At 72.3% G+C, this 56289-nt stretch carries 53 protein-coding genes (2 of these 53 only partly in view); 33 read left to right on the top strand and 20 right to left on the bottom strand.

Annotated features, from left to right (window positions below; genetic code table 11):
- Positions 1-311: the final stretch of a CDC48 family AAA ATPase gene (locus ME121_RS10550; RefSeq protein WP_059408812.1), read on the top strand. The gene continues 1957 nt to the left of window position 1, outside the view; only the last 311 of its 2268 coding nucleotides appear in the window; its start codon lies off the left edge, out of view; the stop codon is at positions 309-311.
- A gap of 139 nt (positions 312-450) precedes the next feature.
- On the opposite strand, the gene ME121_RS10545 is transcribed toward ME121_RS10550, so the two are convergent.
- Positions 451-1290 (bottom strand): aldo/keto reductase, encoded by an 840-nt coding sequence (locus ME121_RS10545; protein ID WP_059408811.1) that lies wholly within the window; start codon positions 1288-1290, stop codon positions 451-453.
- 283 nt (positions 1291-1573) lie between these two features.
- On the opposite strand from ME121_RS10545, the gene ME121_RS10540 reads away from it, so the two are divergent.
- The 3 genes from ME121_RS10540 to ME121_RS10530 all read left to right on the top strand — a co-directional run bounded on the left by ME121_RS10540 (position 1574) and on the right by ME121_RS10530 (position 6570).
- Positions 1574-4273 (top strand): excinuclease ABC subunit UvrA, encoded by a 2700-nt coding sequence (locus tag ME121_RS10540; RefSeq protein ID WP_059408810.1) that lies wholly within the window; start codon positions 1574-1576, stop codon positions 4271-4273.
- A 94-nt stretch (positions 4274-4367) separates the two neighbouring features.
- Positions 4368-5051, top strand: a complete 684-nt coding sequence (locus ME121_RS10535; protein WP_012329537.1) for a type 1 glutamine amidotransferase domain-containing protein — start codon at positions 4368-4370, stop codon at positions 5049-5051.
- 232 nt (positions 5052-5283) lie between these two features.
- A complete protein-coding gene (locus ME121_RS10530; protein ID WP_059408809.1) occupies positions 5284-6570 on the top strand; it encodes a hydantoinase/carbamoylase family amidase in 1287 nt (428 codons plus the stop codon).
- Positions 6571-6581: 11 nt separating this feature from the next.
- Here ME121_RS10530 and ME121_RS10525 read toward each other — a convergent pair whose 3' ends face one another.
- Both ME121_RS10525 and ME121_RS10520 read right to left on the bottom strand, forming a co-directional pair.
- Complete coding sequence (locus tag ME121_RS10525) at positions 6582-7901, bottom strand: dihydroorotase (RefSeq protein ID WP_029358157.1); 1320 nt, start codon at positions 7899-7901, stop codon at positions 6582-6584.
- 13 nt (positions 7902-7914) lie between these two features.
- Positions 7915-8595, bottom strand: coding sequence for an aspartate/glutamate racemase family protein (locus ME121_RS10520; RefSeq protein WP_059408808.1), 681 nt, complete (start codon positions 8593-8595; stop codon positions 7915-7917).
- A gap of 169 nt (positions 8596-8764) precedes the next feature.
- Here ME121_RS10520 and ME121_RS10515 point away from each other — a divergent pair, with 169 nt between their 5' ends.
- Positions 8765-10231 (top strand): amidohydrolase family protein, encoded by a 1467-nt coding sequence (locus tag ME121_RS10515; RefSeq protein WP_059408807.1) that lies wholly within the window; start codon positions 8765-8767, stop codon positions 10229-10231.
- Between the two features lie 13 nt (positions 10232-10244).
- On the opposite strand, the gene ME121_RS10510 is transcribed toward ME121_RS10515, so the two are convergent.
- The 6 genes from ME121_RS10510 to ME121_RS10485 form a co-directional block, all read right to left on the bottom strand.
- The gene (locus ME121_RS10510) at positions 10245-11837 is read right to left on the bottom strand and encodes an ABC transporter substrate-binding protein (protein ID WP_012329542.1); all 1593 of its coding nucleotides are present in this window, start codon (positions 11835-11837) and stop codon (positions 10245-10247) included.
- Positions 11838-12025: 188 nt separating this feature from the next.
- Positions 12026-13192, bottom strand: coding sequence for a M24 family metallopeptidase (locus ME121_RS10505; RefSeq protein WP_059408806.1), 1167 nt, complete (start codon positions 13190-13192; stop codon positions 12026-12028).
- 26 nt (positions 13193-13218) lie between these two features.
- A complete protein-coding gene (locus ME121_RS10500; RefSeq protein WP_012329544.1) occupies positions 13219-13899 on the bottom strand; it encodes a GntR family transcriptional regulator in 681 nt (226 codons plus the stop codon).
- A gap of 69 nt (positions 13900-13968) precedes the next feature.
- On the bottom strand, positions 13969-14778 hold the full coding sequence (locus tag ME121_RS10495) for a transporter substrate-binding domain-containing protein (protein WP_012329545.1): 810 nt from the start codon (positions 14776-14778) through the stop codon (positions 13969-13971).
- A 66-nt stretch (positions 14779-14844) separates the two neighbouring features.
- Positions 14845-15528, bottom strand: coding sequence for an amino acid ABC transporter permease (locus ME121_RS10490; protein ID WP_012329546.1), 684 nt, complete (start codon positions 15526-15528; stop codon positions 14845-14847).
- A gap of 34 nt (positions 15529-15562) precedes the next feature.
- Positions 15563-16369, bottom strand: coding sequence for an amino acid ABC transporter ATP-binding protein (locus tag ME121_RS10485; RefSeq protein WP_059408805.1), 807 nt, complete (start codon positions 16367-16369; stop codon positions 15563-15565).
- Between the two features lie 431 nt (positions 16370-16800).
- On the opposite strand from ME121_RS10485, the gene ME121_RS10475 reads away from it, so the two are divergent.
- Genes ME121_RS10475 through ME121_RS10455 form a run of 5 tightly spaced genes read left to right on the top strand, consistent with a single transcriptional unit; the run spans position 16801 to position 21063 of the window.
- Positions 16801-18057, top strand: a complete 1257-nt coding sequence (locus tag ME121_RS10475) for a Zn-dependent hydrolase (RefSeq protein ID WP_043074718.1) — start codon at positions 16801-16803, stop codon at positions 18055-18057.
- A gap of 26 nt (positions 18058-18083) precedes the next feature.
- Positions 18084-18857: a LamB/YcsF family protein gene (locus ME121_RS10470; protein ID WP_012329550.1), complete on the top strand. Its 774-nt coding sequence runs from the start codon at positions 18084-18086 to the stop codon at positions 18855-18857.
- Complete coding sequence (gene pxpB / locus ME121_RS10465; RefSeq protein WP_059408804.1) at positions 18850-19584, top strand: 5-oxoprolinase subunit PxpB; 735 nt, start codon at positions 18850-18852, stop codon at positions 19582-19584. The genes ME121_RS10470 and pxpB overlap by 8 nt, the downstream gene beginning before the upstream one ends.
- Positions 19577-20611, top strand: a complete 1035-nt coding sequence (locus ME121_RS10460; RefSeq protein ID WP_012329552.1) for a 5-oxoprolinase subunit C family protein — start codon at positions 19577-19579, stop codon at positions 20609-20611. Before pxpB ends, ME121_RS10460 begins: the two co-directional genes overlap by 8 nt.
- A 38-nt stretch (positions 20612-20649) precedes the next feature.
- Positions 20650-21063, top strand: a complete 414-nt coding sequence (locus ME121_RS10455; protein ID WP_012329553.1) for a VOC family protein — start codon at positions 20650-20652, stop codon at positions 21061-21063.
- A 51-nt stretch (positions 21064-21114) separates the two neighbouring features.
- On the opposite strand, the gene ME121_RS10450 is transcribed toward ME121_RS10455, so the two are convergent.
- From ME121_RS10450 to ME121_RS10405, 10 genes are all read right to left on the bottom strand, one after another.
- Positions 21115-22710 (bottom strand): ABC transporter substrate-binding protein, encoded by a 1596-nt coding sequence (locus ME121_RS10450; protein ID WP_059408803.1) that lies wholly within the window; start codon positions 22708-22710, stop codon positions 21115-21117.
- A 133-nt stretch (positions 22711-22843) separates the two neighbouring features.
- Positions 22844-24367, bottom strand: a complete 1524-nt coding sequence (locus ME121_RS10445; RefSeq protein WP_024827382.1) for a class I adenylate-forming enzyme family protein — start codon at positions 24365-24367, stop codon at positions 22844-22846.
- A complete protein-coding gene (locus ME121_RS10440) occupies positions 24364-25173 on the bottom strand; it encodes a VOC family protein (protein WP_246753135.1) in 810 nt (269 codons plus the stop codon). Before ME121_RS10440 ends, ME121_RS10445 begins: the two co-directional genes overlap by 4 nt.
- A complete protein-coding gene (locus ME121_RS10435) occupies positions 25173-25592 on the bottom strand; it encodes a PaaI family thioesterase (RefSeq protein ID WP_059408801.1) in 420 nt (139 codons plus the stop codon). The genes ME121_RS10440 and ME121_RS10435 overlap by 1 nt, the downstream gene beginning before the upstream one ends.
- A gap of 64 nt (positions 25593-25656) precedes the next feature.
- Positions 25657-26661 carry a zinc-binding dehydrogenase gene (locus tag ME121_RS10430; protein ID WP_206406694.1) on the bottom strand — a complete coding sequence of 335 codons (1005 nt, stop codon included), beginning with the start codon at positions 26659-26661 and terminating at the stop codon, positions 25657-25659.
- A 43-nt stretch (positions 26662-26704) separates the two neighbouring features.
- Positions 26705-27685, bottom strand: coding sequence for an ABC transporter substrate-binding protein (locus ME121_RS10425; protein WP_029358137.1), 981 nt, complete (start codon positions 27683-27685; stop codon positions 26705-26707).
- Positions 27686-27749: 64 nt separating this feature from the next.
- A complete protein-coding gene (locus ME121_RS10420) occupies positions 27750-28565 on the bottom strand; it encodes an ABC transporter permease (protein WP_059408800.1) in 816 nt (271 codons plus the stop codon).
- On the bottom strand, positions 28556-29326 hold the full coding sequence (locus tag ME121_RS10415) for an ABC transporter ATP-binding protein (protein WP_059408799.1): 771 nt from the start codon (positions 29324-29326) through the stop codon (positions 28556-28558). The genes ME121_RS10420 and ME121_RS10415 overlap by 10 nt, the downstream gene beginning before the upstream one ends.
- Positions 29323-30087, bottom strand: a complete 765-nt coding sequence (locus ME121_RS10410; RefSeq protein ID WP_059408798.1) for a GntR family transcriptional regulator — start codon at positions 30085-30087, stop codon at positions 29323-29325. The genes ME121_RS10415 and ME121_RS10410 overlap by 4 nt, the downstream gene beginning before the upstream one ends.
- 363 nt (positions 30088-30450) lie before the next feature.
- Entirely contained in the window at positions 30451-30981 is a 531-nt protein-coding gene (locus ME121_RS10405; RefSeq protein ID WP_012329563.1) for a MarR family winged helix-turn-helix transcriptional regulator, read from the bottom strand.
- Positions 30982-31102: 121 nt separating this feature from the next.
- On the opposite strand from ME121_RS10405, the gene ME121_RS10400 reads away from it, so the two are divergent.
- The 13 genes from ME121_RS10400 (at position 31103) to ME121_RS10335 (ending at position 45860) form a co-directional block, all read left to right on the top strand.
- On the top strand, positions 31103-32386 hold the full coding sequence (locus ME121_RS10400; protein ID WP_059408797.1) for an amidohydrolase/deacetylase family metallohydrolase: 1284 nt from the start codon (positions 31103-31105) through the stop codon (positions 32384-32386).
- Positions 32387-32396: 10 nt separating this feature from the next.
- Positions 32397-33266 (top strand): alpha/beta hydrolase, encoded by an 870-nt coding sequence (locus tag ME121_RS10395; protein WP_059408825.1) that lies wholly within the window; start codon positions 32397-32399, stop codon positions 33264-33266.
- Positions 33267-33317: 51 nt separating this feature from the next.
- Complete coding sequence (locus ME121_RS10390) at positions 33318-35618, top strand: xanthine dehydrogenase family protein molybdopterin-binding subunit (RefSeq protein ID WP_491892832.1); 2301 nt, start codon at positions 33318-33320, stop codon at positions 35616-35618.
- Positions 35615-36487, top strand: coding sequence for an FAD binding domain-containing protein (locus ME121_RS10385; RefSeq protein WP_059408795.1), 873 nt, complete (start codon positions 35615-35617; stop codon positions 36485-36487). The genes ME121_RS10390 and ME121_RS10385 overlap by 4 nt, the downstream gene beginning before the upstream one ends.
- Positions 36484-37683: a xanthine dehydrogenase family Fe-S subunit gene (locus tag ME121_RS10380; RefSeq protein ID WP_059408794.1), complete on the top strand. Its 1200-nt coding sequence runs from the start codon at positions 36484-36486 to the stop codon at positions 37681-37683. Before ME121_RS10385 ends, ME121_RS10380 begins: the two co-directional genes overlap by 4 nt.
- Positions 37684-37717: 34 nt before the next feature.
- Positions 37718-38866 carry an ABC transporter substrate-binding protein gene (locus ME121_RS10375; protein WP_024827369.1) on the top strand — a complete coding sequence of 383 codons (1149 nt, stop codon included), beginning with the start codon at positions 37718-37720 and terminating at the stop codon, positions 38864-38866.
- Between the two features lie 83 nt (positions 38867-38949).
- A complete protein-coding gene (locus tag ME121_RS10370) occupies positions 38950-39822 on the top strand; it encodes a branched-chain amino acid ABC transporter permease (protein ID WP_012329570.1) in 873 nt (290 codons plus the stop codon).
- Positions 39819-40853 (top strand): branched-chain amino acid ABC transporter permease, encoded by a 1035-nt coding sequence (locus ME121_RS10365; protein ID WP_012329571.1) that lies wholly within the window; start codon positions 39819-39821, stop codon positions 40851-40853. Before ME121_RS10370 ends, ME121_RS10365 begins: the two co-directional genes overlap by 4 nt.
- On the top strand, positions 40850-41668 hold the full coding sequence (locus tag ME121_RS10360; protein WP_058608075.1) for an ABC transporter ATP-binding protein: 819 nt from the start codon (positions 40850-40852) through the stop codon (positions 41666-41668). Before ME121_RS10365 ends, ME121_RS10360 begins: the two co-directional genes overlap by 4 nt.
- Positions 41661-42365: an ABC transporter ATP-binding protein gene (locus tag ME121_RS10355; RefSeq protein ID WP_012329573.1), complete on the top strand. Its 705-nt coding sequence runs from the start codon at positions 41661-41663 to the stop codon at positions 42363-42365. Before ME121_RS10360 ends, ME121_RS10355 begins: the two co-directional genes overlap by 8 nt.
- Positions 42358-42804 (top strand): Rieske (2Fe-2S) protein, encoded by a 447-nt coding sequence (locus tag ME121_RS10350; RefSeq protein ID WP_024827367.1) that lies wholly within the window; start codon positions 42358-42360, stop codon positions 42802-42804. The genes ME121_RS10355 and ME121_RS10350 overlap by 8 nt, the downstream gene beginning before the upstream one ends.
- Before the next feature lie 597 nt (positions 42805-43401).
- A complete protein-coding gene (locus ME121_RS10340) occupies positions 43402-43998 on the top strand; it encodes a response regulator (protein ID WP_043074725.1) in 597 nt (198 codons plus the stop codon).
- Positions 43995-45860, top strand: a complete 1866-nt coding sequence (locus ME121_RS10335; RefSeq protein ID WP_059408792.1) for an ATP-binding response regulator — start codon at positions 43995-43997, stop codon at positions 45858-45860. Before ME121_RS10340 ends, ME121_RS10335 begins: the two co-directional genes overlap by 4 nt.
- A gap of 152 nt (positions 45861-46012) precedes the next feature.
- Here ME121_RS10335 and ME121_RS10330 read toward each other — a convergent pair whose 3' ends face one another.
- Entirely contained in the window at positions 46013-46456 is a 444-nt protein-coding gene (locus ME121_RS10330; protein ID WP_012329577.1) for a PACE efflux transporter, read from the bottom strand.
- An 89-nt stretch (positions 46457-46545) separates the two neighbouring features.
- Here ME121_RS10330 and ME121_RS10325 point away from each other — a divergent pair, with 89 nt between their 5' ends.
- From ME121_RS10325 to ME121_RS10280, 10 genes are all read left to right on the top strand, one after another.
- Entirely contained in the window at positions 46546-47454 is a 909-nt protein-coding gene (locus ME121_RS10325) for a LysR family transcriptional regulator (RefSeq protein ID WP_024827366.1), read from the top strand.
- Positions 47455-47601: 147 nt separating this feature from the next.
- Positions 47602-48504 carry a LysR family transcriptional regulator gene (locus ME121_RS10320; protein WP_024827365.1) on the top strand — a complete coding sequence of 301 codons (903 nt, stop codon included), beginning with the start codon at positions 47602-47604 and terminating at the stop codon, positions 48502-48504.
- A gap of 125 nt (positions 48505-48629) precedes the next feature.
- Positions 48630-49793 (top strand): allantoinase PuuE, encoded by a 1164-nt coding sequence (gene puuE / locus ME121_RS10315; RefSeq protein ID WP_059408791.1) that lies wholly within the window; start codon positions 48630-48632, stop codon positions 49791-49793.
- Between the two features lie 176 nt (positions 49794-49969).
- Positions 49970-51469 (top strand): NCS1 family nucleobase:cation symporter-1, encoded by a 1500-nt coding sequence (locus tag ME121_RS10310; protein ID WP_089231655.1) that lies wholly within the window; start codon positions 49970-49972, stop codon positions 51467-51469.
- A gap of 165 nt (positions 51470-51634) precedes the next feature.
- Positions 51635-52384 carry an aspartate/glutamate racemase family protein gene (locus ME121_RS10305; RefSeq protein WP_029358114.1) on the top strand — a complete coding sequence of 250 codons (750 nt, stop codon included), beginning with the start codon at positions 51635-51637 and terminating at the stop codon, positions 52382-52384.
- Between the two features lie 84 nt (positions 52385-52468).
- Entirely contained in the window at positions 52469-53848 is a 1380-nt protein-coding gene (locus tag ME121_RS10300) for an MFS transporter (RefSeq protein WP_244633151.1), read from the top strand.
- A gap of 25 nt (positions 53849-53873) precedes the next feature.
- Positions 53874-54425, top strand: coding sequence for a hydroxyisourate hydrolase (gene uraH, locus ME121_RS10295; protein ID WP_029358113.1), 552 nt, complete (start codon positions 53874-53876; stop codon positions 54423-54425).
- A gap of 35 nt (positions 54426-54460) precedes the next feature.
- A complete protein-coding gene (gene uraH, locus ME121_RS10290; RefSeq protein ID WP_012329585.1) occupies positions 54461-54814 on the top strand; it encodes a hydroxyisourate hydrolase in 354 nt (117 codons plus the stop codon).
- A 5-nt stretch (positions 54815-54819) separates the two neighbouring features.
- Positions 54820-55332 carry a 2-oxo-4-hydroxy-4-carboxy-5-ureidoimidazoline decarboxylase gene (gene uraD, locus ME121_RS10285; protein WP_012329586.1) on the top strand — a complete coding sequence of 171 codons (513 nt, stop codon included), beginning with the start codon at positions 54820-54822 and terminating at the stop codon, positions 55330-55332.
- Between the two features lie 93 nt (positions 55333-55425).
- Positions 55426-56289 carry the 5' portion of an FAD binding domain-containing protein gene (locus ME121_RS10280; RefSeq protein ID WP_059408790.1) on the top strand. It continues 354 nt past the right edge of the window, so only the first 864 of its 1218 coding nucleotides appear in the window; the start codon lies at positions 55426-55428; its stop codon lies beyond the right edge, outside the window.

Raw genomic sequence — 56289 nt, 5'->3', positions numbered from 1 at the left:
GTCGCCGGATCCTGGCCATTCACACGCGGGACATGCCGCTCGCGGAAGATGTCGATCTCGACGTGATTGCCGAGCGGACCGCCCGCTTCACCGGCGCGGATCTGGAAGATCTCACGCGCCGCGCCGGTCTGCTGGCGCTGCGCGAATCGCTGGAGGCGGCCCAGGTGCAGCGTGCACATTTCGAACAGGCTGCCCGTGAGACCCGGCCTTCGGTCACACCCGAGATGGAGCGGGAATACGAGGAGATGCTGCGCACCTTGAAGCAAGAGGGCCCGCAGCGCCAACCGATCGGCTTCCTATCCCCGCGCTGAGGCGGCCCACCAGGCGAACGGTGCCGGCAGCGTCCGAAACGGGATCACGTCAGGGATTTCTTCGAACCGGGCGCCGCGTCCGATGACCAAGGCAGGCCATGCGCGAGCGCCCGTTTCGGCCGAGCGGGCATCCTGGCGCCTACAGCATCGGCAGCCGACGCGGCCGCGGCCCGAGGGGGAACGCCGCGTCGAGCCGGGCGAGCTCGGCATCCGTCAGCGAGAGCGCGCTCGCGCCCGCGTTGTCGGCGGCATGCTCTGGGCTGGACGCCTTGGGGATCGCGAAGGTCGACGGCCTTCGCACGAGAAACCGGAGCGCGACCTGGCGTGCGGTCGCGCCGTGGTTGGCCGCGATACTCTCCAACAGGCGGCCGCCCGGCGTGCGGGGGCCGGGGAAGCTGCCATGACCGAAGGGGCTGTAGGCGACGACGGCGATGCCGTGCGCCTCGCACCAGGGCTGGACCGCGTGCTCGATCGCGCGCTCCTCCAGGTGGTAGAGCACTTGGTTGCAGGCGATGCGGCCCTCGCCGCCGGCTTCCCACGCGGCCTCGAGGTCGGGCACGTCGAAGTTGCTCACCCCCCAGGACAGGATCTTGCCCTGCTCGCGAAGCCGTTCGAAGGCGGCGAAGGTGTCCTCGAGCGGGTGCGGACCGGGCCAGTGCAGGAGGTAGCAGTCCAGCCTGTCGGTGCGCAGGCGCGCGAGGGAGCGCTCGCACGCGGCCACCGTCCCGGCGCGCGAGGCGTTGCTGGGGACGACCTTGGAGACGAGGAACACCGCGTCGCGCCGTCCGGCGATCGCCTCGCCGACCACGATCTCGGCGTCGCCGTACATCTCGGCGGTGTCGACGTGGGTCATCCCGAGATCGAGGCCGCGGCGCAGGGCAGCGACCGCGGTGGGCCGGTGCGCGTCGTCGATGTACCAGGTTCCCTGCCCGATCAGCGCCACCTCGTGCGGCCCGAGACCGAAGGGACGTCGTTCCATTTGCAACGGCTCCCTTGAACGACGCGTGCTCTGCAGCGCCGGTTCGGGCTGCAGGTCACACCCGGCCGCGGCGGGCCGCGATCGTCCCTGTGCGCGGGCGGACGGCCTGATCACTGCGGGCTCGAAGGCCGGGATCCCGATCCTTGTCGTGAAAGACAAACGTCGGCCGTAGCCCCTGGTTTGCTACGGAGTGTCCCTAAGGATGGTCTCGCGCGTTGACTCTATCCGCGGTCCAGCGGCGTTTGCTGTTTTACGCGAGAGTGCCCGCCGAGAGAGCGATCCGATGGACCAGCCGACGCCCAGGGAACCCGGCAGGATCGCGCGATCCGGCGTCGGACGGCCGGGCTACGTCACGGTAAAGGGCGCCCGGGAGCACAACCTGCGCGACGTCGACGTGGAACTGCCGCGCGACGCCCTCGTCGTGTTCACGGGGGTCTCCGGCTCCGGCAAGTCCTCGCTCGCCTTCGGTACGCTCTATGCGGAAGCCCAGCGGCGCTACTTCGAGTCGGTCGCCCCCTACGCGCGGCGGATGATCGACCAAGTCGGCGTGCCCGACGTCGATTCCATCGAGGGCCTCCCCCCGGCGGTCGCCCTGCAGCAGCAGCGCGGCACGCCCAGCGCCCGCTCCTCGGTCGGCAGCGTCACCACCCTGTCGAGCCTCGTGCGGATGATGTACTCGCGCGCCGGCACCTACCCGCCGGGCCAACCGATGCTCTACGCGGAGGACTTCTCGCCCAACACGCCCCAGGGCGCCTGCCCGTCCTGCGGCGGGCTCGGGCGGATCTACCGGGCCACGGAAGCCTCCATGGTGCCCGACCCGTCGCTGACGATCCGCGAGCGCGCCGTCGCGGCCTGGCCGCAGGCCTGGGGCGGCCAGAACCTGCGGGACATCCTGGTGAGCCGGGGTGTCGATGTCGACACGCCGTGGAAGGACCTGCCGCGGGCGCTCCGGGACTGGATCCTGTTCACGGACGACCAGCCGCAGGAGCCGGTCTATGCCGGGCTCTCCCCGGAGCAGACGCGCCTCGCCCGCCAGCGCCGCCTGGAGCCGAGCTACATGGGCACGTTCACGAGCGCCCGCCGCCACGTGCTCGGGACCTTCACCAAGTCGCAGAGCGCGCTCATGCGCCGACGGGCGGCGCGCTACCTCGTCAGCGAGGACTGCCCCGCCTGCCACGGCAAGCGCCTGAAGCCCGAAGCGCTCTCGGTCACCTTCGCGGGCTTCGATATCGGCGACCTGTCGCGCATGCCGCTCTCCGAGCTCGCCGCGGTGATGCGGCCGGTCGCCGAGGACCGGCTGCCCGATGACGACGCCGACGCCAGCGCCGGGTCCGGGACGCTCGATCGCGAAGTGGGCCGGCGCGATCGGGCCCGGCGGGCCGCCTCCGGAGCGTCGGCCCATGCCGGCGCGCCGGACGTGCGCGCGACCCCGAACCTCTCGATCGAGAAGCGGCTCGCCGCCCAGCGCCTCGCCGCCGATCTCATCGACCGGATCGGGACGCTCACGGAGCTGGGCCTCGGCTACCTGTCGCTCGACCGGGTCACCACGACCCTGTCGTCGGGCGAGTTGCAGCGCCTGCGCCTCGCCACCCAGCTGCGCTCGCAGCTCTTCGGCGTGGCCTACGTGCTCGATGAGCCGACGGCCGGCCTGCACCCCGCCGACGGTGACGCCATGCACGACGCGCTTGCCGGGCTGCTCGCCTCGGGCAACTCGCTGTTCGTCGTCGAGCACGATATCGGCACGATGCGCCGCGCCGACTGGCTGGTCGATGTCGGTCCGGCGGCGGGCGAGCACGGGGGCACCGTGCTCTACAGCGGCCCGCCGGAGGGCCTGCGCGCCGTGGAGGCGTCGCGCACGCGCCTTCACCTGTTCGGGCTCGCCGAGCCGCCGCTGCGACCGCAGCGCGAGCCCGCGGGATGGCTGCGCCTGGAGGGGATCGTCCGCAACAACCTGCGCGACGTCTCGGTCGCGTTCCCGCTGGGATGCCTCACCGCCGTCACGGGCATCTCGGGCTCCGGCAAGTCGAGCCTCGTCAGCCAGGCCTTGCTGGATCTCGTCGGCGACCGCCTCGGCCGGCCCGTCGACACCGACGACGAGCCGGACGATCCCCTCGACGCGGCGCCGGGCCCGACGGAGGGGCGCATCGCCGGCGGCCTGGAGGGAATCCGCCGCTTGGTCCAGGTCGATCAGAAACCGATCGGGCGCACGCCCCGCTCGAACCTCGCGACCTATACTGGCCTGTTCGACGGCGTCCGCAAACTGTTCGCCGCCGCGCCCGAGGCCCGCCGGCGCCGCTACGATGCCGGCCGCTTCTCCTTCAACGTCGCGAAGGGCCGCTGCCCGGCCTGCGAGGGCGAGGGTTTCGTCAGCGTCGAACTCCTGTTCATGCCGAGCGTCTACGCCCCCTGCCCGACCTGCCACGGGTCCCGCTACGCGCCGGAGACGCTGGCGGTCACCTGGAGCGGGCTGACCATCGCGGACGTGCTCGGGCTGACCGTCGAGCGGGCCTGCGAAGCCTTCGCGGACGAGCCCGCCGTACTGCGGCCGCTCACCGTGCTGCGGGATCTCGGCCTCGGCTACCTGCGCCTGGGCCAGCCGGCGACCGAACTCTCCGGCGGGGAGGCCCAGCGGATCAAGCTCGCGACCGAATTGCAGAGGGGGCAGCGCGGGGGCACGCTCTACGTCCTCGACGAGCCGACGACCGGGTTGCACCCGACCGATGTCGACCGCCTCATGCTCCAGCTCAACGGCCTGGTCGATGCGGGCAACACGGTCGTCATGGTCGAACACGACATGCGCGTCGTCGCGGCGGCCGATCACGTCATCGACGTGGGGCCCGGCGCCGGAAACCTCGGTGGCACGATCGTGGCGGCCGGCCGCCCCGAGGTGGTGGCCCGGGCGCGGGCGAGCCGCACGGCACCGTACCTGCGGGATGAGCTTGAGGCCGACGCCAACGGGGGCTGGCAGCCCCGAGATCCGTGATGGCCCCGCCGACCCGGTTTCTGGGCTCGGCCGGCACCGGACGCGGGTGACGGCATCCAGGACGACTGACCCAGACCAGCCCCGGAGAATGACCATGAAGATCCTGATGGTGCTGACCTCCCACGACCGGCTCGGCGATACCGGCCGCAGGACCGGCTTCTGGCTCGAGGAGCTCGCCGCGCCCTACTACGTGTTCAAGGATGCCGGTGCGGAGGTGGTCCTCGTCTCGCCGAAGGGCGGGCGTCCGCCGCTCGATCCGAAGAGCAGCGAGCCGGGTTCTCAGACCGACCTGACCCGGCGCTTCGAGGCGGACGGCGAGGCCAACGCCGCCCTGTCAAGCACGGGCCGGCTCGACGGCGTCACCCACGCGGGCTTCGACGCGGTGTTCTATCCCGGCGGCCATGGCCCCCTCTGGGATCTCGCCGAGGACCCGGCCTCGATCCGGCTGATCGAGACGACGCTCCGGGCCGGCAAGCCGGTCACCCTCGTCTGCCACGCCCCCGGCGTGCTGCGTCATGCCAAGACGCCCGACGGCCAGCCGCTCGTCGCCGGCAAGGCGGTGACCGGCTTCACCAACACCGAAGAGGAGGCCGTGGGCTTGACCGCGGTGGTTCCCTTCCTCGTCGAGGACGAGCTCAAGCGGAAGGGTGGCCTGTTCTCCAAGGCCGGCGACTGGCAGCCCTACGTGGTCGGGGACGGGCTGCTGATCACCGGCCAGAACCCGGCCTCGTCCGGACCGGCGGCCGAGCGCCTCAAAGCGACGCTCGACGATCGATGACCGGAGGGGGCGCATACCGGCCGGTTTGGGCTTCGGATCCCCGCGACGCCGGCGCCGCGGGGCTGACCCGCGCCTCTGGTCGCACGGCCGGCGATCCGGCAGACTCGGCCACCGTGACGGGGCCCGCCGCTCCGGCGGCCGCTTGATGACGCGCCCCCCGGCGGGCCGGCACGAAAGTGGCAGGTGGGGACCGGCGGGCCCGTCCCGGGGCCCCGCCCGGGGAGGCGTAGCGATGGACCGCGTGTCCGCCATCAAGGCAGCCGTGCGCGCGCAGCACGGCCGGGTCGAGGCCCTGTTCGCGGAGCTGGCCCGGTGCGGCCGGACGGAGCCGGGCTTCACCCGCCCCTCCTACAGCCCGGAGGAGACCGCGGCGCACGCGGTGGTCGCGCGCTGCGCTGCGGATCTGGGCCTCGCGATCGGCCGGGACGCCGCCGCCAACACCGCGATGACGCTGCCGGGGCGGGACCGGACCCTGCCGCCGATCCTGATCGGCTCCCACCTCGACACCGTGGCCCAGGGCGGCAACTTCGACGGCGCCGCCGGCGTGGTGGCCGGGCTCGCCGCCGTCGCGGCGATCCGCGCGCTCGGCCTGGAGCCGGAACGGGACATCATCGTCCTGGGCATCCGCGCCGAGGAGAGCGTCTGGTTCCAGGTCTCCTACATCGGCAGCCGCGCGGCGCTCGGAGCGCTGCCGGACGGGGCGCTCGACGCGGCCCGGATCGACACCGGCCTCAGCCTCGCCGCCCACATCGCCCGGGAGGGCGGCGACCCGGACGCGCTCGCCCGCGGCCCGGCCGCCCGCGCCGCCGCCGCGATCCACGCCTTCCTCGAGGTGCATATCGAGCAGGCGCCGAGCCTCGAGGAGGCCGGGATCTCGGTCGGCTTGTGCACCGGGATCCCCGGCAACGTCCGCTATCCCGACGTCCGCATCGCCGGCCGCTACGACCATGTCGGGACGCCGCGCCGCTTCCGGCGCGACGCGGCCATGGCGGGGGCCGAGATCGCCCTGGCGCTGGACCGGGTCTGGGCGGAGCGCGAGGCGGCCGGCTGCCCGATGGCCGTCACCTTCGGCCGGTTCCACACCGACGCCGCTGCGCACGGCCTGACGACCGTACCGGGTGAGTTCCGGTTCAGCCTCGACATGCGGGCCTACGCCGCCGGGGTGCTGGCCGCGCTGGAGGCGGCGTTCCTGGTGGCGGTGGCGGAGGTGTCGGCGCGCCGCGGCGTGACGGTGACGCTTGGCCCGCGCGCCGAGGCGGGCGTCGGGACTGTCGCGCCGCGGATCCGCGACGGGTTCGCGGCGGCCGCGGACGCGCTCGGCATCGCGACGCGGCCCCTCGGCAGCCCGGCCTCCCACGACGCCGCCGCCTTCGCCAAGGCCGGCGTGCCGATGGCGATGCTGTTCGTGCGCAACGCCAACGGCAGTCACAATCCCGACGAGACCATGGCGATCGACGACCTGCTCGACGCCGTGGCGATCCTCACCGCGTGGCTGGTGGCGGAGACGTGCGGCGGCTGAGGGGCGCCCCGTCAGGCGGCGAAGCGCGCGAGGCGACCGACGGGCTCGCCCAGCACCGCGTCGTCGCGCATGACGGGGGTCCCGCGCACGATCGTGGCGACGGGCCAACCGGTGACGTCGAGCCCCGCGAAGGGCGTCCAGCCGCAGGGCGAGGCGATCCACGATTCCTCGATCCTGCGGTGGGCCTTCAGGTCCACCAGGGTGAAGTCCGCATCGTAGCCGGCGGCGATGCGGCCCTTGCCCAAGAGCCCGTAGACGCGGGCCGGCCCGGCCGCCATCAGGTCGACGAGGCGGGCGAGGGACAATCGCCCCGCCGCCACGTGATCGAGCATCACCGGCACCAGGGTCTGGACCCCGGTGAGGCCGGCCGGGCAGTCCGGCCAGGGCTGCGCCTTGGCCGCCCGCGCGTGGGGCGCGTGGTCGCTGCCGACCGTGTCGACGGTGCCGTCGCGCACGGCCGCCCAGGCGGCCGCCCGGTGGCGTGCGTCGCGGATCGGCGGGTTCATCACGCCGAGCCCGCCCAGCGTGTCGTAGCATTCCGGCGCCACCTGGGTCAGGTGGTTGACCAAGACCTCGACGGTGGCGACGTCGCGGAAGTCGCGCAGGTAGGCGAGTTCCTCCGCGGTCGAGACGTGGAGGATGTGGGTCGCCCGGCCGGTCCTGCGCGCGAGGGCCATGAGGCGCCGCGTGCCCAGGAAGGCGCATTCCGGGTCGCGCCACGCCATGTGAGTCCGGTAGGGCTGCCCCCGGCTGAACAGCGGCTTGCGCGCCTGGAGGCGGTACTCGTCCTCGCTGTGGAAGGCCATGCGCCGGTGGCCGGCGCGCATCGCCCGCTCGAGGTGCGCGTCGTCCTCGATCATCAGCGCCGCCGTGGAACTGCCGGCGAAGACCTTGACGGCGCAGACCCCGGCCTCGCGTTCCAGGGCCGCGAGCGCGTCGATGTTGGTCTTCGTCCCGGCCACGTAGAGGCCGATGTCGCACCAGCTGCGGCCCGCGACGTAGTCGCGCTTCCAGGCGACGCGCCCGGCGTCGGCGATCGGCGGGACCGTGTTGGGCATGTCGAACAGCGTGGCGATCCCGCCGAGGATTGCGGCCCGCGTGCCGGTCTCGATCGTCTCCACCGCCGGGTCGCCGGGATCGCGCAGGTGGACGTGGCTGTCGATCAGGCCGGGCAGGACGTGCAGGCCCGCGGCGTCGATCACCGCCTCCGCGGTCGCACCGGCCGGGACCCCGAGGGCCGCGATGCGCCCGTCGCGGACCCCGACATCCATCGTGTCGGAGCCCCAGGGTGTCACGCAGGTGCCGCCGCGGATCAGGAGGTCGTAATGCATGACTGGTTCCTTCTCACGGGGCCGTCCGAAGCAGCACGGCCCCGAGGGCCGCGGCGGCCGCCTGCTGGCAGGGCTCGATGACGGGACACCCGATCGCGCTCGCCACGGCGGCGCGGTGGCGCGCCATGCCGGCGCAGCCGAGCACGACCACGTCGGCGCCGTCGCGCTCGACCAGGGTTTGACCGGCCGCGATCAGGCGCGGACCCATCGCGGCGTCCGCCGTCTCGGAGGCCCGCGCCTCGACGGGTCGGCTTCCGGCATAGCGATCCCCGACGCCCATCTGGCGCACCATGCGGCGCTGGCGCCGGACGCTGCCCTCCGACAGGGCCACGATGCCGAAGCGCTCCCCGAGCGTCAGGGCCCGCAGGATCCCCCACTCGGCGATGCCCATCACCGGGCGTCCGCGGGCCGCCTCTCGGACCGCGTGCAGGCCCGGATCGCTGAAGCAGGCGATGACGAAGGCGTCGGACGGATCGTCCGCCACGCGCCGCACGAGCGGCAACACCACCGAATCCGCGTCCTGCTGGGTCGCGATGCTCTCCGGGCCCTCCGGCAGGTCGGTCACCGCGAGAACGGGGCCGCCCGGCAGGCGCAGCGGTGCCAGCGCGGCGTCGATGGCGTCCGTCACCGCCCGGGACGCGTTCGGGTTGATGACGAGGATGCGCGGGGGCGCGGTGGTGTCGCGAGGCTGCACGGCGCCCTCTCTCTGAACGCGGTTCGATCCGGACCGACCTCGATGCCGCGACATCGACCGCTCTGTCGTGACCGCGGAGGGGTCCAAGCGAAACCCGGGCCGCACGGCCGCCGGTCCGAGTGCGAGGCACCGATCTTGCCCGCCCGCCGACGCAAGGGAGAGGTTATCGATGCACGACGAAGCTCCGGACGCCACCGCCGCCGTCACCCTGGTCAAGGGAGCCCGGTGGGTCGTCGCCTGGGATCCGGACAGCGGCGGTCACGTCTACCGCACCGACGCGGACGTCGCCTTCGCGGACGGGGCCCTCGTCCATATCGGGCCGGGCTACGCGGGTCCCGAGCCGGCCCGGACCATCGACGCCTCCGGCTGCATGGTCATGCCCGGGCTCGTCGACATCCACACGCACCTGTTCTCGGAACCGATGAACAAGGGCATGTGGGACGAGGTCGGCAGCCAGCGGCTCTACAACACCTCGCTCTACGAGTACCTACCGATCCTACGGCCCGACGCGGAGGGTACCCGCGCCGCCTACGGGGTGGCGCTCGCCGAGCTGGCGCTCTCGGGCGTCACCACCGTCTGCGATCTCGCCCTGCCGAGCGAGGGCTGGCTCGACCTCCTCGGCGCCTCGGGCCTGCGGGTCTGCATCGCCCCGATGTTCCGGTCGGGGCGCTGGCTGACCCGGAACGGCCACAGCGTCGAGTACGAGTGGGACGCGGCGGCGGGCCAGCGCGGCCTGGAGCAGGCGCTCGCCGAGATCGAGGCCGCGCGAAGGCACCCGAGCGGGCGCCTGTTCGGCATGCTCTGCCCGGCGCAGGTCGATACCTGCACGGCGGAGCTGCTGCGGGACGCTTACGCCGAGGCGGTGCGGCGCGACCTGCGCTTCCACACGCACGCGGCGCAATCGCTGTCGGAGTTCCACGAGATCACCCGCCGCAGCGGGATGACGCCGATCGAGTGGCTCGACGACCTCGGCGTGCTCACCGAGCGGACCATCGTGGGTCACGGGATCTTCCTGGACGACCACCCCTGGACCCACTGGCACAGCCCGGGCTCGGACATGCGCCGCTTGGCCGAGCGCGGCGCCACGGTCGCCCACTGCCCGACGGTCTTCGCCCGCCGCGGCATCGCGCTCCACCATTTCGGGCGCTACCTCCAGGCGGGCGTCAACATGGGCATCGGCACCGACGTCTACCCGCACAACATGCTCGACGAGATGCGCCTGGTCTCGTACCTCGCCCGGGTCGTCGCCGAGAATCCCCGCGACACCCGCGCGGCGGACGTGTTCCACGCCGCCACGGTGGGGGGCGCCAGGGCGCTCGGGCGCGGCGATATCGGCCGTCTCGCGCCGGGCTGCAAGGCCGACTTCGTCCTCGTCGACTGCGCGCATCCCGCCATGCGGCCGTGCCGCGATCCCGTGCAGTCGCTGATCTACTCGGCCGGCGACCGCGCGGTCCGGCAGGTCTTCGTCGGCGGCCGCGAGATCGTGCGCGACGGCCGCGCCCTGACGATCGACTATGCGGCGGCCGCGGCGGCGCTGGAGGAGGCGCAGGGCCGCGCGCTGGCGCAGATCCGGCAGCTCGACTGGGCCGGGCGCGGCCCCGACGCCATCGCGCCTCCGACCTTCCCGGGGCTGTGAGGCCCCGCGCTCCTCAGGCGGGCCGGACGTTCCAGAAGGTCGGGAACCCGTCGAGGATGCCGGTGAGCCGGGAGCGGTAGGCGGTCGGCTGCAGGTACTGCCCGAGGGGATAGTAGGGCACGTCCTGCATCGCCTGGAGCTGGATGTCCCGGCAGAGCGCGGCGCGCGCCGCCTCGTCCGGGGCTGTGAGCCAGGCGTCGCGCAGGGACTCGATCCGCGGGGTCGTGGCCCAGCCGGCGTAGCCGGTCTCGCCGGTGCCGCGCAGGGCGATGTAGCCCGCGGGGTTGAGCCAATCCATGCCGGACCAGTTGGTAACGAAGGCGCTCCAGCCGCCCTCGGAGACCGGCCCCTTGCGGTTGCGCCGCTGCAGCATCGCGTTGAACTCGACCGCGTAGACCTCGACCGTCATGCCGACGCGCTGGAGCAGGTCGGCCGCGACCTGACCGAGCGCCAGAAGGGGCGCCGAGTTCGACGGCACCATCAGCAGCACGGTCTCGCCATTGTAGCCGGCGGCCTTGAGGTCGGCGCGCACCCGCGCCGGATCGCGCGGATCCGTGAGCGGCTGCAATCCGTCCGTCGAGGCCATCGGCGTGCCCGGGCAGAAGAAGCCGAGAGGCACGTGGAACAGGCCGGGATCCTCGGCGCCGACGACCCCCTGCATGCAGGCGGTCTGGTCGATCCCGCCCCAGAGCGCCCGCCGGATCGCCGGGTTGTTGAAGGGCGGCTGCAGGTGGTTGACCCGCAGCATGGTCACGAAGCCGGTCGGGTCGAGGACGCGGGTGCTCACGCCTTTGGCGGCGTGCAGGAGCCCGAGCTGGTCGTGCGAGGCGTATTCCTGCCAGTCCGCCTCGCCGGCGATCAGCGCCGAGGTCGCCGTGGAGGTGTCGCCGATCACGCGCCACTCGACCCGGTCGAAGTGGACGACCTTCGGACCCGAGGTCCAGGTGAGCGGGCCGTCCCGGCGCGGCACGTAGCCCTCGAAGCGGGTGTAGACGACGCGGTCGCCGGGCACCCGCTCGTCCGCCTTGAAGCGGAACGGGCCCGAGCCGATGAGCTCCGGCACCTGCTGGAACGGGTCGGTGGCGGCGAGGCGCTCCGGCATCATGGCGCAGACCGGGACGGACGCCTTGCCCAGCGCGATCGGCAGCAGCGGGAACGGGTGCTTGAGGCGGAACCGGATCGTCCGGTCGTCGGGCGCGGAGAGCTCGTCGGTCGCCTCCATGAGGGAGCCGCCGAACGGGTCGCGCTTCGCCCAGCGCCGCAGGGAGGCGACGCAGTCGCGGGCCAGCACCGGCGTCCCGTCGTGGAAGCGCAGGCCCTCGCGCAGGGTCAGGTCCCAGCGGCGCCCGTCCGCCTCGACGCGGTGGCCCTCGACCATCTGCGGCGTGGCGCGATAGGCCGCGTCCATGCCGTAGAGCGTGTCGAAGACCATGTAGCCGTGGTTGCGGGTGATGTACGCGAAGGTCGTCACCGGATCGAGGGTGACGAGATCCTGCTGCGGGATGAAGCGCAGGGTCCTGGCAGCCTCCGCACGGACGAGGGCCGGCGCCGCGACGGCGCCGGCGACGAGGGCGCCGGCTCCCTGCAACAGCGTGCGTCGCTTCATCCGAAACCTCCCGCTCTGCTCCGGCACCGCGCCTCGCGCGCCTGCGGCCCGAGGCCCCGCGGGGCGCCCGGCCCGGCATCGCTTGCAGGAACGGGGCCGGCTTCCGCTCGGGGGGGACCGGCCGGCCCTCGACCGGGGGCGCGAGGCGGCGGCCCGTCAGTCCGACCTCCGTTCGTGAAAGCAGCGCCTCACCGCAGCGACAGGGTGCGGGGCAGGTCGGACAGGGGCTCGGCCCCGCTGGCGGTGACGATGACGGTCTCGGACGCGCCGACCGTCCAGGCGCCGTAGCGGCGCAGGGTGGCCGGCAGGTGGAAGACCATCCCGGGCTCGATCGGCCGGTCCTCACCGGTGAAGAGCGAGAGCAGACCGCCCTCCCCCCAGTCCGGGGCGAAGGCGACGCCCATCGAGTAGCCGATGCGCTTGCGGAAGGCCGGGCCGTAGCCCGCCGCGTCGATGACGGCCTGCGCCGCTTCGTGGGGAGCCGAGCAGGGATGGCCGGGGCGAATCGCGTCGAGTGCCGCGTCGAGGGCGCGCAGGGCGCAGTCCATCATCCGCGACGCCTCGTCCGGCGGCGGGCCGATCCAGACGCTGCGCATCAGCGCCGCGTGGTAGCGGGCGTGGCTGCCGGCGAGTTCGAGGAAGACCGCGTCGCCCGGCTCCAGCCGTCGCCGCCGCCACGTCATGTGCGGCAGCCCGCTGCGCGGGCCCGACGCGACCAGGGGCTCCATCGCCATCGCCTCGGACCCGGCGGCCGTCGCGGCCGCCAGCATGGCGGCGGCGACGGCGTTCTCGTCGGTGCCCGCCGCGCAGGCATCGAGCCCCGCGGCGAGCCCGGCCTGCGCGTACCGGGCGGCGGCCCGGATCGCCTCCAGCTCGGCCGCCGACTTCACCGCCCGCAAGGGGGCCAGGAGGCCGGAGCCGTCGGGCAGCGGGCCGCGGCCGAGGGCAGCGTCGATCCGTCCCGCGAGCGCCGGCGAGACGAACCAGCCGTCCCGCTCCAGGGCCGGCCGGGCGAGCCCGCGCCGGCGCACGAGGGCCGCCAGGGCCTCGACCGGGTCGGCGCCGTCCGGATAGGCCTGGATGTCGTCGAGCCACGTGTTGGCGGCCGCACCCGGCAGTTCGAGCTGCCGGACGAGGAGCGCCGGGTCGCCCTCCACCGGCACGAGGAGGGCCTGGAAGGCGAAGTAGCCCGCGGTCTGGCGGCCGGTCAGCCAGTAGATCGTCTCCGGGCCGGTCACCACCAGGGCGTCGTGGCCGGCCGCCGCGATGGCGGCCCGGGCCGCCCCCTGCCGGGCGGCGAACTCCGCCTGCGGGAAGGCCGCCTCGCGGCCGCGCAGGTCCGTGAACTCGTGCATCGCGCCGCCCTCGTCTCAGACTGCGCTCAGACTTCGCTCAGGCGTCGGATGATGCCCTGCTTGAAGTTCTCGAGATGGGCCGCGATGGCGTCCGCCGCCGCCGCCGCGTCCTTGGCCCGCAGGGCGGCGACCACCGCGAGGTGTTCGCGATGGACCGCCTCGAACCGCTCGGGCATCCGGCTCAGGTTGAACATCTGCGTCTTGAGCCGCAGGTCCTTGATCGTCTTGGCGAGGATCGCGTTGTGGCTGTGATCCGCGATCAGGTCGTGGAAGCGCCTGTCGACCTCCCAATTGCCCGGCGCGTCCGGATCGCCCGCCGCCAGAAGCGACTCCATCTGCCGCTGCAGGTCCGCCAGCACCGCGTCGGCGATCCGGCCGGTGGCCAGCGTGACGCTCTCCCGTTCCAGCAGGCGGCGGACATGCAGGATCTCGATCAGCTCGCGCAGGGAGAACTCCTTGACCACGAGCATCCCGCCGGGCTGCCGCTCGATCAGCCCCTCGGTCTCCAGGCGCGACATCGCCTCGCGGGTCGGGGTCCGCGAGATGTCGAGCATCTCGGCCAGGCGGCGCTCGTGCAGCACGGTGCCGGCCGGAAGGTCGCGGCGGACCAGCATGTCGAGCAGACGGTCGTAGGCCATCTGACCGAGACTCTGCTCGCGCCGGGCACTGAGCGCCGTCGTGTAGGACGATGCGTCGAGGGTCTTCATCGCGTCCTCCCGGGGCGGCCGACCGGGCCGCCCCCTGTTTTCTTTTTCTCTGGCGTCCGGCGCGCCCGCCTACATGGCGGGCGTGCGGATCGGCTCCTTCGGGGCCGGGTCATAGCCGATCAGCGGCGTGACGAGCTTGGCGTAGGTACCGTCGGCGACCATCTCGGCCAGGGCCTTGTTGACGGCGGCGTGCAGGTTCGGCTTGCCCTTCTTGATGGCGAAGCCCTTCTGGACCGTGCTGAGCGGGGTCTCGATCATCACCAGCGGCAGCTTGCGCGCCTTGATCGCGTAGTTGCCGGCCACCGCGTCGTTGATCACCGCGTCGATGTTGCCGCCGACGAGGTCCTGCATGGCGTCCGCGGCGGTCTTGTAGCTCTTCAGGGTGGCACCGTGCTCCTCGGCGAGCTTGCCGAAGGTCGAGGCCGAGAGGGCGCCGACGTTGCGGCCCTTGAGATCGTCTGGCCCCTTGATGCCGGTATCCTTGCGGGTGACGATCCGCGCGCCGGATTCGAGCCACCCGTCCGCGAAGGCGACCTGCTTCTGGCGGGCGGGGGTGATGTCCATCGACTCGCTGGTGATGTCGTACTGATCGGCCATCAGGCCCACCAGCAGAGCGTCGAACTTGATGTTGACCGGGCTGTATTCGAGTCCGAGCCGGCGGCAGACCTCGCGCATGACCCGGACCTCCAGGCCGTCGAGCTCGCCGCTCGGCGTGCGCATGCTGAACGGCGCGAAGGTGCTGTCGGTGGCCACGATCAGCTTGCCGGGCTCGATCAGCTCGAGCTTGCCCTCGGCGGCGCGGGCCGCTGGAGCGGCGAGGAGGCCGGTGCCGAGGCTGGCGCAGAGGGCGGCGAGGGCGAGGACGTGGCGGCGGTTCATGAAGGTCTCCGGTCTCGGGACGGGGCGGGAGGGGTCGGCCGCGGCCCGTCCCGCGGCGGGTGAGGCTCAGGACAGGCGGGCGTAGCGCCGCTCGAAATAGGCCGAGAGCTGCGACAGGATCGACGTGAGGCCGAGGTAGATCAGCGCCGCCGCGATGTAGAAATCGAACGGCCGGAAGGTCGTGGCGATCATGAGCTGCGCGTAGAGCGTCAGCTCGACCACCGTGATCGTCGACAGGAGCGAGGTGTTCTTGACCGCCGAGATCGCCTCGTTGGTCAGGGACGGCAGGATCATGCGGAAGACCTGCGGCAGGACGATCCGGACCATCATGATCCGCGGGTTCATGCCCAGCGCGAGCGCCGACTCGACCTGACCCCGGGGGATCGCCGCGAGGCCGGCCCGGATGGTCTCCGCCACGTAGGCGCCGCTGCTGACGCCCAGCGCGATGATGCCGGCGGTCACGGGCGAGAGCTTCACCCCGATCTGCGGCATGCCGAAATACACGATGAAGACCTGGATCAGGGTCGGCGTGCCGCGGATGAACCAGACGTAGAAGCTCGCCAGCGCCCTGAACGGCGCGAAGGACGAGCGCTTGCCCAGCGCCCCGAGCAGGCCGCAGACCCAGCTCACCAGGATGCTCGCCACCGTGACGCCGAGCACCACCAGGGTCGCCGAGAGGAAGCCGGGGCCGTAGGTGACGACCTCGTCCGAGAGGGTGAGCCACAACTCCTGCAACGCCGTGCCAGTCATCGCCGTCCGATCTCCTTGGGGATGGGCCGGCGGCTCACGCCGTCTGTCCGGGCGCGGCGGGCTGATGCAGCACGCGCCGGAGGAACTGGCGCAGCCGCTCGCCCCGGGGCGCGCCGATGATGTCGTCCGGCGGCCCGTCCTCGGCGATCACGCCGCCGTCGAAGAACAGGGTGCGGGTGCCGACGTCCCGGGCGAACGCCATCTCGTGGGTGACGAGCAGCATCGTCATCCCGTCCGCCGCGAGGGAGCCCATCAGCGCCAGCACCTCGCCCACCAGCTCCGGGTCGAGGGCCGAGGTCACCTCGTCGAACAGCATCACCTTGGGCGCCATCGCCAGGGCGCGCACGATCGCCACGCGCTGCTGCTGCCCGCCGGAGAGCTTCGACGGGTAGGCGTGCCGCTTCTCGTAGAGGCCGATGCGCTGGAGCAGCGCCTCGGCCTCCGCGACCGCCTGCCGCCGCGGCAGCCGGCGCACCCGGATCGGCGCCTCGATGACGTTCTCCAGCACGGTCATGTGCGGCCAGAGATTGTAGCTCTGGAAGACCATGCCGATCCGCGCGCGCAGCTCGCAGAGCTGCTGCGGCGTCGGCTGGCGGCGGGCGCCCTGCTCGTAGTCGAAGGCGAAGCGCTCGAAATCCATGAAGCCGGAGGTCGGCGTCTCCATGAGGTTCAGGCAGCGCAGGAACGTGCTCTTGCCCGAGCCGCTCGCGCCGATGATCGACACGACCTCGCCCTCGTGGATGTCGAGGGAGATGCCTTTCAGGACCTCGTTGGCGCCGTAGCTCTTGTGCAGCTTCCTGATCTTCAGGAGCGGAGGCGCGGCCGTCTCGATCTGAGTCATCGTCGAACCCGATGTGATGCGATTCCGTCGCGGATCTCTGCTTCGATCCACGCCAGATCGGCGCCTGTTTTTCAATATTTTGCTTGTCAAAGCCGTCGTATGGGAGCTTTTATTTCGCCATCTGACCCGTTTTACGTTGCCAAGTCCGCTTCGATGTCTTAGCAGAGCCGGTATACCGCCGGCATTCAAGCGGTATTTTTGAGCATGGCTGCCTTCGACATGGTCATCGAGCCCCTGGATCCCGGTCTTCCCTTCGCGATCGCGCAGGACCCGTGCCTCATAGTTCAGCCGATGGTCCGGCTCGGGCCGGCGCATCGGCGGGCTGCGGCCTTGGAATCCCGGGCCGCCACCGGCCGCGGTCCCGCGATCCGCGCCGAACCGGATGGCGGCGATCGGCGACGGTCGGAGGCCGCGCGCACGGGGCAGGCGGCATGACCGGCCTCGCGATCGACCCGGATTTCTGCGCGGGCCTGTTCGCCGAGCTCCTGGCCTTCAGCCAGGACGCGCCGGGCGTGACGCGGGCGGCCTACGGCGCCGGCGAGGAGCGCGCCCACGCTCTGATGCGGGCCACCGGACTGGCGCTCGGACTCACCGCCGAGACCGACGCGGCCGGCAACCTGTTCCTGACGATGGCGGGGCGCGAGCCGGCGCTGGCGCCCTGGATGGTGGGCTCGCACGTCGACACGGTGCCCCACGGGGGCAATTTCGACGGGGCGGCGGGCGTGATCGGCGGCCTCGCGGCCGTGGAGGCCCTGCGCCGAGCGGGCGTCGTGCCGGCGCGGCCCGTGACGGTGGCGGTGTTCCGGGCCGAGGAGAGCGTGTGGTTCCCGGCCTCCTATGTCGGCAGCCGGGCCGCCTTCGGCCTGCTGCCGCCGGAGGTGCTCGACCTGCCCCGCGCCGATACCGGCCGGAGCCTGCGCGACCACATGGCCGATCTCGGCTTGCGGCCGGAGGCGGTGGCGCGGGGCGAGCGGCTCCTCGACCCGGCGCGGATCCACGGCTTCGTGGAGATGCATATCGAGCAGGGGCCGGCGCTGGAGGCGGCCGGGATCCCGGTGGGCTTCGTCACGGCGATCAGCGGCAGCTTCCGCTACCGCAAGGCGGCTTGCTTCGGCCGCTACGGCCATTCCGGGGCCGTGGCGCGGAGCGAGCGCAGCGACGCCGTCTTCGCCCTCGCCGACCTGATCACCGGGCTGGACGCGCTCTGGGGCACGCTGGAGGCGGAGGGCTGCCCGGCCACGATCACGCTGGGCGAGGTCGGCACCGACCCGGTCCAGCACGCCTTCGCCAAGATCCCCGGCGAGGTCCGCTTCTGCCTCGACGTGCGCAGCACCGAGCCGGCCGTTCTCGACCGGATCGAGGCGGCGCTCGCCGAGCGCGTCGCCGCCGTCGAGGCCGCCCGCTCGGTGCGCTTCGTCCTGGGCGAGCGCACCGGCAGCACGCCGGCGCGGATGAGCGCCGCGCTGGTTGAGGCCCTGTCCGGACACGCGCACCGGCTCGGGATGCCGTTCCGCACGATGGCGAGCGGGGCGGGGCACGACACCGCGACGCTGGCCGGCCAGGGCGTGCCGAGCACCATGATCTTCATCCGCAACCAGAACGGCAGCCACAACCCGGACGAGGCGATGCGGATCGAGGATCTGTGCGCGGCCGCGACCCTGGTGGCCCACTTGGTCGCTGAAGCCTGACCCCGCGCGAGAGAAAGGATGCACCGATGATCGTCGATCTGAACTGCGACATGGGCGAGGGCTTCGGCGTCTACCGCCTGGGCGACGATGCCGAGATGCTGACCGTGGCGACCTCGGCCAACATCGCCTGCGGCTTCCATGCCGGCGACCCGCTGGTGATGCACGAGACCCTGAGCCGCGCCGCCGCGAACGGCGTCCAGGCCGGCGCCCATCCGAGCTTCCTCGACCTCTGGGGCTTCGGCCGGCGGCCGATCCACGGCGAGCGCCCCGCCGACATCGAGAAGGCGGTCCTCTACCAGGTCGGCGCCCTCCTGGCGCTCGCGCAGGATGCCGGCTGCCCGGTGCGCCACGTGAAGACTCACGGGGCGATGGGCAACATGGCCAACGAGGATGCCGACCTCGCCCTGGCTGTGGCGCGGGCGATCCGCACCCTCGACCGCGACCTGATCTTCGTGGTCATGCCGGGCCTGGAGACCGAGCGGGCCGGCGAGAAACTCGGGCTGCCGATCGCGCGCGAGATCTACGCCGACCGCGCCTACGCGGATGACGGCACCCTGGTCTCGCGCAAGCTCCCCGGCGCCGTGCTGCACGATCCCGACGCCGTCTCGCAGCGCGTGGCGCGGATGCTGGAGGACGGGGCGATCACCTGCCTGTCCGGGCGGCGCATCCCGACGCGGATCGACACGGTCTGCGTCCACGGGGACACGCCCGGCGCCGTCGCCATGGCCCGCCGCCTGCGCGCGGAGTGCGCCGCCAAGGGGATTGCCCTGCGCCCGATGGCCGAGGTGCTGGGTGTCTGAGCCCGGCTACCGCCTCCTCGATTGCGGTGACCGGGCCCTCACGGTGGAGCTCGGCCGAACGGTCGATCCCGCGGTCAACGCGCGGGTCATCGCCCTCGACGCGGCGCTCCGCGGCGCCGGCCGTCCCGGCCTCCTGGAGACCGTGCCGACCTACCGCTCGCTCCTCGTCCTCTACGATCCGGACCTGCTGCCCCGGGCCGACCTCGTCGCGCTGATCGCCGCGCACTGGCCGCCGCCGGACGGGGCGGCGGGGTCCCTGCGCCGCTGGCGGGTGCCGGTCCATTACGGCGGCGCGCACGGCGCCGACCTCGACGACCTCGCCGCCGGGGCCGGGCTCAGCCCGGAGGCGGTGATCGCCCTTCATTCCGGCCGCGACTACCGCGTCTACATGATCGGGTTCGCCCCCGGCTTCGCCTATCTCGGCGGCCTCGATCCCCGGCTCCACGCGAGCCGGCGCACCGATCCCCGATTGAAGACCCCGGCGGGCAGCGTCTCGATCGGCGGGAACCAGACCGGCGTCTCGCCGCCCCTGGAACTGCCGAGCGGCTGGCAGCTCATCGGCCGCACGCCCGCGCGGTCCTACGATCCGGCCCGGGCCGAGCCGTTCCTGTTCGCGGCCGGCGACCTGATCCGGTTCGAGCCGATCGATCGCGCCGCGTTCGACGCCCTCAGCGAGGCCGCCCGCGCCGGCGAGACCGTCGCGACCCTGGAGCGGATCGATGCCTGAGGGCCTGCGCGTCATCGCCCCCGGCGTGTCCTCGACCCTGCAGGATGCCGGGCGGCCGGGCTACCTCCGCTACGGCATCTCGGGGTCCGGCGCGATGGATCCCGACCTTCTGGCTCTGGCCAACGGACTCGTCGGCAACCCGCTCGACGCCGCGGTGATCGAGATGGCGATGGTCGGTCCGACGCTCGTCTGCGAGACGGACATCTGCCGCGTCGCGCTCGCAGGGGCACCCTTCGCGATGAGCGTGAACGGGCGCCCCCTCGACCCGTTCACGGCCCACGACCTGCGGCGGGGCGACCGGCTCGTCCTCGGCGGCCCGCGGCAGGGCCTGCGCGCCTGCCTCGCGGTCGCCGGCGGCCTCGCCGTCGCGCCGATGCTCGGCAGCGTCGCGACGCACACCCGCACCCGCCTCGGCGGCCTCGACGGCAATCCCCTGGCGGCGGGCGACCTGCTGCCCCTCGCGGCGCCCGCGCCCCGCGACCGCCCGCTGACCCTGCCGACGGCCCACCGGCCGACCTTCGGCGGACCCATCCGGGTGGTGCTCGGGCCGCAGGCCGACGGCTTCACCGAGGACGGCCTGCGGACCTTCCTCTCCGAACCCTACACCCTCACGGCGCGGGCAGACCGGATGGGCTGCCACCTCGACGGGCCGCCGATCGCCCACGCCGATGGCTTCAACATCGTCTCGGACGGGATCGTGAACGGCTCGATCCAGGTGCCCGGCCACGGGCGGCCGCTGATCCTGCTCGCCGACCGCCACACCACCGGCGGCTACCCGAAGATCGCCACCGTGATCTCGGCGGATCTCGGCCGCCTCGCGCAGGTGCGGCCGGGCGAGACCATCCGGTTCGCGGCCGTCGCCGTCGCGGAGGCCCAGGCCATCGCCCACGCGGCGCGGCGCGGCCTGGCCGCGCGGTTGGCGGCGCTGGTGCCGGCCGGCGGCGGCGATCTCGACAGCGCCTTCCTGCTGTCCTGCAACCTCGTCGGCGGCGTCGTCTCGGCGCGCGCCCTCGACCCGGCGCCCTGACGGCGTCGCACCCCCTCCCACCCAGCAAGAGACCGTCGATGCTCACGCCGTTCCATCTCGCCTACCACGTCACCGACCTCGACGCGGCGCGCCGCTTCTACGGCGGCGTCCTCGGCTGCCAGGAGGGCCGCAGCACCGAGACCTGGGTCGATTTCGACTTCTTCGGCCATCAGCTCTCGCTGCACCTGGGCGAACCCTTCGCCACCACCCGGAGCGGGAAAGTCGGCGACCACACGGTGATGATGCCGCATCTCGGCGTGGTGCTGCCGCTCGACGCCTGGGAGGCGCTCGCCGGCCGCGTCGAGGCGGCCGGCATCGCCTTCGACATCCCGCCGGTCGTCCGCTTCGCCGGCGAGCCCGGCGAGCAGCGCACGATGTTCTTCTTCGATCCGAGCGGCAATCCGATCGAGATCAAGGGTTTCCGGGATCTGGCCGGCGTCTTCGCGCACTGAGGCGCGCGCGCCCGTCGCCGACGGCGACGGGCGGCTCGGACGGGCCGCCCGTCAGGCGCGGCGGGCGTTCCAGAAGACGAACTGGCCGTCGACCACGTCCCGGAGATCGCGCCGGAAGGCCGTCCGGTAGAAGTACTGGCCGGTCGGCAGGTACGGCACGTCGCGCATCGCCAGGGTCTGCATCTTGGCCGCGATCGTCTTGCGCGCCGCCTGGTCCGGCGCCTCGATCCAGGCCTCGCGCAGGCTCTCCAGTTCGGGCAGGTCAGGCCAGCCGAAGAAACCCTTCTCGCCGCCGCAGCGCAGGACCTGCTCCACGACCGGGTTGGCCATGTCGAGGCCGGTCCAGGTCGTGGTGAAGATGTTCCAGCCGCCCTGGTCGGGGGGCGCCTTGCTGGCGCGGCGCGTGACCAGCGTGCCCCAGTCGGACACGACGTACTGCACGTTCATCCCGAGGCGCTGGAGCAGGTCGTGCATGATCTCGCCGAGGGCGCCGAGCACGGGGTTCTCGCTCGTCGACATGAGCACGACGCGCTCGCCCTTGTAGCCGGCCGCCACGAGGTCGCGCTTGGCCTTGGCGAGATCGCGCGGCCGGGTGAGCACGTCGAGGCCGGCATCGGTCGCCATCGCGGTCCCCGGCGTGAACAGGCCGACATCCTTGCGCCACAGCTTGGGATCGTCGCCGGCGGCCGCCGCCATGAAGTCCGCCTGCGACAAGGCCTCGAGGACCACGCGCCGGACCGCGGGCTTGTCGAAGGGCGGATAGAGGTGGTTCATGACCCCGGTGCCGAGGTTGCCGAGCGGCGAGGCGAGCTGCGTGGCGATCTGCGGGTGGGCCTGCAGGGTCGGCACGAGATCGCTGATCGGGTTCTCCCACCAGTCGACCTCGCCGTTCTGGAGGGCGGCGGCCGCGGTGCCGGGGTCGGGCATGACCTGCCACTCGACCCGCTCGAAATGGACGCGCTTCGGCCCGGCCACCCAGGAGACCGGGCCGTCCTCCCGGGGCCGGTAGTCCGGGTTGCGGTCGTAGACCACGCGGGCGCCGACGAGCCGCTCCTTGGCGTTGAACCGGAACGGGCCGGAGCCGATCAGCTCGGGGATCTGCTGGGCCGGGTCGATGGCGGCGAGGCGCTCGGGCATGATGACGAGGACCGGCGGCCCGAGCTTCGCCAGGGTCTCGAGCATGAGCCCGTAGGGCCGCTTCAGGCGGATGACGAAGGTCCGGTCGTCCGGCGCCTCCAGGGCGTCGGTGCGCGCCATCAGGGCCTGTCCGAGGCTGTCGCGCTGCGCCCAGCGCCGGATCGACGCGACGCAGTCGCGGCCCCGCACCGGCTCGCCGTCGTGGAATCTCAGGCTTTCGCGCAGCCGGAAGGTCCAGCGCCGCCCGTCCTCCTCGACCGTGTGGCCCTCGACCATCTGCGGCTGCGGCGTGAACTGCGCGTCGAGGCCGTAGAGCTGGTCGAACACCATGAGCGCGTGGTTGCGCGTGACGTAGGCCGTGGTCGTCACCGGATCGACGATGGTGAGGTCGGATTGCGGCACGAAGCGCAGGACGCTCGCCCGGCCGCCCTGGGCCAGGGCCGGGCGGGCCGGCAGGAAGGGCGCGGCGGCCGCGGCGGCGGTACCGCCGAGGAAGGTTCGTCGCAGCATCGGGGTCACTCCTGGCGTTCCGGGTCAGGCGGGCGGGGACGGGTGCGCCGGGCGGCATCCCTCGCGAGGATGCCTTCTGCGGGCGCGCATTCCGTAGGAACACAACCTGCAAGGGCCGTTCCGCCCGGGCCGGTCACCGGGCCCGGACGGCCTCTTCGGCGCGCCGGCGCAGGGCCGCGCGGTCGATCTTGCCGGTCGAGGCGAGCGGCAGCGCCTCGACGAACCAGACCCGGCGCGGGTGCTGGTAGGCGGGCGCGTGTTCGAGCGCGTGCTCCTTGAGGGCGGCCTCGTCGACGGTGGTGCCGGGCCGGCGGACCGCGAAGGCGACGGGCTTGGTGCCCTTGATGGCGTCGTCCACGGGCACCACGCAGGCCTGGAGCACCGCGGGGTGGCGCTCCAGGACCAGCTCGACCTCGCCGGGGAAGATGTTCTCCCCGCCCGAGACGAACATGTCGTCGGTCCGGCCGAGGAAATAGTAGAACCCGTCCGCGTCGCGGCGGAAGACATCGCCGGTGTCGTAGAACCCGTCCGGGGTGATCGGCACGGGGACGTCCGGCCGGTTGTGGTAGCCCAGCATGATCGCGGGGCTGCGCATCTGCAGGACGCCGGTCTCCGGGGCGTCCGGTCCGACGAGGCGCACCGCGACCCGGGGGTGCGGCGCGCCGACGGAGGCGACCGGCGTGGGCAGGCCGTCCGGATGGTCGCCGAACACGACCGGGCCGCCCTCGGTGGTCCCGTAGGCGTTGAGGATGCGCGCGTTCGGCAGGAGGGCGCGGATCTGCCGGGCCAGGGCGTCGCTGACCGGCGCCGAGCCCATCCGCACCGTCCGCACGCGGGTGAGGTCGGCCTCCGCCAGGACATCCCGCTCCCGCAGCATCATGGCGATCATCGGCGGCACGGCGGTGAGCCACGTGCAGCTTTGGCGGTCGATCGCCGCGATGTAGGCCCGCGCCTCGAACTGCGGCAGCAGCACCATCGTGGCGCCGGCCGCGCAGACGAGGAGCGCCAGGGCCAGCGCGTTCATGTGGTAGAGGGGCGCCGCCACGAGCAGCCGTTCGTCGCGCAGGTCCGTGTCCGCGGCGCGGGTCCGGGCCACCCAGAGGTGGCTGGCATGGCTCAGCCGCACGCCCTTCGGCCGGCCCGTGGAGCCGGAGGTGTACAGGAACAGCGCCGCCTCGTCGGGCTCGGGCACGATCGGCGCGAAGGGCCCGGGATCGAGCCAGGCCGCGAAGCCCTCCGGTCCGTCATCGTCGAACCCGGCGACCCGGACCCCGGGGCCGAGCCCCGCCAGCACGTCCCGGCGCGGGCCGTCGCAGAGCACGAGCCGGGCCCCGCAATCGGCGAGCACGGCGGCGATCGTGGCCGGCGGAAACTTGTGGTTGACCGGGACCGGGACCACCCCGGCCCGCATCGCGCCGAGCAGGGCCGCGATCGTGTCGGGCCGGTTGGCCGCGAGGATCGCGAGCCGCGCGCCGCGGCCGATCCCGCCGCGCAGGAGACCGCGCGCGAAGGCGTCGGCCCGGGCATCGAGGTCGGCGCGGGTCATCACCGTCGCCCCGACCCCGGGGTCGACGCCGATGATCAGCGGCCTGTCCGGCGACCCGGACCGGTCGACGAGATCGCCGAGATTGGTCGGACCCGTGGCCGCGCGAGTCATGGGGCCGCCCTGCACGGGAGACGGAGGTCGAAGGCCGGCAGCGTCAGCGTGGCCGCCTCCGGCCCGTGCCTGACCCAGGCCGCCTCCGGGAGCGCGACCGCGCGGGCCTCGAGGGCGTCGAGGCCGCGGAAGCGCAGGGTCAGGGCGGCGAAGCGGGCGGCCGGCCCCGGCACGATCGCGACCCGCGTCTCCCCGAGCCGCAGGGTCCAGCCATCGCCTGTGGCCTCGGCCGCGGGGCCTGTCGCGGCGGCGTAGAGAGCGGCGTCGGCCTCGGGCGCCGGGCTCTCGATCGTCAGCGCGTCGATGCCCGAGAAGCCGTTCGGATGGTCGAGCCATTCGGGGCGCCAGACCAGATCCGGGGTCCGGTGCTCGCAGTGGTAGAGGCGGCCCGCCGGGAACCGGTCGGCCGGCACCCGAACCGTGCGGAACCGGGCCGCCGCCTCGCGGCCGTCGACGGTGACCGGGCGCGAGAAGGCGACGGGCGGTCCGGCCGCGAGCCCCGCCGCGGCGAGGCTGGCATGGGTGGCATCGGCGTCGCGGCTCGCCACGACGAGCCCGTTCAGGCCGAACGGGCTGTCCAGGACGTCCTGCCGCTGCGGACCGGTCTCGGGCACGCCGACGAGCTCCAGGTACGGGCCCGCCGTCATCATCAGGTGGTTGATGGAGCCGAGCGAATGGTGGCCCCGCGGCGTCAGCCGGAACCCGAGGGCAGCGAACAGGTCCGCCGCCTCGTCCATCCGCCGCAGCACGTTGATCACCACGTGGTCGAGGGTCCCGTCCGCCGGGGCGGCGGGGGCCGGCCCCATCATTTCGCCGGCGCCGTCATGTAGACGCCGCGGCCGCTCGCGAGCAGGCGGCCTGCGTCATCGAGGATCTGCGCCTCGGCCACCGAGAGCTGGTTGCCGAATTTCACCACCGCGCCGCGGCAGGTGAGATCGCCCTGCATCGCGGCGCGGTGGTAGTCGACCCGCAGGTCCACCGTGGGGACGCCGCGGCCGGTCTTGGAGACCAGCGCCCAGTCGGCGGTGAGATCGACGAGCGTCGCCAGGATGCCGCCGTGGACGTAGCCGCGCTCGGCGTTGACGACCCATTCCGGCCGCCACGTCGCCTTCAGCTCGATCGTGCCCTCGCCGACGGCGACGACGGAGAGCCCGAGCCACTGGTGGAACGGGCCGCGCAGCAGCAGCGCCTCGACCTGCTCCTTGCTGAGGGGGGTGTCGGACATGGCTTCGGGATCTCCTTGGGCGAGGGCAGAGGCGACGACGCGCGCCGGACCGGCTCGGGCGGTGTCAGGGGGTGACGACGATCTTGCCCATGACCTCGCGGTCGCGGATCATCCGCAGGCCTTCGGCGGCCTCTTCGAGAGGCAGGATCTTGTCGATGGTCGGCTTCAGCGTGCCGGCCTGGATCATGTCCATCAGGGCCGACAGGTCGTCGTCGTAGAAGCTGTTCGAGCCGATCACCCTGAGCTCGAAGCTCCAGATGTAGCGGAGATCCTCCTTGGGATCGTGCCCCGCGGTCGCCCCGCAGACGAGCAGCGTCCCGCCGCGCTTCAGGCACTTGAGCGAGGGGACCCAGGTGTCGCCGCCGGTGAAGTTGATCACCACGTCGACGCCGCCCTCGTAGGTCCGGCGCTGCGGCTTGCCGTACTGCTGGATCGCCCACTTGGAGAAGTCGGTCTCGCGGTAGTTGACGACGTGGTCGGCCCCGAGCGCCTTGAGCGCCGCCATCTTCTCCGCGCTGCCAGCGCAGGCGATCACCTCGGCGCCGAGCTGCTTGGCCAGCATCACACAGCCCGTGCCGACGCCGCCGCTGGCACCCAGGATCAGGACCCTGTCGCCCGCCTTCACGGTGTTGTGGGTGATCAGCATGCGGTGGGCGGTGCCGTAGGCCACCGGCAGGGAGGCGGCGTCCGCGTAGCTCACGTCCGGCGGCATCGCGATCAGCTGGCTCGTCGAGACGCGGCAGTACTCGGCCATGCCGCCGTCGAGCATCTCGCCCATCAGGCCCTTGGCCTTGTTGAGCGGGTTGACCAGGACCCGGTCGCCGACGTGCCACTCGGCGACGCCCGCGCCGAGCTCGACGATCTGGCCGGCCATGTCGAGGCCGATGACCACCGGCATCGGCACCTTGATGCCGGGCATGCCCTTCACGGTGAACACGTCGTGGTAGTTGAACGAGGACGCGCCGACGCGGATCAGGACCTCGCCCGGGCCGGGCGACGGCTTCGGGTAGTCGTCGACCACTTTCAGCGTGTCGATGTCGCCGTGCGCCTCCAGCACGAGCGCCTTCATCGTCTGAGCCATCGTGGAAACCCTCTTCTGCAGGTCGGAAAGGCTACGGGATCGACTTCGACCGCTCGTAGGGGCCGGGAACCAGGGCCGTGTCGGGCAGGCTGCCCTGGACGGCGCCGACCGCCTTGAACACGTCGAACTCCCGCTTCAGCGAGGCGATGTCGGCGGGCTCCAGGCTGACCGTGTAGATGCCGTCCCAGAGACCCGCGTAGGCGGCGGCGTCGGCGTCGCTCAGGTTCGCGGCCGCCGTCAGGATCTTGGCCACGCCCGGCTTGTCGGCCTGGCCGAAGGCGTAGGCCTTGCGCATCGCGGCCACGACCTTGGCGGGGGCGTCGGGGTTCTGCGTCATCCAGGCGTTGCGCATGAGGCCGACGCCGAGGACCGGCGGCGCGTCCTGCCGGGTGAGGCGCTTCCACTCCTCCCGGAAGGTGCCGAGGCGGCGCAGCTTCACGTCCGGCAGGAGCGCCAGGGTCACGGTGCGCAGGGCCGCGGCGTCGATGTCCTTCTGGACGAGGAATTGTGCCAGCCGGGAATCGTTGCCGGGCACGGCCTGGTAATCCGCGGGCTTGAGCCCGTGATTGGTCTCCAGGATCGCCGCCGCGATGGCGGCGGTGCCGCTGCCGGCCGGCGAGGTGCCGATCTTCTTGCCCCTGAGGTCGGCCATCGTCTTGATCGGCGAGTCCGCGGGGACCACGAAGTCGAGATCGGCCACCTGCGTCGCCAGGACGATGCTCATCGGCAGCCCGTCGGCGGTCACGCTCAGCGCCGTCCCCGCGCTCGCCGCGATCGCGAAATCGATGGCTCCGGCCGCCATGGCCTTGGTCGGCGCGTTCACGTCCGGGAACTTGACGTACTCGGCCGTCAGGCCCTCCTTCTCCATGAACTTGCCGGCCTCCAGCACGGCGCCGAAGCCGAGGCTGATGCCGGAACTCCAGTAGCCGATGCGTACCGTCTCGGCGCGCGCGAGGCCGGGCAGGCCGATCGCGCAGAGCGCGGCGGCGGCGAGGGCGCGGATCCGTTTCAAGGCGTTCTCCAGGAGCTGCGATGGGAGGACGTGCGGCGGGCGTGTCCCAGGCTGGCGCCGGCCGTCACGGCTGCGTCGCCTTCTTCCAGGCGAACAGGCGCTGCTCGGCCGGCTTCAGGACGAGCGTCTCGAGGCCGATCATCAGGGCGACGAGGGTGAGGGTCCAGGCGAAGACCTGATCGGTCTGGACGAGGTCGGCCGCCTGCCGCAGGCGGTAGCCGATGCCGCTGCTCGCCCCGAGCGATTCCGCCACGAGGACGACCCGGGCCCCGAAGCCGATGGCGAGGCGCGCGCCCGCGAAGAAGGCGGGCAGGATCGTCGGCAGGTAGATCTTGGTCAGCACCTTGCGGCGCGGCATCCGGAAGGTGCGGGCGAGCTCGAGATGCTCGGCGCTGACCGTGCGCGTGCCCTGCCAGACGTTGGTCAGGATCAGCGGCATCGCGGTCATGAACACCACGAAGATCGTGGTCCAGTTCGAGAGGCCGAACCAGATCAGCGCGAAGATCGCCCAGATCGCGGAGGAGACGGTGTTGGTCACCGTCAGCACCGGCTCGAAGAAACGCCCGAGGCGCGGGCTCGCGCCGAGCAGCAGGCCGAGCGGCAGCCCCACGAGGGCCGCGAAGGCGAGGCCGGCGCCGATCCGGCCCAGGGTGATGCCGAGATCGGCGGCGAAGCTCGGCGTGGCGACGAGGCCGAGCCACGTGTGCCAGACCCGCGCGGGGCTCGGCAGGACGAAGCTCGGCGCGTGCAGCGATCCGAGCTGCCACGCCGCCAGCGCCAGGGCGAGGAGGGCGAGCCGCTGCAGCAGCACGCCCGCCCGGCGCCCGGCCCGGGACAACCGCGTCCGCCGGATCAGGCGCGGCGGGGTTTTCACGAGCATCGCGCGCTCGCGGCGGAGAGGCTGATGCGCAGGCGCCGGACTTCCTCGGCGACCTCCGGCGAGAGGGGGTCGCGGGGATACGGCAGATTGATCGACCGGACCGCGCCGATCCGGCCCGGCCGCGGGTGCAGGACGACCACTTGGCTCGCCAGCACCACCGCCTCCTCGACGTCGTGCGTGACGAAGACCAGGGTCATCGCCCGCAGCTCGGCGATGCGCAGCAGTTCCGCGTGCATCTGCGCGCGGATCTCGGGATCGAGCTTCGAGAACGGCTCGTCGAGGAGCAGGATCCTGGGCTCGGTGACGAGGCTGCGCGCGAGCGCCACCCGGCTGCGCATGCCCCCGGACAATTCGTGCGGGTAGGCGTCGCGGAAGGCCTCCAGCCCGACGAGCCGCAGGGTCTCGTCGACTCGCCGGACCCGCTCCGCCCGGCCCATGCGCCCGGCCTCGAGCCCGAAGGCGACGTTTTGGGCGGCCGTGCGCCAGGGGAGAAGCCGGTCCTCCTGGAACATGTAGGTCATGGCCCGCCAGTCGCGGAAGGCGTGCGACGGGATGCCGTTCAGGAGGACGGCGCCCCGGTCGGGCTCGACCAGCCCGGCGATCATGTTCAGGAGGGTGCTCTTGCCGCAGCCCGACGCACCCAGGATCGCGACGATCGCGTGCTGCGGGATCGCGATGTCGACGGCGTCGAGGACGTGGAGCGGCCCGCCCTCGCGCCGGTCGAACCACTTGCTGACATGGTCGAGCTCGACGGCGTTCACGGCTCGCCCCCGTCGGCCCGGGATGGCCGCGCCGGCGCCACCACCGCGGTGTCGCGCAGGCTCGCGATGACCTTCTCCAGGGTCATGTCGCGGAACGTCTCGACGTGGCGGCGGGCCACCAGGGCGGCACTGTCGGCATCCCCCGCCGCGAGATGCTCGATCATCGCGGTGTGGTCGTTCTCGATGTTCGGTCGCACCCCCTGCACGCCGAAGCCGAGGGCGACGAGGCGGGTCATCTCGTCGAGGAGGCCCGACAGCGTCCGGTACAGGCGCCCGTTCCCCGACGCGGCGGCGATCGCGAGGTGGAAGCCCCGGTTGGCCTCCAGGAAGAAGTCGATCTGGTTGCCCATCTCCACCGTGATCTTGCGGCGGCAGGCCTGCTCCAGGCGCTCCAGATGCGCCCGGTTCACGCGGCCGGCGGCGCCCCTTGCCGCGAGGGGCTCGAGCTCCATCCGCAGCGCGAAGACCTCGTCGACGTCCTTCACGGTCACCGGGCTGACCCGGTAGCCGTGCCGCGGCATCGAGCTGACGAAGCCTTCCTGTGCCAGGCGCTGCAGCGCGATCCGGCAGCTCGCCTTGCCGATCTCGAACCGCTCCATCACCTCGGCCTCGGTGAAGCGCGTACCGGGCAGGAGGCGGCAGGCGACGATCTCGCGCCGCATCAGGTCGTAGGCTTGGTTCCCCTTGCGCGTGGCGTCGGGGACGGCGAGCACCGTCGCGGTCGGGCGATCGAGCCGGGACCTGTCATCGCGTGTCGTCATCGCACCTCGCTGTCTGGGCATTGAGGCTCCCACAGCATGCTGTGAGCTGCTCACCGGACGCAGAACATGTGCCAACCCCGCGCTGAACCCGTTCGCGCGGCGCGCATCGGCGCGCGGAACGGTGCCCGGAGCCGGCATTCGGCACACGCTGGGAAGCTCAGACGCGCCGCGTGATCAGATCAGCGTGCGCTGTGGGCATCCCATGCCGTATTTATGCGCAACGCCCCCGCGTTCTGTAAATGAAATACGCGTCCAATTTTCCCGAAGAGGTTGGAATAATGGGCTTTTCAACGCGGTCGGGTGCAGAACAATCTGTGTTTTCTTTGAGCAGACGGTGCGTGCTCGAGGCCGCGCCGGCGCGCCTCACAGGATGTCGGGCTGATCTCTCCGGTGCTCGTGCCCCGCGATGACGCGGCGCAGGAGCCGGGTCAGGGTGTCCTGCTCCGCCGGCGTGAGGGCGTCGACGGTCAGCGCGTGAGCGGCCCGCGCCGCCGGCTCCATCGCGCCGTGGAGCGCGGCGCCCGCCTCCGTCAAACGGCAGACCTGCGCGCGGCGGTCGAGCGGCGACGTCGTGCGGCTCACGAGGCCGCGGGCCGCGAGGCGCTTCAGGGCGCCGGTCGTCGTCGTGCGGTCGAGGGCGACCGCGCTCGCGAGCGTCGTCTGATCGGCCTCCTCCAGGTCCCGCAGCAGCGAGAGCAGGCTGTACTGGAGCGGGGTGACGCGGAACGCGGCACAGCGTTCGGCGAAGAGGCTGACGTGGATCTGGTGCATGCGGCGAGCGAGGAAGCCCGGGCGCTCGGCCAGGGGCCAGTGCCGCGCGTCCGCCGCCCCCGCCGCCGCCGCTTCCGCCTCTGCCGCCCCCGCCGCGGAACCGGCAACCGGGACCTCATCCATCGTCCGCCTCCGCAGAACGGTTCCAGCCTTGGCACGCCACGTGCAACGCCGAAATACGAAGCATGCTTCGCTTTTGGCAAGGGCGAGGCCGGCGCGCGCCGGCCGGGACCACGAGGTCGAAATGGACAATCGCCGCTATGATCTGGTTCTGCGGGGCGGGCGGGTCATCTGCCCGGCCTCCGGCATCGACGGCATCCGCGACGTGGCGGTGCAGGACGGGCGCATCGCCGCCGTGGCGGAGACGATCCTGCCCTCGGCCGCCGCCGAGGTGGTCGACGTCGCGGGCAAGCTCGTCCTGCCCGGCATGATCGACACCCACGCGCACGTCTACCAGTACGTCACCGGCCGGTTCGGCCTGAATCCCGACATGGTCGGCGTGCGCTCGGGCGTCACCACGGTGGTGGACCAGGGCGGCCCGTCCTGCATGACCCTGCCGGGCTTCCGCCACTTCATCGCCGAGCGGTCGGAGACGCAGGTGCTCGCCTTCCTGTCGGCCTACCTCGTCGGTGGCCTGGAGGGGCATTTCTACCCGAACCTCTACAGCCCGGACGGCGTCGACATCGACGCCACGGTGAAGTCGGCCACCGAGAACCGCGACCTCGTGCGCGGCATCAAGGGCCATGCCGAGATCGGCGGTTTCGCCCGCTGGGGCATCAAGGTGATGGAGATGGCGGCCGAGATCAGCCGCCGCGCCGACATGCCGCTCTACGTGCATTTCGGCCAGCTCTGGGGCCTGCCGGAATCGGGCGCCAACGGCGAGGATGCCGACACCATCGTCGAGCGGGTGATCCCGCTGCTGCGGCCGGGCGACGTCCTGGCCCATCCCTTCACCCGCCACCCGGGCGGCTTCATCAACGAGCAGGGCGAGGTCCACCACATCATCCGCCGGGCCATGGAGGCCGGGCTGAAGGTCGATGTCGGCCACGGCAGCCACTTCTCCTACCGCGTGGCGCGGGCCTCCCTGCCGGCCGGCGTGATCCCCTACACGCTGGGCGCCGACATGCACGGCTACAACACCGAGATCCCCGAGGTGAAGAAGCCCGCCGGCACACCGGACGAGCACCACGACGACGAGAACCACCCGTTCCTCGGGCAGGCCCGGTTCAGCCTCACCCAGGCGATGAGCTCGATGATGGCGCTCGGCATCCCGCTGGAGGACGTGGTGCCGATGGTGACGTCGCACCCGGCCGAGATGCTGCGCATGAGCGACCGGATCGGCGCTCTCAAGGTCGGCTACGCGGCCGATATCTCGGTGCTGCACGACGACCGCGGCCGCTTCCTGCTGCGCGACAACGAGGACACGCGGGTGATCGCCGACCGCCTGCTGCGCCCGGCCTTCTGCCTCCGCGCGGGCCGGCGCTTCGAGGCCGATTCGCCGATCCTCCCCCAGGCGATCGCGGCCTGAGGTGGCACCGGTGCCCGCCTTCGTCCTCGACGACCCGACACCGCCGGATCCGCGCCGCCACTGGGCCAGCCTGGACTTCGCGGCCCGGGGTGCCTGCTACGACAACAACGCGGGCGTGCCCGACAGCGCCGCCCAGGTCGCGGCCCGCAACGCGGCCTCGGCCGTGTACCGGGCGGCGCATCCGGCGGGGCTCGACATCCCCTATGCCCCAGGCGATCGCACGGCCTTCGACCTCTACCCGGCGACGCGGGCGGACGCGCCCTGCCTCGTCTTCGTCCACGGCGGCTACTGGCAGCGCAACGCCCGGGCCGACTTCGCGTGCTTCGCGGAGGGGATGAACGCGGCCGGCTGGTCGGTGGCGATGCCGGGCTACACCCTGGCGCCCGAAGCGCGCCTCGCCGGCATCGTCGCCGAGATCGGGTCCGCCCTCGACTGGCTCGCCGAACATGGCGCGGCGCGCGGGATCGGCGGACCGATCGTCCTGGCGGGCTGGTCCGCGGGTGCGCAGCTCGCCGCCCTCCACCTCGGGCATCCCGCCGTGACCGCGGTCCTGGCGATCTCCGGCGTCTACGACCTCGCGCCGATCCGCGAGACCTACCTGAACGAGAAGCTCGGGCTGAGCGACGCCGAGATCGAGACCCTGTCGCCCCTGCGGCTGGCGGTCGCGCCGAAGCCCATGACGGTCGCCTACGGCAGCCGGGAGCTGCCCGCCCTCGTCCACGACGCGCGCAACCTCCACGCCCTGCGCAGCGCCGCCCACGCGCCGGGCGCGCTGCTGCCGGTGCCGGGCGCCGACCACTTCTCGATCCTCGACGGGTTCCGCCGACCCGACGGCCTCCTGGTGCGCGCCGCGCAGGATCTTCTCGGAGGGAAGCGATGAGCCGCGAGGGCGTCGGGGCCCCCTCTGCCCCGCAAGGAGGACGACCGCCTGATGCGCGGGCGCGGCCAGTACATCGGCGACCTCCGGCTGCCGGGGATGCAGGACGTCGCCTTCGTGCGCAGCCCCCTCGCCCATGCGCGGATCCGCGCCGTCCATGTCCCGGAGGCCTACCGCGACCGGGTCTTCACCGCCGCCGACCTCGACGGGGTGCTGCCGATCCGCGCCGTTTCGGGGTTGCCGGGCTTCAAGGTCTCCGAGCAGCCGGTGCTGGCCACCGGCAAGGTCCGGCAAGTGGGTGAGCTCGTCGCGCTGTGCGTCGCGCCGACCCGCGCGGAGGCCGAGGACATCGCCGCGGCGGTGGTGCTCGACCTGGAGGAATTGCCCGCCGTCCACGACATGCTCGCCGCGCGCGAACCGGGCTCCGCGCTCGTCCACGAGCACTGGGGCGACAACGTCTTCCTGGAGACCCTGGTCGATGTGGGCATCGAGAGTGCCCTCGATGCACCGATCAAGGTCAGCCGCACCATCTCGACGGGTCGCCAGTGCATGGCGCCGATCGAGGGCCGCGGCACCGTGGTGTCCCTCGATCACCGCCTCGACCAGATCGTCGTCCACACCGCGAGCCAGATGCCGCACATCGTGCGCAACGGCCTCTCCGAATGCCTCGGGATCGAGCAGGGCCGCATCCGCATCGTCTCGCCGGATGTCGGCGGCGGGTTCGGCTACAAGGCGATCCTGCTCGCCGAGGACGTGGCGCTGGCGTGGCTCGCCCTCCGCTGCGGCCACCCGGTCCGCTGGCTGGAGGACCGGCGCGAGCACCTGACCGCCAACGCCAATTGCCGCGAGCACCATTACCGCATCACCGCCTACGCGGAGCGGGACGGAAGGCTGCGCGGCATCGACTGCGAGGCGACCGTCGATTCCGGCGCCTATTCGGCCTACCCGTTCTCGGCCTGCCTGGAGGCCGCGCAGGTCGCCAGCATCCTGCCGGGTCCCTACGATTTCCCGGCCTATCGCTGCCGGACATGGTCGGTGGCCACCAACAAGTGCCCGATCCTGCCCTACCGGGGCGTCGCGCGCACCGGCGTCTGCTTCGCCCTGGAACTGGTGCTCGACGCCGTCGCCCGCGCGGCCGGGATCGCGCCCGAGATTGTGCGCGAGAAGAACCTCGTGCGGCCCGAGCAGATGCCGTTCGAGAACATCACCAAGAAGCATTTCGACAGCGGCGACTACCCGGAGGCGCTGGCCCGGGCGCTGAAGGCCGTCGACGTGGAGGCGGTCCGCGCCCGCCAGCGTCAGGGCGAGCCGGACGGGCGCCGGATCGGCCTCGGCCTCGCGATCTACTGCGAGCAGGCCGCCCACGGCACCTCGGTCTATTCCGGCTGGGGCATCCCGATGGTGCCCGGCCACGAACAGGCCAGCGCCCGCCTGACCCCGGATGGCGGCCTGGAGCTGCGGATCGGCGCCCATTCCCACGGCCAGGGCCTGGAGACGACGCTGGCTCAGGTCGCCCACGAGATCCTGGGCGTCCCGGTGGCGCGCACCCGCCTCGTCCACGGCGACACCGCCATGACCCCCTACTCGACCGGGTCCTGGGGCTCCCGCGTCATGGTGATGGCCGGCGGCGCGGTGGCGGCGGCCTGCGAGGAGTTGCGCGACCGCGCCGTGCGGATCGGCGCCCACCTGCTCCAGGCGCGGCCCGACGAGTGCCGATTCGAGGGCGGCCACGTCGTCGGCCCCACCGGCGACGTGCCGCTGGAGGCCATCGCCCGCACTTGGTACCGGCGCCCGCAGGATCTCGCGCCCGACACCGATCCGGGCGGGCTCGAAGTCACCGCCGGCTACAAGCCGGTGCGCGATTCCGGCACCTTCTCGTACGCGGCGCACGCGGCCGTGGTGGCGGTCGATCCCGATCTCGGGGCGGTGGAGATCCTCGACTACGTCATCGTCGAGGATGGCGGCACGCTGGTGAATCCCCTCGTGGTCGACGGCCAGATCTACGGCGGCCTCGCGCAGGGGATCGGCACGGCCCTGTTCGAGGAGATGCGCTTCGACGGCCGCGGCCAGCCTCTGGCCTCGACCTTCGCCGACTATCTCCTGCCCAGCGCCGCCGACGTGCCGATGGCGCGCATCGACCACATGGAGACGCCCTCGCCCTACACGCGCTTCGGCCAGAAGGGCATCGGCGAGGGCGGCGCCATCGCGCCCCCGGCGGCGCTCGCCAACGCGGTCAACGACGCGCTGGCGCCGCTCGGCGTCGAGCTGCTGCACGCGCCCGTCACCCCCCGGCGGATCGTGGAGGCGGTACTCGCTGCCGGGACCCCCGCCGTGACCGCGCGGGAGGCCGCATGAAGCCCGCCGCCTTCGCCTGGGAGCGCCCCGACAGCCTGCCCGCGCTGCTGGCGCGCCTCGCCGAGGCCCCCGCCGGCGTGAAGCTGATCGCGGGGGGCCAGTCCCTCGGGCCGATGCTGAACCTGCGCCTCGTCGAGCCCGCCCTGATCCTCGACATCACCGGCGTGCCCGAGCTCCGGACCGCGCGGGTCGAGGGCGACACCCTCGTCCTCGGGGCCTGCGTGACCCATGCCGACATCGAGGACGGGCGCGTCCCGGACCTCACCGGCGGCGCGCTGCGGCGGGTCGCCGCCGCGATCGCCTACCGGCCGGTCCGCAACCGCGGCACGATCGGCGGCAGCCTCGTCCACGCCGACCCGGCCGCCGACTGGGTGAGCGCCCTGACCGCCCTCGGCGCCGAGGTCGAGATCGCGGGGCGCAACGGCCGCCGCACTCTGCCGGTCGAGCGCTTCGTGACCGGCGCCCTCGCGGTCGCCCTCGGCGCGGACGAGATCCTGGTCGCGGTGCGCGTGCCGGCGCTGCCGGCAGGCGCGGCCTGGGGCTACGTCAAGCACTGCGCGAAGATCGGCGAGTTCGCCCACGCCATCGGGGCGGTGCGGCTCGAACCCGGCGCGGGCCGGGGCCGGGCCGTGATCGGCGCGGTCGAGGGGCCGCCCGTGCTCCTGGCCGATGCCCGACCTCTCTTCGGCGGCCGTATCGGCCCCGACTTCGCCGCGCGCTTCGACCCCCGGGCCGCCGACCAGGCCTTGCGGGACGCCGGGATGGCCGACGCGGTCGAGCGGCACATCCACGTCACCGTCCTGGGCCGCGCGGTGGCCGCGGCGGCCGAGCCCGATCCCCGATCCAACACCCTTCCGGAGGCCGCATGAGCGCCGCGCTGGCCGAACCCGGGCCGTCCCGCATGGCCGTCGCGCTGACGGTCAACGGCCGCGCCGTGCGCGTCGCGGCCGAGCCGCGCAGCCATCTCGGCGACGTGCTGCGCGACGGGCTCGACCTGACCGGCACGCATCTGGGCTGCGAGCACGGCGTCTGCGGCGCCTGCACGATCCTGCTCGACGGCGAGCCGGCCCGCGCCTGCCTGACCTTCGCGGGCGCCTGCGCGGGCGCCGCGATCACCACGATCGAGGGTCTCGATACGGACGCGATCGCGGGCGAGCTGCGGGCCGCCTTCAACCGCGAGCACGCGCTCCAGTGCGGCTACTGCACGCCCGGGATGCTGGTGGCGGCCCGCGATCTGGTCCTCCGGCTGCCCGAGGCCGACGAGCGGCGGATCCGCGCCGGCCTGTCGGGCAATCTCTGCCGCTGCACCGGCTATGCCGGCATCGTCCGGGCCGTGATGGCGGTCATCGCGGCGCGGCGGGCGCGCGGCATCCCCCCGGAGACCGGCGCGGCGCGCGCCCTCGGCCCGGTCGGTGCCCGGGTCGGCGGCGCGACGGTCGCGCCCCTGGATCCGCCGGCGAACCGGATCGCCCCGGCGGCACCCGCGGCGGTTGCGGACCTGTCCGACGCGTTCGTCCCGGCCCACAGCTTCACGCAGGTGCTCGACCTCGCCCACCCGCCGGAGGCCGTCTTCGCGCTGCTGGGCGACATCGCGGCGGTCGCCGCCTGCCTGCCGGGCGCCGTGCTGACGGCGCGACCGACCCCCGATACGGTCGAGGGCGGTCTGCAGGTGCGGATCGGACCGATCGCCGCGACGTTCCGCGGCCGCGCCCGCATCGCGCGGGACGAGGCGGCGCGGAGCGGCTCGGTCCGCGGTGCCGGTAGCGATGCCGGCGGCCGCTCGGCCACCGAGGGCCGGATCCGCTACCGGGTCGAGGTCGGGCCGACGCCCGGCACCGCCCGGGTCGCGCTCGACGTCGGCTACACCCTGACCGGGCCGCTGGCGCAGTTCGGCCGCCCCGGCCTCGTGCGCGACCTCGCCGGCCGCATCGCGGCGGAGTTCTGCCGCAACCTCGATGCCCGGCTCTCGGGCGTCGCGGCGCCGGCGCCCGCCGGCCTCGACCCGCTCCGCCTGATCCTCGGCCTCGCCCGCGCGCGGCTCGCGGCGTGGTTCGGCCGCGCCTGATCCCCTCCCGCCTCAATCCACCGGAGACACGCGAATGCTTGGCAGGTTCACCCTCACCACCGCGATCCTGCTGGCGCTGACGGCGACGGGCGCCCGGGCGGATGCGATCCGCATCGGCGTCAACGAGCCCCTGACCGGGCCGTTCGCGGCGTCCGGCACCTACGTGGTGAACGGCGCCAAGATCGCCGCCGACGAGATCAACGCCAAGGGCGGCGTTCTCGGCAAGAAACTGGAACTCGTGATCGAGGACAACAAGAGCAACCCGACCGAGGCCGCCGCGGTCGCCGAGAAGCTGATCACCAGCGACAAGACTCCGGTGATGATGGGGGCCTGGGGCTCCAGCCTGACGCTCGCGGTCATGCCCAAGCTCGCGGATTACGAGACGCCGATGCTGGTCGAGACCTCCTCGTCCGGCAAGATCACGACCTCCGGCAATCCCTACGTGTTCCGGATCTCGCCGCCCTCGTCGCTCGAGGCCGAGACCTTCGCGCCGATGGTTGCGCGCCTGGGGCTGAAGAAGGTCGACTTCCTGGTCCTCAACAACGATTTCGGCCGCGGTGCCGCGACCGACTTCGGCAAGATGCTCAAGGACAAGGGCGTCGCGGTCGGCCTCGTCGAGACCATGGACCAGGGCGCGCAGGACATGAGCGCCCAGCTCGCCAAGCTGAAGGCGTCGGATTCCGACACGATCATGATCACGAGCTCCGTCGATCAGCTCGTGCTGCTGTTCAAGCAGATGGCGGCGCTCGGCCTGAAGAAGCGGGTGATCACCACCGGCGGCTCCCAGAACCCGGACCAGATCATCGCCCAGGCCGGCGCGGCGGCCGACGGCACGATGCACCTCACGACCTTCCTGCCCTGGTCGCCCGACAAGACGCCGGACCCGAAGGCCACAGAGGCCTTCATCGGCGCCTGGAAGAAGCGCGGCTTCGACTTCGCGGGCGTCACCGAGAGCTTCCGCGGCTACGACGGCATCCGCGCGATCGCCCACGCCATCGAGAAGGCGGGCTCGGCCGATCCGGCCGCGATCACCAAGGCCTTCTGGTCGGTCGACTTCGTCGGGCTCAACGGCCCGATCCGCTTCGCCAAGGCCGGCCCCGCCGGGAAGGAGAGCGGCCAGAGCAAGCCCGACGTCTACCTCATCGAGATCAAGGACGGGAAAGTGATCGTGCCAGCGCTGTGAGCGCCCGCGGACCGGCGCTCTGACGCCGGTCCCTTCACGCGCCCGCCGGCCTCCGGGCCGGGGCGCATCCTCGGAGGCAGCCCGTGAACGAACTGATCCAGCACCTCGTCAACGCGCTCATCCTCGGCGGCACCTACGCGCTGCTGGGGATCGGCCTGACGCTGATCTTCGGGATCATGAACGTGGTGAACTTCACCCACGGCGCGCTCTACACGGTCGGCGCCTACGTCATGTATCTCGCGGTCGCCGCCCTGGGGCTGAACTTCTTCCTGGCGCTGCCGGTGGCGATCCTCGGCGGCCTGCTGCTCGGGGCCGCGATCGAGCTGCTGCTGCTGCGCCCGTTCCGGGGCTCGGACATCGACACCACCATGCTGGTGATGATCGGGGCCGGCATCGTCCTGCAATCCGGCACGCTCTGGACCTTCGGCGGCGTCGCCAAGGCGATCCCGTCGCCCTTCCCCGAGGCGCCGCTCCAGGTCGGCCCGGTCTCGGTGTCGTGGCTGCGGCTGTTCGTGCTCGGCGCGGCGCTGACCCTGATCGCCCTGACCTACGCGCTGATCAACCGGACCAAGCTCGGTCTCGCCATGCGCGCGGCCTTCCAGGATTCCGACACGGCGGCGCTGATGGGCGTCGACGTCCGCCGGATCTACACCGCGACCTTCGCCCTCGGCTCGTCGCTGGCGGCGGCGGCGGGCGCGCTCCTCGGTCCCGTCTACGTGGTGTTCCCGCAGATGGGCGGCCTCGCCGAGCTCAAGGCCTTCGCCATCGTCATCCTGGGCGGGCTCGGCAACGTCACCGGCGCGGCGATCGGCGGCTTCATCCTGGCGCTCGCCGAGGAGCTGGGCGCCGGGTACGTCTCCTCCGGCTACCGGGACGCGATGGGGTTCCTGATCATCATCGCGGTCCTGCTCTACAGGCCCACCGGGCTGTTCGCGAAGGCGGAGCGCATCGGATGAACCGGCTCCTCCCCCTCGCCCTGCTCGCCGGCCTCGTGGCCCTGCCCCTGGGGCTCGGCGCCAGCCCCTACCTCCTCAACGCGCTGGTCGTGACCGGCATCCTGACGATCGGCGCCATGAGCCTGAACCTGCTCCTGGGCTTCACCGGGCAGCTCAGCCTCGGCCACATCGCGTTCTTCGGGATCGGCGCCTATGTCAGCGCGCTGACCAGCCTCGGCTTCGACGTGGATCTGGGCTTCGGGATCCGCGTGGTCCACGAGCCCTGGCCGGCGGTCGTCGGCCTCCTGCTGGCGACGGCGGCGGCGGGCGCTTGCGGCTACCTGATCGGGCGGCTCTCCTTCCGGGTGCGGGGCGCCTACTTCGTGATCGTGACGATCTCGTTCGCCGAGGTCGTGCGACTCGTGGCGCTCAACTGGGTGGAGCTGACCCAGGGGCCGCTGGCGCTGACCAACATCCCGGCCATCACCCTCGGCCTGCCGGGCCTCGGGATGTGGACCCTCAAGACCAAGCTCCAGAACTACTACCTCGTTCTGGCCGTGGGGACGCTCTGCTACGCCGTGATCGCCCGCCTGGTCGGCGGGCGCTTCGGCCGGGCGATGCGGGGCCTCAAGGAGAACGAGCCGCTGGCGCTGTCGGTCGGCATCAACGCCACCCGCACGCTGACGGTGGCGGCCGTCATCTCGGCCGCGATGGCCGGCGCGGCGGGCAGCCTCTACGCCCATTACCTGCGGATCATCGATCCCGACGTGTTCCTGTTCGCCACCACGGTCAGCATGGTCATCATGGTGGTGGCGGGCGGCAAGGGTACCCTGATGGGCCCGGTCGTCGGCGGCCTGATCTTCGGCCTGCTGCCGGTGGCGCTCCGCCCGGTCATGGCGCCGGAGGCGCAGTGGATCGTCTACGGCCTCGTGCTGATCGTGATCCTGTTCGTGATGCCGCGGGGCATCGTCCCGGGCCTGGCGGCGCTGCTCGGCCGCCGGCCGGCCCCGGCCGCCCCCGTCCTCGAGGCCAATCCGGCGGTGCAGCGATGAGCGCGATCCTCTCCGTCGAGCATGTCGGCGTCCGCTTCGGCGGCCTCGTCGCCATCGCGGACCTGCATTTCGACGTCCGGGCCGGCGAGATCGTCAGCCTGATCGGCCCGAACGGGGCCGGCAAGACGACGGCCTTCAACGTGATGACCGGCTTCCTCAAGCCCAGCCAGGGCGATGTCCGCTTCCGCGGCACGTCCCTGAAGGGCCTGCCGCCGCACGCGATCACGCGGCTCGGCCTCGCCCGCACCTTCCAGCGCACCAGCGTCTTCCCGGACGACACGGTGTTCGAGAACGTGATGATCGGCCTGCACCAGATGGGCGCCGCGGCGGGCCGCGCGCCGGTGCTCGACGCGCTCCTCGGCCGCGCGGGGGCCGGCGAGCGGCAGCTGCGCGCCCGCGCCGCGGCGCTCCTCGACTGGGTCGGGCTCGCCGGCCGGGCGCAGGAGAAGGCCGGCGCCCTGGCCTACGGGGAGCAGCGCCTCGTCGGCGTGGCGCTGGCGCTCGCCACTGAGCCCGCCATGCTGCTCCTCGACGAGCCGGTCTCGGGGATGAACGCCTCCGAGACGCGGGTCTTCGTGCGGCTGATCCGGCAGATCCGGGAGCGCGGCGTCACCATCCTGCTCGTCGAGCACGACATGCCGATGGTGATGGAGGTCTCCGACCGCATCGTCGTCCTCAATTACGGCCGCCTGATCGCCGAGGGGCCGCCGGACCGGATCCGCAGCGACCCGGCGGTGATCGAGGCCTATCTCGGCCAGGGCAGCGCCGCCCGGCAGGCCGCCGCCGCTGCCGCGCAGGAGGCGGTCCATGCTTGAGATCCGCGACCTCGTCTGCGGCTACGGGCACGTCACGGCGCTGAAGGGACTCACGATCGACGTGCGCGAGGGCCAGCTCGTCGCCCTCGTCGGCGCGAACGGGGCCGGCAAGTCCACGACGCTGCGGGCGATCTCCGGCCTCGTCCCGCCGCGATCCGGCGCGATCCGGTTCGCCGGCCGGGACATCGCCGGGGCGGAGCCCCGCCGGATCCTGGCCGCGGGCATCGCCCATTGTCCGGAGGGGCGGCGCGTCTTCCCGCAGATGACGGTCGCCGAGAACCTCGCCATGGGCGCCTATCTGCGCCGCGACCGGGCGGCGGTCGCGGCGGACCTGACGCGCATCTACGGGGAGTTCCCGCGCCTCGCGGAACGCCGCGACCAGGCGGCCGGCACGCTCTCGGGCGGCGAGCAGCAGATGCTGGCGATCGGCCGCGCGCTGATGGGGCGCCCGAAGCTCGTACTGTTCGACGAGCCGTCCCTGGGCCTCGCGCCGAACATCGTCGAGCGGATGTTCGCGGTGATCGGGGCGATCCGCGATGCCGGCACGACCGTGCTGCTCGTCGAGCAGAACGCCTTCGCGGCCCTCGAACTCTGCGACTACGCCTACCTGCTCGAGACCGGCCGCATCGTCCTCGAGGGGCGCGGGCAGGACCTCATCGCCGATCCCCACGTCCGGGACGCCTATCTCGGTGGCTGAGGCGGTACCGCCGGGGTGGATCCGCCTCGGCCCGACCGACCTTCTCGGCGATCGGGACCTGCTCCCCGTCACCGCGGGCGGACGCCAGCTGCTCCTCGTGCGGGCCGGCGCGCGGATCGTGGCCGCCGAGCGCGCCTGCCCGCACGAGGGGGCCGACCTGGCCCTCGGCCGCTGCGTAGCGGGCCGGCTGCTCTGCCCCCGCCACCAGGCCTCGTTCGACCTCCGGGACGGCGCCGTCTCGCCGGGCTGGTCCTTCCGTGCCCTGCGCCTGTTCGCGATCGAGGCGGCCCCGGACGGGCTCTGGCTCAGGACCGGATCGGACCTTCTCGCGCCCAACACGGCGCGGTCGGGCTGCACCCGCCGGGCGGGCACGGGAGAGCGGTCGGAAGCGGGACCGGACGGTAGAGCGACCGCGAGCGGCCGACAGATCGGGATCTAGGGCCGCGCGGTCGGGATCGCGGCGCTCACCGCGCGTCTCGCGCGGACGATCGTGCTGCACCCGCTCCTGCTCGGGCGGGGGCGCATCGCGAGGACGGTCGCGGGGGCGCCCTCCCGCTGGGGACGCGGGCCGATCGCCCGTCCGAAGGTGTCGGCCCAGGCCAGCCTCGTCACGTTGTCCAGGCTCGGAGTCGTCGGGGCTTCCTGGCGGGCCGCTCGGCGGCGCTTGCGGGCCGCGGCGCCGATCCACCGCTTGATCAGGGTACCCCTCGCGGCGAATGTCGGATCCGACGCGGTCCAGCCGACGCTTCGTCTATGACGGCGATGAGCCATGGAATCCCCTCAAACCGACTTCGGAGGGCCGCTCGCGCGCGGTCCGTCGGACAGCATCGCACCGCCGCGTGGGTCGCACAGGATCGCGGGCGCGCGCCCAGCATCCGATCCCGTCCGCGTGGCCTTCTGCTGCATCCCCGGGCGCGTGCGATTGAATGTCCCGAACATCAGCTTAGCCGATCGGGATAGCTTCGTGGACCAGTCCACATGGACTGGTCTATGACCCGTGACGGCGCCTGCGCGGTTGCTCTAAACAGGATCCGGCATGGCGCAGGAAGCAATCCTCATCATCGATGACCACGCGCTGTTCCGATCCGGCATCGTCTCGATGCTGTCGACGGCGTTCGACGAGATTCCGGTTCTCGACAGTGCATCGCTGCACGAGGCGCTCGCCATCGTCGCCGTCGTCCCGACGATCGTCCTCCTCGACATCCAGTTGCCGGGCATCAGCGGCCTCGAGGGGATGGGCCTGCTCCAGCAACGCTGGCCGGCCGCCCGGATCGTCGTGGTGTCCGGCCTGGATCTGCCCGACACCGTCAGCACGGCCCTGGCGCATGGCGCCTGCGCGTTCCTGTCCAAGGCCGACCGTCCCGACCGGATGATGACGGTCCTGCGCGAGATGCTCGCGCGGTCGTCCGCGGCCCCGCGCGCGGGCGCCGCCCTCTGCCCGACGCTCACGCCGCGCCAGGCCGAGGTGCTGACCCTGGTCGGGCGCGGCTTGTCCAACAAGATGATCGGACGCAGTCTCGGCCTGTCGGAACACACGATCCGGGGCCACGTGCAGGGGCTGCTGTCGGTGCTGGGGGTGACGCGGCGCGCGGAGGCGGTCTTCAAGGCTCAGCAACTCGGCCTGATCCGATGAGCCCGTCGCAGGAGGACCGGATCGCGGCCGAGCAGCTGCGCCTCGTTCTCGACGGCGTCACGCAGTCGGTCGCCGTCGGTTTCCTCGTCTCGACGCTCATGCTCGCCGTGCTGTGGGAGCTGGTGCCCCACGCCGTCCTGCTCGGCTGGTACGGCGCGTTCCTCGTCGAGCGGTTCGGGGCGGCCGCCTACGCGCGCCGCGTGCGCGAGGCGGTCGGCGAGCCCGATTGCGCCCGCCGGGTGGAGCGCGTCATCTTCGCGAGCAAGATCGTCGAGGGCGCGATCCTCGGATCCCTGATCTGGATCGCGCTCCCGCTGCAGATCCCGGCGGTGAGCATCCTGACCATGTCGCTGCTGGGCGCGACCTGCAGCAACGGCGTCTCGCTCCTGGCGCCGCGGCGGCACCTCTATCTCGCCCTCGTCGTCCCCGTCGCCGTCCTGGCCGCCGGAACCCTCTGGTCGCTCGGCGGCGCGCCCTACAGGGCCCTGGCGGTCTGCTCGATCCTCTTCGTGGTCGGGCAGTACGGTCAGGTCGTGCTCGCCAGCCGCCGCGTGCGGGAATCCATCGAGCTCCGCTTCGAGAACGCGGCCCTCGTCGAGCAGCTGCGCGCGGAGAGCGCCGCGGCGCACCGGGCCCGCCGCGACGCCGAGCACGCCAACACCGCCAAGTCGCAATTCCTGGCGGCGGCCAGCCACGATCTGCGCCAGCCGGTCCACGCCCAGGGCCTGTTCCTCCAGGCGCTGAGCCAGACGGATCTCGCCGCGCCGCAGCGGCGGATCCTCCAGAACGCCCAGACCGCGAACGTCGCGTCGACGGACATGCTCAACACGCTGCTGGACTTCTCGCGCCTGGAAGCCGGGGTCATCACGCCGCGGCGCCGCGCCTTCGAACTCCAGCCGCTCCTCGACAAGATCGAGAACGATCTGGCGCATCTGGCCGACGCCAAGCGCCTGATCTATCGAACCCCCCAGACCGATCTGGCGATCGTCTCGGACGCGGCCCTGCTGGAGCTGGTCCTGCGCAATCTCGTCCTCAACGCCATCCGGTACACCGAGCGCGGCGGCGTCCTCATCGGCTGCCGCCGCCGGGGCGCGGGCGTGTCGATCGAAGTCTACGACACCGGGATCGGCATCCCCGTCGACCAGCGCGAGGACATCTTCCGGGAGTTCTACCAGCTCGGCAATCCCGAGCGCGATCGGCACAAGGGCCTGGGGCTCGGGCTCGCGATCGCGCGCGGGATCGCCGCCTCGCTCGATCATCCGCTCTCCCTCTCGTCGGAGGTCGGGAGCGGCAGCGTCTTCCGCATCCTCGTGCCCAGGAGTCTCGACGCCGTGCTCGACAGCGTGCTCGACACCGTGCACGGCGCCGACCTCGACGCCGCGGGCGAGGCGGACATCTCGGAGAGCGGCGGACTGGCCGGCGCCCGCATCCTGATCGTCGACGACGACGCCATCGTCCGCGACGCGATGGTGGCTCTCCTCTCGGGCTGGGGGTGCCTGTGCTGGGCCTTCGAGGACCCGACCGAAGTCACCCGACTGCCCTGGCAGGGGCCGCCGCCGGATGCGCTGATCTGCGACTATCGCCTGAGACGGGACCAGACCGGCGCGGACGCCATCGCGACGCTGCGGCAGCATTGGGGGCGGCCGGTCCCGGCGATCCTCATCACCGGCGACACCGCGCCCGTCCGCATGCGGGAGGCCTCGGAGAGCGGGATCCCGCTGATCCACAAGCCGGTCCGACCGGACCTTCTCCAGACCGCGCTCGCCGCGCTGATCCCGCCGGGCCGGCCGCCCGTCGGGCCCGTGAGCGCGGAGGCTCGGCGCGGACCGGAGAACACGGGTCTCGTCCGCGCGGCGGGATAGTCGGCGCCTCCCAAGCTCCGCGGGCCTCCGAACGCCCGCCGCGCCATCGTCGCGGCCCACCCGGCGCGGCCGGCGGCGGGTTGGGCCGGATCGGCGTGCACGGGATCGGTGACGCGACGGCGCTGCGCGGCCGCGTCGCCGAACGCAGAGCGTCAGCGGGACGGCTCGGCGGCCGCGTCGGTCCAGCTCGGAAGCGGGAAGGTCCGATCGTAGGCCAGATTGAACACGAAGGCGTAGGCCACGTAGAAGGCCGCGATCGCGAGATCCATGAAGAAGGCCTCAACCAGGCCGATGCCGAGGTACCACGCGATCGGCGGCAGCAGGATCATGAGCAGACCCGCCTCGAACAGCACGGCGTGGAAGACTCGCAGGACGAGGCTCTTGCGCGTGTGCCCGGCGAGCCGCTGCATCGCCCGGTCGAAGCCGAGATTGTAGACGTAGTTCCAGCTCGTCGCGACGAGGGCGCTGCCGACGCCGATCACGCCCATGTCGGCGGCGTGCAGGCCGAAGGCCGCGGTCCCGAGCGGGACGATGAGCAGGAGGCCGATCACCTCGAACAGGATGGCGTGGCGGATACGGTCGCGGGTGCTGCGCATGGTCTCGCTCTGCGGAGGCGGTTTGGTCGGCCGCTCTCTATCTGCGATAACGCCATCCTCAAGTTAGGACGTATCTGAGAATCCGATAGATGGCGGTGTCGCTGGACCAGCTCCAGGCTTTCGTGGCCGCGGCGGAGGCCGGCTCCTTCTCGGGCGCGGCGCGGGCGCTGCGGAAGGCCCAGTCGGCCGTCAGCGCGCAGGTGGCCAACCTCGAGACGGATCTGGGGTTGGCGCTGTTCAGCCGCGCGGGCCGGAACCCGGTGCTGACCCCCGCGGGGGAGCGGCTGCTGCTGGAGGCGCGCGTGGTCCTCGACCGGCGGGAGCACCTGATCGGCGTCGCGAGCAGCCTGGAGCAGAGCGTCGAGAACCGGCTGGTGGTCGCCATCGACGAGCTCTACCCGGAGCACGCCCTCGGCGCCCTCTTCGCCAGCTTCGCCCAGCGCTTCCCCTTCGTGGAACTCGAACTGCTCTTCCCGCTCATGGAGGATGTCAGCCGCATGGTTCAGTCGGGGGCCGCCGACCTGGGTGTGATGTGGCGCCAGGAGGAGCTCCCCACGGAACTCGGGTTCCAGACCATCGGCTGGGTGCCGCTCAAGCTCGTCTGCGGCCGCGATCACCCGCTCGCGAAGGCGCGGGTGGAGTGGGAGGAGCTGAAGCGCCACCGCCAGATCCTCGTGGCCGCCCGCGGCGACGGGGCGGAGAAGCGCCGTCTGCGGGTCGCCGCCGAGGTGTGGTGGGTGGAGAGCCACTGGGTCATTCTGGAGATGGTGAAGCACGGGATCGGCTGGGCCTTCGTCACCGACCACGTCATCGCCGCGTCCCTCACGGCGCCGTACCTCGTGACGCCGGACCTTCAGTTCGACCAGGGCGACTGGCCGATCGCCCTCGAACTGGTCTGGCACAAGCAGCGGCCCTGCGGCCCCGCCGCGACCTGGCTCCGGGAGCGTTTCGCGGCGGAGCGCGTCGGCGGCCTCCCGGTCGAGGGCTGGCCACGCTGAGGAAGGGCCGCCGCGCGGAGCCGCGATCGACGGGCCCGCCGGTGAGCGCGACCCGGCGCGACTCCCGGCGCGGTCGTCCCGACAGGCGGTCTGGACGCGGAAAGACCTCTGTGTTCCTATCCATTCGAATTTCCTATGGTCCGGCCTATGGAGCTCCGGCATCTTCGCTACTTCGCCGCGGTGGCGGAGCATCTCAGCTTCACCGCCGCCGCCCAGAGCCTGGGCGTGTCGCAACCGCCGTTGAGTCAGCAGATCCGCGATCTCGAAGTGGAGATCGGCGTCAACCTGTTCGAGCGCTCGAGCCGGCGCGTCGTCCTGACCGCGGCGGGCGAGGACTTTCTCGGGAACGCGCGGGCGGTTCTCGCGCAGGTCTCCGACGCCGTCGACCGGGCGCGCACGATCGGCACCGGAGCGGCCGGCATCCTCAACATCGGCATGACGAGTTCCGTCCTCGCAGGGCCGGCCGGATGCCTGATCCGGGCCTTCGAGCAGCGCTTCCGGGCGGTGGACGTGCGCATCCACGAGATGGCGCCGACCGACCAGATCGCGGCCCTCAAGGCGAACCGGACGGATCTCAGCTTCCTGCGCAGCCCCCCCGAGGACCCGGATCTCGTCGCCCACATGGCGTGGCCGGAGCGGCTCTGCGTGGCCGTGCCGCGCGAGCACGCCCTCGCCGCCGGTCGGAGCGTCGCGATCGACGTCTTCCGCAGCGAGCCGCTGATCTCGCTCGGCCTCGAGAGCTCGCGCTTCGCCGCGGAAATCTACCATGCCTGCATCCAGAGAGGCTTCACGCCGAGCATCTCGCAGCAGGTCAACGAGGCCTCGTCGCTGATCAACTTGGTCGCGGCCGGCTTCGGTCTCGCCATCATCCCGGAATTCGTCGGTCGTGCGAGACATCCGGACGTCGTCGTCTTGCCGATCAAGCCGTCATTCCTGTCGGCGGACGTCTATGCGCTGCATCATACTCGACGAAATCCGGTCATCGACAATTTCCTCGCGCTGATCCGCGAGGAGGCGCCGGGCTTGATCGCGCGGTTCCAGAAGCGGTGACGCCGTCCGGAGGCCGGATCAGTTGTCCCGCCATCTAAACGTGCAGCCTATCAATCAAGCCGAACAAGATATTGGACCAACGGACGTCGGTGCGTCTATCTCGCGTTGGAACGAGGGATCACGCCATGTTCGACCTCGACCAGGACTATCCCCGCGACATGGTCGGATACGGTCGGCATCGACCGGACCCGGCCTGGCCCGGGGGCAAGCGCGTCGCCGTCCAGTGCGTCATCAACTACGAGGAGGGCGGGGAGAACTGCATCCTCCACGGTGACGCGGCGTCCGAGGCCTTCCTCTCCGAGATCGTCGGGGCCCTGCCCTGGCCGGGGAAGCGCCACGCCAACATGGAGTCGATCTACGAGTACGGTGCCCGCGCCGGCTTCTGGCGCCTCTGGCGGGCGTTCACGCGCCGCAACCTCCCGGTCACGGTCTTCGGCGTCGCCTCGGCGATGCAGCGCAACCCCGAGGCCGTCGCCGCCATGGTCGAGTCCGGCTGGGAGATTGCCAGCCACGGCCTTCGCTGGATCGACTATCGCGACCACAGCCCGGAGGCCGAGCGCGCCGATATCGACGCGGCCGTCGCGCTGCAGACGTCGCTGACGGGCAGCCGGCCCCTCGGCCTCTACCAGGGGCGGACCTCCGCGAACACGCTGGCGATCGGCGCCGCCGAGGGCGGTTTCCTGTACCTCGCCGATTCCTACGCCGACGACCTGCCCTACTGGCTGCGGATCGGGGGGCGTCAGCAGCTCGTCGTTCCCTACACCCTCGACGCCAACGATATGCGGTTCGCGACCGCCCAGGGTTTTAACAACGGCGACCAGTTCTTCGGCTACCTCAAGGACACGTTCGACGTCCTGTACCGCGAGGGCGAGGCGGGCCGGGGCGGCATCATGTCGGTGGGGCTCCACTGCCGCCTGGTCGGGCGTCCGGGGCGGATGGCCGCGCTGGAGCGATTCCTCGACTACGTGGGCGATCACCCGGACGCATGGGTGACCACCCGGCTGGACATCGCCCGCCACTGGATCGCGGCCCACCCGCCGCGCGGCGGCTACCGGCCGACCCGCATGGGCCGCGCCCTGTTCGGCGAGGTCTTCGGCCCGGTCTGCGCCGGCCTGTCCGGCGCGTCGCCCGCGGCCGGCGCGGCGATGGCGGAGCGGGTCCGCGCGGGCGGACTCACCGCGGAGGCGGACGACCCGTCCGTTCTGGCCCGGCTCCTCGCGGAGGCCGCGGGTGTCCCGGCCGACGCGCGCGGCCTCCGGAGCCGACTCGAGGCGCTCACCGGAGGATAGAGCCGACGCCTCGACCGGGTCGTGAATGCCCCAACGCGGTCGTTATCTGTATTCGGTTCGGGTTTACAAGGATCAGGAGACGGAGAGACGCAGGTCTTGCTTGACGGGCCGCAAAGGGCCGTCAGGGTCACGGGAAAAGCCCGGCAACAGGGCTGCGCCAGTCAGGGAGAAACGCCATGTACGCACAGGTCGAGGCCGCCGGCATCAGCACCGCCGTGTCGGATGAACGGGACGCCGTCGTCATCAAGCCGAGCTACGATCCGGATCTCGTGAACAAGGATCTGGCGCCGCTGCGCAAGCAGACCTGGGGCACCTACAACATCTTCGCCTTCTGGATGTCTGACGTTCACAGCGTCGGCGGATACGTGACCGCCGGCTCCCTGTTCTCGCTGGGACTCGTGAGCTGGCAGGTGCTGATCGCCCTGCTGGTCGGCATCGTCATCGTCCAGGTCTTCTGCAACCTCGTCGCCAAACCCAGCCAGCGGACCGGCACGCCCTATCCGGTGATCTGCCGCGCCTCCTTCGGCGTGAAGGGCGCCAACATCCCGGCGATCATCCGCGGGCTGATCGCGGTGGCGTGGTACGGCATCCAGACCTACCTCGCCTCGGCGGCGCTGACCGTGGTGGCGCTGCGCTTCTTCCCCGAACTCGCCGTCTACGCCGACCTCAAGCAGCACGGCTTCGCCGGCCTGTCGAGCCTGGGCTGGGCCGCCTTCATGACCCTCTGGGTCCTGCAGGCTCTGGTCTTCTGGCGCGGCATGGAGGCGATCCGCGTGTTCATCGACTGGGCGGGACCGGCGGTCTACGTGGTGATGATCGCGCTCGCCGCGTACCTCGTCGCCAAGGCCGGGCTCGGCGAGATCGGGCTGACCCTGGGCACCGTGAAGTACACCGGCTGGGACGCCCTACCGGTGATGATCAACGCCGTCGCCCTCGTGGTCTCCTACTTCTCCGGGCCGATGCTGAACTTCGGCGACTTCTCGCGCTACGGCGAGAGCTTCGAGGCGGTGAAGAGGGGTAACTTCTGGGGCCTCCCGGTGAACTTCCTCGGATTCTCGCTCCTGACGGTCGTCACCGCCTCGGCGACGGTGCCGGTCTTCGGTCACCTGATCACCGACCCGGTGGAGACGGTGAGCCGCATCGACAGCACCTTCGCGGTCGTGCTCGGCGCCTTCACCTTCATGACGGCGACCATCGGGATCAACATCGTCGCGAACTTCGTCTCGCCCGCGTTCGACTTCTCGAACGTGTCGCCGCGGCGGATCTCGTGGCGGATGGGCGGGATGATCGCGGCCGTCGGCTCGATCTTCATCACGCCCTGGAACCTCTACAACAATCCCGCCGTGATCCACTACACGCTCGACGTCCTCGGCGCTTTCATCGGCCCGCTGTTCGGGATCCTGATCGCCGATTTCTACGTCGTGAAGAAGGAGAAGGTCGTCCTCGACGACCTCTACACGATGAGCCCCGCCGGGACGTACTGGTACACGGACGGGTACAACCGCGCCGCCGTGGCCGCCCTGATCCCCTCGGCCCTGATCCCCGCGCTCTGCGTGATCCTGCCGGGCCTGGAGAGCGTGGCGAACTTCACGTGGTTCATCGGCTGCGCCCTGGGCTTCGCGATCTACACGGCCCTCATGCGCCGCCGCCCCGCCGGCGCGGTCCGTCCGGCCTGAACCGGACCGATCGGGCCCGGCCCCGGTCCGTATCGGAGACACGAACCCGCCCGGCGGCGCGGACCGACCCGCGCCGCGCGGCCCTGCCCGATCTCACCACCTCAGGCCGGCTTCGTGCCGGCCGTCGCCCGGCCGTCCGGCCGGCTCCCGCCAAGCGAGGGCGCCATGCGGATCCTTCTGCTCAATCCGAACACCAGCACCTCTGTGACCGAGCTCCTGGCCGCGCAGGTCGGGACGATGTCGGGTGCGGCGGCGACCTTCATCCCGGCCACGGCGCGTTTCGGCGCCGCCTACATCGCCAGCCGGGCGGCCCTGGCCATCGCCGGCCACGCGGCCCTCGACGCCTTCGCGGAGCACGGCCAAGGCTGCGACGCGGTCTTCCTCGCCTGCTTCGGCGATCCCGGCCTGCTCGCCCTGCGCGAGGTCTCGCCGGTCCCGGTGGTGGGGATGCTCGAAGCGTCGTGTCGCGAGGCCCAGCGGACCGCCGCGCGCTACGCCATCGTGACCGGCGGGGCCCTGTGGAAGCCGATGCTCCACGAGATCGTCGCCGGCCTCGGCGTCGGTGACGGCCTCGTGGGCATCCGGACGATCGCGCGCACCGGCGGCGAGATCGCGAAGGACCCGGAAGCCGCGCTGTCCGATCTCGCGGCCGCCTGCCGGGCCTGCGCCGCCGAGGATCGCGCCGAGGCGGTGATCCTCGGCGGCGCCGCCCTGGTCGGCCTCGCCGCCCGCGTGCAGCCGCACGTGCTGGTCCCGGTCCTCTGCTCGGTCGCGTCGGGGGTGACGGCGGTCCTGGCCGCCGCGGCCGCGCCCTACCGGCGACCGCCCGTCATCGCCGCCGACACCGTCGGTCTCGGCACCGCCCTCGGGACGCTGCTCGCGCCGCGCCAAGCCGTCGGCCAAGCCGCCGGTTGAGGCAGGGCGGAGGCCGCCGGCGCGAGACTGGCAGCCGTCCTGCATCGCTCGGGATCCTTCGCCGTTCCAGACGGAACAAGCCACGTGGGGACAGCCATGACGATCCAGGCGCAACCCGCGACCGACGGGCCGGTCATCGCCGCAACCGCGCGTCTGGACGACACCTACCGGCGGATCACGTGGCGGCTGCTGCCGTTCCTGATGGTCCTCTGGATCCTGTCCTGGATCGACCGGGTCAATATCGGCTTCGCCAAGCTGCAGATGCTGGCCGAGCTCCGGTTCAGCGAGACCGTCTACGGCATCGGCGCCGGGATCTTCTTCATCGGCTACTTCCTCTGCGAGGTGCCGAGCAACCTGCTGCTGGAGCATATCGGCGCCCGCAAGACGATCGCGCGGATCACGCTGCTGTGGGGGATCTGCTGCGTGGCGATGATGTTCGTGACCACGCCGGCATTCTTCTACATCCTGCGCTTCCTGCTCGGGGTCTTCGAGGCCGGATTCTATCCCGGCGTCATCCTGTACCTGACCTACTGGTATCCCAGCGAGCGCCGGGCCAAGGTGTTCGGGCTGTTCATGTCGGCCTCCGCGCTGGCCGGCGTCATCGGGGGGCCGCTCGCGGGCGCGATCATGTCGGGGATGCACGGCGTCAACGGCTGGTCCGGCTGGCAGTGGGTGTTCCTGCTTGAGGGCATCCCCTCGATCCTGGCCGGCATCGTCACGCTGTTCTACCTGACCGACCGACCCGCCAAGGCCGGCTGGCTGACGCCGGAGCAGAAGGCGCTGGTCGAGGCCGACCTCGCGCGCGACGCCGCGGCCCTGGGCCACCGCGAGCACCGGATCCTCGCCTCGCTGAAGGACGCGCGCGTCTGGCAATGCATCGCGATCTTCTTCTGCATCGTCACGGCGAACTCGGCCCTGACCTTCTTCGGGCCGAGCGTGGTGCGCGATGCCGGCTTCACCGACCCGCTCGCGGTCGGCTGGATCATGTCGGCGGCCTATCTCTGCGGCGGCGCCGGGATGATCCTCAACGGCCGCCACTCGGATCGGACCGGCGAGGCGCGGCTGCATTGCGGGGTCCCGGCCCTCGTCGGGGCGTTGGCCATCGCGCTCACGGGGGTCTTCATCGCGAACGCCCCGATCCTCGCGCTGCTCATGCTCGGGGTGGCGGTCGTCGGCACGATGAGCGCGATCCCGGTCTTCTGGCAGATCCCCGGCCGCTTCCTCGCGGGGTCGGCGGCGGCGGCCGGCATCGCGCTCATCAATTCGGTGGCCAACCTCGCGGGCTTCGGAGCGCCGGCGGTGATGGGTTACCTGCGCGAGCAGACCGGCTCGGTCGCGACCGGACTGTGGCTGGTCGCGGCCGTCGAGGCCGCGGCGCTCGTCCTGATCCTGGCCTTCGTCCCGCCGGCGACGCCGGAGATGGGGCGGCGCGCCCGGGCTCGCGCGGCGCACGAGCCGGCATGAACCGATGCAAGAGAGGGAGGCCGTCTTGAGACACGTACTTGACCGACAGGCTCTGACGCGGCGCGGCCTCGTGGCGACGGGGCTCGGCGCCGCGGCCGCGATCTCCGCGGGTCCGGCGCTGGCCCAGGGCACGCCCGCACCGGCGGCTCCGGCCAGCCCTCCGGCCAACTCTTCCGCCAAGCCCGGCACGCTGAGCGCCGCACCCGTCTCGCAGGCCGGCCTCTCGCCGCGGCTGACCCTGCACGCCATCGACAATTTCCACGGCACGCCCGGTGCCGGCATGGTCTGCGACCTCGCGCTGCACGACGGCGACGGTTACCGGCTGATCAAGACGGTCACCACCGCGCCGAACGGTCGGACCGCCGAGCCGCTCCTGGTCGACGAGGCCTTCAAGCCGGGCCGCTACGAGCTGGTGATGCACGTCGAGGCGTATTTCGCGGGTCTCGGCGTGAAGCTCCCGACCCCGAACTTCCTCGGCCTCGTGCCGATCCGCTTCCGGATCCGCGACGCGAGCCAGCGCTACCACCTGCCGGTGCTGTTCACGCCCTGGGGCTACTCCTACTACCGCGGCAGCTGACCCGTCCGAACCCCGACGCGACAAGGAGACCCGGCATGGCGGGCATCACCACACACGTCCTCGACACCGATCGCGGCCGCCCCGTCGCGGGCGTCCGCATCGACTTCTCGGTCCTGGAGAACGGCCAGTGGCGCCTCGTGAAGAGCGTCGTCACCAACGCCGACGGCCGCACCGACGCGCCGATCCTCCCGGCCGACAAGGCCGAGACCGGCCAGTATCAGCTGGAATTCTTCGTCGACGCGTATTTCCAGACCCGCGCCGGCACGGCGGAGGCCGACATCTTCATCGACAACCCGGTCGTGCGGTTCGCCGTCTTCGACGCCAAGCAGCATTACCACGTGCCGATGCTGTGCGCCCCGTCGAGCTTCACCACCTACCGCGGAAGCTGAGCGGCATGATCGACCTCGACCGCCTCAACGCCCTCGATCGCGACGCCTTCGTCGAGCATCTCGGCGGCGTCTTCGAGCACGCGCCCTGGGTCGCTCGGGCCGCCCACGACGCGGCGCCCTTCGCCAGCCTCGCCGCACTCCACGGGGCGATGATGGCGGCCGTGCGCGCGGCGCCGCCGGAGGTGCGCCTGGCCTTCCTCAACGGCCATCCCGAACTCGCCGGCCCGGAGGCCCGGGCGCGGGCGATGACCGCCGAGTCCGCGCAGGAGCAGGGCAGCGCCGGCCTCGACCGGCTGACGGAGGCGGACGCGGCGGCCTTCGACCGGCTGAACGCCGCCTACCGGCACCGGTTCGGCTTCCCGTTCATCGTCGCCGTGCGCGGCCGCGACCTGCGCGAGATCCGCGTGCTGTTCGAGGAACGCCTCGCGCGCCCGGTCGCGGACGAGGAAGCGACGGCCCTGGAGGAGATCGGCGCGATCACCCGGATGCGGCTCGACCGGCTGGTGCGGCCGGCCTAGGGCGACGCCCCGCGGCGATTTCGGTCTTGGCCGGCCGGTCGGCAGCGTCCATGCTGGGCGCGGTCTTGACCGCAATCCCGGTTCGGGGGCTGCATGAAGCGACTGGACGTGGCCGTCATCGGCGGTTCGATTGCCGGACTGACCGCGGCGTGCCTGCTCGCGCGGAGCGGTCACGCCGTCGCGGTGTTCGAGCGGTCGGCGGGCGCGCTCACGGGCCGCGGCGCGGGGATCGTCACGCATCCGGGCCTCCGGGCGGTGCTGGCGCGCTGCGGTGCGCCGGCCGGCGCGCGCGATCTCGGCGTCACGGTCGAGGGCCGCCGGGTCCTCGACCGCGGCGGGACCGTGATCGCCGAACAGAGCCTGCCGCAGGTGCTCGCGAGCTGGGGGCGGCTCTACGGCCTGCTCCTGGACGCCGTGCCCGCCGACGGCGTCCGCTTCGGCGCGGCGCTCGCCGCGGTCGAACACGACGGCGAGCGCGTCGTCGCGCTGTTCGAGGACGGCCGCCGCATCACGGCGGATCTCCTCGTCGGCGCCGACGGGCAGTTCTCCACCGTGCGGGCCCGGTACCTGAGCGCCGTCGCGCCGCGTTACGCGGGCTACGTGGCGTGGCGCGCGGTCGTCGACGCGGCGGCCCTCTCGCCGGCGACCCGCGAGGCGATCGCCGGCCATTTCGCGTTCTGCCTGCCGCCGGGCGAGCAGATCCTCGGCTATCCCGTCCCCGGGCGCGCGGACGGGACCGCGCGCTCCTTCAACGCGGTCTGGTACAGGCCGACCGAGGAGGCCGCGCTCGCCGCGCTGCTGACCGATGCCGGCGGCGTCCGCCACGCCCTCTCCATCCCGCCGGGTCGGATCAAGGCCGCGGTGCTGGCGGCGATGCGCGCCGACGCCGAGCGGATCCTCGCGCCGCCGTTCGCCGAGGTCATGCTGCGCGCCGATCAGCCGTTCCTGCAGGCGATC

This window comes from Methylobacterium sp. ME121, assembly GCF_000974725.1.
GTDB lineage: Bacteria > Pseudomonadota > Alphaproteobacteria > Rhizobiales > Beijerinckiaceae > Methylobacterium > Methylobacterium radiotolerans.
Note: the sequence above shows the minus strand (reverse complement) of the source record. Positions and strands in the feature narration are given on the sequence as shown.

What these genes read in the sequence shown, in the direction of transcription:
- ME121_RS10475 (WP_043074718.1), top strand. Translation starts at nt 16,801, where the DNA reads ATGACCGGCCTCGCGATCGACCCGGATTTCTGCGCGGGCCTGTTCGCC.
- ME121_RS10460 (WP_012329552.1), top strand. Translation starts at nt 19,577, where the DNA reads ATGCCTGAGGGCCTGCGCGTCATCGCCCCCGGCGTGTCCTCGACCCTG.
- puuE (WP_059408791.1), top strand. Translation starts at nt 48,630, where the DNA reads ATGTTCGACCTCGACCAGGACTATCCCCGCGACATGGTCGGATACGGT.
- uraD (WP_012329586.1), top strand. Translation starts at nt 54,820, where the DNA reads ATGATCGACCTCGACCGCCTCAACGCCCTCGATCGCGACGCCTTCGTC.
- ME121_RS10310 (WP_089231655.1), top strand. Translation starts at nt 49,970, where the DNA reads ATGTACGCACAGGTCGAGGCCGCCGGCATCAGCACCGCCGTGTCGGAT.
- ME121_RS10525 (WP_029358157.1), bottom strand. Translation starts at nt 7,901, where the DNA reads ATGCATTACGACCTCCTGATCCGCGGCGGCACCTGCGTGACACCCTGG.
- ME121_RS10390 (WP_491892832.1), top strand. Translation starts at nt 33,318, where the DNA reads ATGCGCGGGCGCGGCCAGTACATCGGCGACCTCCGGCTGCCGGGGATG.
- ME121_RS10540 (WP_059408810.1), top strand. Translation starts at nt 1,574, where the DNA reads ATGGACCAGCCGACGCCCAGGGAACCCGGCAGGATCGCGCGATCCGGC.
- ME121_RS10340 (WP_043074725.1), top strand. Translation starts at nt 43,402, where the DNA reads ATGGCGCAGGAAGCAATCCTCATCATCGATGACCACGCGCTGTTCCGA.
- ME121_RS10410 (WP_059408798.1), bottom strand. Translation starts at nt 30,087, where the DNA reads ATGACGACACGCGATGACAGGTCCCGGCTCGATCGCCCGACCGCGACG.
- ME121_RS10445 (WP_024827382.1), bottom strand. Translation starts at nt 24,367, where the DNA reads ATGACTCGCGCGGCCACGGGTCCGACCAATCTCGGCGATCTCGTCGAC.
- ME121_RS10470 (WP_012329550.1), top strand. Translation starts at nt 18,084, where the DNA reads ATGATCGTCGATCTGAACTGCGACATGGGCGAGGGCTTCGGCGTCTAC.
- ME121_RS10325 (WP_024827366.1), top strand. Translation starts at nt 46,546, where the DNA reads ATGGCGGTGTCGCTGGACCAGCTCCAGGCTTTCGTGGCCGCGGCGGAG.
- ME121_RS10400 (WP_059408797.1), top strand. Translation starts at nt 31,103, where the DNA reads ATGGACAATCGCCGCTATGATCTGGTTCTGCGGGGCGGGCGGGTCATC.
- ME121_RS10450 (WP_059408803.1), bottom strand. Translation starts at nt 22,710, where the DNA reads ATGCTGCGACGAACCTTCCTCGGCGGTACCGCCGCCGCGGCCGCCGCG.
- ME121_RS10440 (WP_246753135.1), bottom strand. Translation starts at nt 25,173, where the DNA reads ATGGGGCCGGCCCCCGCCGCCCCGGCGGACGGGACCCTCGACCACGTG.
- ME121_RS10530 (WP_059408809.1), top strand. Translation starts at nt 5,284, where the DNA reads ATGGACCGCGTGTCCGCCATCAAGGCAGCCGTGCGCGCGCAGCACGGC.
- ME121_RS10435 (WP_059408801.1), bottom strand. Translation starts at nt 25,592, where the DNA reads ATGTCCGACACCCCCCTCAGCAAGGAGCAGGTCGAGGCGCTGCTGCTG.
- ME121_RS10505 (WP_059408806.1), bottom strand. Translation starts at nt 13,192, where the DNA reads ATGCACGAGTTCACGGACCTGCGCGGCCGCGAGGCGGCCTTCCCGCAG.
- ME121_RS10535 (WP_012329537.1), top strand. Translation starts at nt 4,368, where the DNA reads ATGAAGATCCTGATGGTGCTGACCTCCCACGACCGGCTCGGCGATACC.
- ME121_RS10490 (WP_012329546.1), bottom strand. Translation starts at nt 15,528, where the DNA reads ATGACTGGCACGGCGTTGCAGGAGTTGTGGCTCACCCTCTCGGACGAG.
- ME121_RS10430 (WP_206406694.1), bottom strand. Translation starts at nt 26,661, where the DNA reads ATGAAGGCGCTCGTGCTGGAGGCGCACGGCGACATCGACACGCTGAAA.
- ME121_RS10380 (WP_059408794.1), top strand. Translation starts at nt 36,484, where the DNA reads ATGAGCGCCGCGCTGGCCGAACCCGGGCCGTCCCGCATGGCCGTCGCG.
- ME121_RS10305 (WP_029358114.1), top strand. Translation starts at nt 51,635, where the DNA reads ATGCGGATCCTTCTGCTCAATCCGAACACCAGCACCTCTGTGACCGAG.
- ME121_RS10385 (WP_059408795.1), top strand. Translation starts at nt 35,615, where the DNA reads ATGAAGCCCGCCGCCTTCGCCTGGGAGCGCCCCGACAGCCTGCCCGCG.
- ME121_RS10360 (WP_058608075.1), top strand. Translation starts at nt 40,850, where the DNA reads ATGAGCGCGATCCTCTCCGTCGAGCATGTCGGCGTCCGCTTCGGCGGC.
- ME121_RS10485 (WP_059408805.1), bottom strand. Translation starts at nt 16,369, where the DNA reads ATGACTCAGATCGAGACGGCCGCGCCTCCGCTCCTGAAGATCAGGAAG.
- uraH (WP_012329585.1), top strand. Translation starts at nt 54,461, where the DNA reads ATGGCGGGCATCACCACACACGTCCTCGACACCGATCGCGGCCGCCCC.
- ME121_RS10420 (WP_059408800.1), bottom strand. Translation starts at nt 28,565, where the DNA reads ATGCTCGTGAAAACCCCGCCGCGCCTGATCCGGCGGACGCGGTTGTCC.
- ME121_RS10405 (WP_012329563.1), bottom strand. Translation starts at nt 30,981, where the DNA reads ATGGATGAGGTCCCGGTTGCCGGTTCCGCGGCGGGGGCGGCAGAGGCG.
- ME121_RS10545 (WP_059408811.1), bottom strand. Translation starts at nt 1,290, where the DNA reads ATGGAACGACGTCCCTTCGGTCTCGGGCCGCACGAGGTGGCGCTGATC.
- ME121_RS10495 (WP_012329545.1), bottom strand. Translation starts at nt 14,778, where the DNA reads ATGAACCGCCGCCACGTCCTCGCCCTCGCCGCCCTCTGCGCCAGCCTC.
- ME121_RS10375 (WP_024827369.1), top strand. Translation starts at nt 37,718, where the DNA reads ATGCTTGGCAGGTTCACCCTCACCACCGCGATCCTGCTGGCGCTGACG.
- ME121_RS10515 (WP_059408807.1), top strand. Translation starts at nt 8,765, where the DNA reads ATGCACGACGAAGCTCCGGACGCCACCGCCGCCGTCACCCTGGTCAAG.
- ME121_RS10355 (WP_012329573.1), top strand. Translation starts at nt 41,661, where the DNA reads ATGCTTGAGATCCGCGACCTCGTCTGCGGCTACGGGCACGTCACGGCG.
- ME121_RS10365 (WP_012329571.1), top strand. Translation starts at nt 39,819, where the DNA reads ATGAACCGGCTCCTCCCCCTCGCCCTGCTCGCCGGCCTCGTGGCCCTG.
- ME121_RS10510 (WP_012329542.1), bottom strand. Translation starts at nt 11,837, where the DNA reads ATGAAGCGACGCACGCTGTTGCAGGGAGCCGGCGCCCTCGTCGCCGGC.
- ME121_RS10320 (WP_024827365.1), top strand. Translation starts at nt 47,602, where the DNA reads ATGGAGCTCCGGCATCTTCGCTACTTCGCCGCGGTGGCGGAGCATCTC.
- ME121_RS10330 (WP_012329577.1), bottom strand. Translation starts at nt 46,456, where the DNA reads ATGCGCAGCACCCGCGACCGTATCCGCCACGCCATCCTGTTCGAGGTG.
- ME121_RS10455 (WP_012329553.1), top strand. Translation starts at nt 20,650, where the DNA reads ATGCTCACGCCGTTCCATCTCGCCTACCACGTCACCGACCTCGACGCG.
- ME121_RS10500 (WP_012329544.1), bottom strand. Translation starts at nt 13,899, where the DNA reads ATGAAGACCCTCGACGCATCGTCCTACACGACGGCGCTCAGTGCCCGG.
- ME121_RS10335 (WP_059408792.1), top strand. Translation starts at nt 43,995, where the DNA reads ATGAGCCCGTCGCAGGAGGACCGGATCGCGGCCGAGCAGCTGCGCCTC.